A 57,671-nucleotide genomic window follows, 5' to 3' on the forward strand; every position below is an offset into this window, starting at 1 on the left:
AATTGAAATACCGGTGAACAAGATCGCGATGGCGCGGCTTGCGGTAGTGTTCTAAGGAAAGGAAGAGAACGATGGGACCACAGTTACTTGAAGCAATCGAACAAATCGCAAAAGAAAAAGAGATCGATAAAAATATCATCATCGATGCGCTGGAACAGGCATTGATTTCCGCTTACCGTCGCAATTTTGGAAAAGAGTCGGAGGCAGTGAAGGTCGAGTTCGACCAGAAGACCGGAGACATCCGTGTCTTTGCGCTTAAAGAAGTCGTCGAACGGTTAACACAACCGGAAGAACAGCTTTCACTCGAAGAAGCGCATGAAATCGACCCGACGTATGAACTGGGCGATTTCCACAAGGTTGAAGTCACACCAGGTGATTTTGGACGGGTTGCAGCGCAGACGGCCAAACAAATCGTGACACAAAAGATGCGTGAAGCCGAGCGCGAACGGATTTACAATCATTTCGCCGATCGTGAAGATGAGATCATGACGGGGATGGTCGAACGTCAAGATGCCCGTAATCTGTACGTCAATCTCGAAGGTATCGAGGCTGTTTTGACGACGCATGAACAGATGCCGAACGAACGCTTCGGGATTCGTGAATACATTAAAGTGTACGTCACGAAAGTGGATCCGATGGTCAAAGGATCAGGCGCATCGATTCTTGTCTCGCGGACGCATCCAGGCTTGTTAAAACGTCTGTTTGAAATCGAAGTACCGGAAATCGCAAGCGGCGAAGTCGAAGTGAAATCAGTGGCACGTGAAGCTGGTGATCGTTCGAAAATCGCAGTGGCTTCTGATGAAATCGATCCGGTCGGCGCATGTGTCGGTCAAAAGGGCGCACGTGTCCAACGGATCGTCAACGAGTTGAACGGGGAAAAAATCGATATCGTCCGGTATTCGGATGATCCAAAAGAGTACGTTGCCAACGCTTTGAGCCCGGCACAAGTCGTCGCCGTCTATGTCAATGAGCCGGCGAAAGCAACAATCGTTGTCGTACCGGACTTCCAATTGTCACTCGCAATCGGGAAACGTGGTCAAAATGCCCGTCTTGCAGCGAAATTGACAGGATGGAAAATTGACATCAAGAGCGAATCGGAAGCGGAATCGATGGAACTCAAGGATGTGTTCTTGAAAGTCGAGCCGGCTTCAGAAGCAGTTGACATGGAAGCGGTCCAAGTCGAAGGCGAGGAATAATTCGTGCAAAAGAAGGTACCATTACGTAAATGTGTCATCACACAAGAAATGCGTCCTAAAAAAGACTTAATTCGGGTCGTCCGGACACCTGACAGTGAGGTTGTCGTCGATCTTAATGGTAAAATGAATGGGCGAGGCGCCTATTTGACGAAAGATGCCACTGTCATTGCGACAGCAAAAAAGAAACGCACACTCGATCATCATCTGAAAGTCAAGACGACAGATGCATTATACGATCAATTGCTTGCGATCGCGGGAGGTACACATGAGTAAATGGGAATCGCTCCTTGGTCTCGCGAACCGAGCGCGGAAAGTGACGACTGGAGAAGAACTCGTACTGAAAGAAGTACGGGGGGGACAAGCCAAACTCGTCCTCTTAGCAGCAGATGCGGGGGCTGCCACGCGTAAGAAAGTGACGGATAAATGTACAAGTTATCGTGTTCCGTACATTGAAGTCGGAGATCGAAACATTCTTGGACATGCACTTGGGAAAGACGCGCGTGTTGTCGTGTCAGTCAATGAAGCCGGATTTGCGAAAAAGCTAACGGAACTCCTCTCGAACGATTAACTGGAGGTGGATCTTTTGGGTAAACGTGTATACGAATTCGCGAAAGAACAGAACGTAACGAGTAAGCAGGTCATCGCCCAGCTCGAAAAACTGGAAAAACCGGTCAAGAACCATATGGCGGTTTTAGATGAACAGACAGTACAGCAACTCGACAAAGTATTTAATCCCGAGAAACATCGGGTCCAAAAAACGGAGGCTCCAAAACAAGTGAAATCAGATAATAAACCGAACAGACCAGGAACATCTAACAAACCAGCAGGGAACCAATCACGTAATACAAAAGGCGGACGTCCAGAATTCGGCAACCGCAACAACCGTGGCGGCAAACGTCGTCCACAGAAAAAAGCAGAACCACGCAAATTAGAAGTAGCAGATCCAAATTCAAAATCAAGTCAACGAAAAGCGGCACGTCGTGCGCAAGAAGAAGCGATGGCGAACGTCGTTCAATACGCGGATAACTTGACGGTCGGCGAACTCGCTGAAAAAATGGACAAAAAACCAAACGAACTCATCATGAAATTGATGGGAATGGGTGTGATGGCGACAATCAACCAAGATCTCGATGATGAGACGGTTGAATTGCTTGCATCTGACTTCGGATTTGAAGTCGAGAAAACAGTTAAAGTCGATGAAACAGACTTTGATGCATATGAACTGAACCTCGATAACTACGAATTGTCAGAACGTCCACCGGTCGTTACGATCATGGGACACGTCGACCACGGTAAAACGACATTGCTTGACTCGATCCGAAACACAAAAGTCACAGCAGGCGAAGCCGGCGGAATCACGCAGCACATCGGTGCGTACCAAGTTGAAATCGAAGGAAAGAAAATCACGTTCCTTGATACACCAGGTCACGCCGCCTTTACAACAATGCGGGCACGTGGAGCAGATGTCACCGACATCGCCATCATCGTCGTCGCAGCAGATGACGGTGTCATGCCGCAGACGGAAGAAGCCATCAGTCATGCGAAGGCAGCTGGAGTTCCCATCATCGTCGCTGTCAACAAAATGGATAAAGAAGGCGCAAATCCGGACCGTGTCAAACAAGAATTGACGGAGTTCGAACTCGTAGCCGAGGACTGGGGCGGCGACACGATCTTCGTACCTGTTTCAGCACTAAAAGGCGACGGAATCGATGAGTTGCTTGAGATGATTCTGCTTGTCTCAGAAGTTCAAGAATACAAATCAACACCTGACATGCACGGACGCGGAACGGTCATCGAAGCGAAACTCGACAAAGGACGTGGACCGGTCGCAACATTGCTCGTCCAACACGGAACACTTCGTGTCGGCGATCCAATCGTTGTCGGTCACACATTCGGTCGGATCCGGGCGATGGTCAACGATATCGGTCGTCGTGTCAAAGAAGTCGGTCCGTCGACACCAATCGAAATCACAGGATTAAATGATGTGCCAAAAGCGGGCGATCAATTCTTTGCTTTTGAAGACGAGAAAAAAGCACGTCAAATCGGTGAAGCACGTTACCAACGTGAAATCGAAGCGCAACGTCGTGATTCGGCGAAAGTCAGCTTAGAAGATCTCTTCGACCGCATCAAAGAAGGCGAAGTCAAAGACCTCAACATCATCATCAAAGGTGACGTTCAAGGTTCTGTCGAAGCCCTTGCCGGTTCACTCAAGAAAATTGATGTCGAAGGTGCTAAAATCAACATCGTTCACTCGGGTGTCGGTGCGATCACAGAAGGTGATGTCATCTTGGCTTCAGCAGCTAACGCCATCATCATCGGCTTTAACGTCCGTCCGGATGGTAACGCGAAGTCAATGGCAGACCAAGAGAAGGTTGAGATTCGTCTCCACAAGATCATCTATAACGCGATTGAAGAAATCGAACAAGCGATGAAAGGTCTCCTTGATCCTGAATTCGTCGAGAAAATTATCGGTCAAGCGGAAGTTCGTGACGTCATCAAAGTCTCGAAAGTCGGAACAATTGCCGGTGGTTATGTCACTGAAGGTAAGCTGACTCGTTCAGCAGGTGTCCGTGTTGTCCGTGACAGCATCGTCATCTACGAAGGAAAACTCGATACGTTACGCCGCTTCAAAGACGATGTCAAGGAAGTTGCTGCCGGGTACGAGTGTGGGATCAAGATTGAGCGTTACGACGATATCAAAGTAGACGATGTCATCGAAGCGTTCGTCATGGAAGAAGTCAAACGGAAGTAACAGAACGGATCAGAATCCGAACTGGAGGGATATAGAATGAGCGTACGTTCAAATCGTGTAGCAGAACAGGTGCGTAAGGAAATTACGCAGATGTTGATTAAAGATGTGAACGATCCACGGGTCAAGGCGGTTACGGTAACAGGTGTTGAAGTCACCGGTGACTTGCAACAAGCAACGATCTTTTATTCGGTGCTCGGTGATGGGACAGTGCGTGAAGAAGCACGTGTCGGTCTTGAAAAATCAAAAGGGTTCATGCGTAAAGAAATCGGATCACGGATTCGTTTACGGAAGACACCTGAACTGATTTTTGAGATTGACACATCAGTCGAGTACGGATCACGAATCGACGAGTTGCTCCGGAACTTGAACAAGGATTAAACAGGACAAGGGCAACCACAGGCGTGGTTGCCCTTTTTTAGGAGGGAATGAATAAGATGGAACCAATAGGTGTATTACCGTTAGATAAGCCGGCCGGCATGACGAGCCATGATTGTGTGTTTCGATTGCGTCGTCTTTTTCAAACAAAAAAAGTGGGGCATACGGGTACGCTTGACCCAGAAGTGACGGGTGTTTTACCGATCTGTCTCGGACGAGCGACGAAGCTCGCCCGTTTCATTACAGATGAAGGAAAACGCTATGCAGCGGAAGTGACGATCGGGTACGCGACGACGACGGAAGATGCGCACGGCGAGACCGTTCGGGAAACACCGGTCGAACCGGGCACCATTTCACAGGAAGACATTGACGGGATCTTACAACAGCTGACCGGTCAACTGCAACAGACACCACCTTATTATTCGGCTGTCAAAGTGAACGGGAAAAAATTGTACGAATACGCCCGTAAAGGAATTGAAGTCGAACGCCCGACACGCATCGTCCAAATTGATACACTCGAGCGGACGTCCGAAGTGACCTTTGAACAAAACGTCTGTCGTTTCCGGATCGAGATTGCCTGTGGAAAAGGAACGTATATCCGGACGCTTGCCGTAGAGATTGGCGAACGTTTAGGGTACGCCGCTCATATGAGCGACCTCAGACGGACGAGTTCAGGTGCGATGTCTGAAACAGAGGCAGTGACGCTTGCGACACTGGAAGCATGCGAAACGGTTGAAGAACGGATGCAATACGTGTTACCGATTGAACAGGTCATTCAGAAATGGCCCCGCTTGACGGTTGATGCGGAAACAGCAGGGCGTGTGCTCAACGGTGGTAAACTATCAGGCATTCCGGTCGAATTTGATCGGTTTACTGTCTATAATGAAGAAGGAACACCATTGGCAATTTATCGGCTCGATCCGGACATCAAGATGGGACGCGTCGAGGTCATGCTACAAATCGATTAGGATCGGAGAGATCAGAATGGACATCATTCATTTAACATATCCAGAAAGACCGGTGGAGGATCCGGCGGTCATCGCATTAGGTTTTTTTGATGGCGTGCATCTTGGACATCAGCAGGTGTTACAAGAAGCTTTAACAGAAGGGCGAAAACGAAACGTTCCGGTTGCGGTCATGACGTTTGATCCCCATCCAAAACAAGTGCTCGGTCAAGGAACGGAGCAGGTTCGCTACATTACTCCACTCGACCGGAAACTCGAAAAGATGAAACAACTTGGAATCGATCGTGTCTATGTCATTGAGTTCACCGTGGCATTCTCTGAACTCTCTCCCCAAGAATTCGTCGATCAATATCTGATTGCTGCAGGTGCAGTTCATATCGTTGCCGGTTTTGATTACTCGTATGGCCGGTTTGGAGCCGGAAAGATGGCGACGCTCGATTTTCACAGCCGGGGACGATTTGATCATACGATTGTATTGGAACATCAAGCGCAGGATGAAAAAATCAGTTCGACACGGATTCGCCAGTTGCTCGCTGCGGGAGCTGTCTCAGAAGCGGCTACGTTGTTGGGTGAACCGTACCAAACCAAGGGAATCGTCATTCACGGGGACGCGAGAGGCAGACAAATCGGGTTTCCGACAGCAAACATCCGTCCCGAATTCGCCTATGTCATCCCTAAACTGGGTGTCTATGCCACGTTTGTTCATTTAGAAGACGGGCGAAAATATCCGGCGATGACAAACATCGGACGCCGTCCGACGTTTTATGAAACGGGAGAAGTCAGCATCGAGACACACCTGTTACAATTTGATGAAGATTTGTATGGCCAGGAACTAAAACTCGAATGGATGGCTTACTTACGGGACGAACAAGCGTTTGACGGTATTGAGAGCTTAAAAAACCAGCTCGCACACGATAAAATTGAAGCAATGCAGGCATTAACGGTTTGACAGACGGTCATCGGTTCGATATGATGAGTCAGTACGAATACGTACAGCCGGTTGGCTTGGCATCAGGTCTCACCATCCGATGCTCGGCAACACGGTCATTCAAAAGATGGAGGTGGAGTGACAATGGCACTCACTAAAGAACGTAAAAACGAAATTATCGAAGCTTATGCTACGAAACAAGGCGATACTGGTTCGCCGGAAGTACAAGTTGCTGTTTTAACTGAACAGATCACAACTTTAAACGATCACTTACGTACACACAAAAAGGATCACCACTCACGTCGTGGTCTCTTGAAAATGGTTGGTCGTCGCCGTAACTTGCTCACATACCTTCGTAACAAGGATGTTTCACGTTACCGTTCATTGATCGAGCGTCTTGGTCTTCGTCGCTAATCGGAACAGATCAACAAGGAAGCAGGAGCATCGTCTCCGGCTTCTTTTTTTTTGCCGATTCATGGACATTTGACGTCAGAACATCCATAATTAGATTTGAATGAAAAAACGGATAGAAGTGAGAGGGGATTTGTGCATGTCACAAACAAAACAGACGTTTTCGACCGAACTCGGTGGACGTCCTTTAACAATTGAAATCGGTCAACTGGCTAAACAAGCAAACGGAGCAGCGTTGATCCGCTACGGTGAAACGGCAGTTCTGGCGACAGTTGTTGCATCTAAACAACCAAAAGACTTGGATTTCTTCCCATTAACAGTGAACTATGAAGAAAAATTATATGCCGCCGGTAAAATTCCGGGTGGCTTTCTAAAACGTGAAGGACGTCCAGGCGAAAATGCGATTTTGACATCACGCTTGATTGACCGTCCGATCCGTCCGTTATTCCCAGACGGATTCCGTCATGACATTCAAGTCGCGACGACGGTATTATCGTCAGATGAAGATAACTCACCAGAAGTCGCAGCGATGATCGGGGCATCGATTGCCTTGTCGATCTCAGACATTCCGTTTGATGGTCCGATTGCTGGTGTAACAATTGGTCGTGTTGACGGTGAATTCATCATCAATCCGACATTGGCTCAGGCGGATGCGAGTGATATCGACTTGCAAGTCGCTGGAACAAAACACGCGGTCAACATGGTTGAAGCGGGCGCGAAAGAAGTATCAGAAGAAGCGATGCTGGAAGCGATTCTCCTCGGGCATGATGTCATCAAGACATTGATTGCCTTCCAAGAAGAAATCGTCGCAGCAGTCGGAAAAGAAAAATTCGAGTACACGGTCTCTTCGTTTGACGAGACACTTGTCTCACGTCTGAAAGCTGATGCATTGGCGGAAGTGACGACGGCCGTTCAAGTCGAAGAAAAACAAGCACGTGATATCGCAATCAACGAAGTGATTTCAAAATACATCGATCAGTACGCAGCAGATGAGTCCATTTCGGAAGCACAACTGTCTGAAGTTTCGGGTGTCTTGAATAAATTCGTCAAAGCTGAAGTCCGTCGTTTAATCACAGACGATAAAGTCCGTCCGGATGGTCGTGGTCTTGCTGAGATTCGTCCACTTGATTCAGAAATCGGTCTCTTGCCGCGTGCCCACGGTTCAGGTCTCTTCACTCGTGGTCAAACACAAGTCTTGTCTGTTGCGACACTTGGTGTTGCAGGGGATGCTCAAATCATCGATGGTCTCGGATTAAAAGCGGAAAAACGTTTCATGCACCATTATAATTTCCCGCCGTTTTCTGTTGGGGAAGCACGTCCGATGCGTGCACCGGGTCGTCGTGAAATTGGTCACGGAGCACTCGGTGAACGTGCCTTGTTACCGGTTCTTCCTTCGGAAACGGATTTCCCGTACACGATTCGTCTTGTGTCAGAAGTTCTTGAATCAAACGGTTCATCTTCACAGGCGTCAATTTGTGGATCAATCCTTGCGATGATGGATGCCGGTGTGCCGCTTAAAGCACCAGTTGCCGGGATTGCAATGGGCTTGATCAAAGAAGGCGAAAACTATTCGATTTTGACAGACATTCAAGGGATGGAAGATCATCTCGGTGACATGGACTTCAAAGTTGCAGGAACAAAAGACGGCGTTACGGCGCTTCAAATGGATATGAAAATTGGCGGCATCACACGTCAAATCCTAGAAGAAGCACTTGAACAAGCACGTCTTGGCCGTCTGCATATTCTGGAACACATGAACTCCGTCATCGCAGAACCACGGACTGAACTGTCGAAATATGCGCCGAAAATCGTCACGCTGAAAATCAATCCGGATAAAATCCGTGATGTGATTGGACCCGGCGGTAAAGTCATTAACGGCATCATCGATGAGACTGGTGTTAAGATTGACATCGATCAAGACGGAACCGTCTTCATCGCGTCAACGGATCAAGACGGCATCAACCGTGCCCGTCAATTGATCGAAGACATCGTCCGTGAAGTCGTAATCGGCGAAGAGTTTGACGGAACGGTTCGTCGGATTGAGAAATTCGGTGCGTTCGTTGAACTGTTTAAAGGAAAAGATGCCCTCGTGCATATTTCAGAACTTGCGCTTGAGCGTGTCGGTCAAACAGAAGACGTCGTCAAATTAGGTGACAAGTTGAAAGTGCGTGTCACGGAAGTTGACGATAAAGGACGTGTCAACGCGTCACATAAAGTCCTCCTTGTTGAAGGCATGACTCCGGAAGATCGCGCATCTTACGAAGAAAAGAAAAAAACAGAGCGTGAAAACCGCCCGCCGCGTCGGGATACTGGATCTCGCCCACCACGTGACGGACAACGTCCACCACGTCGTAACTAATGAAAACAAGGTGGCTCAACGGTGCGAAAACGTGCATCGAGAGCCACCTTGTTTCATATTTGAAGGAGGAGCAAGTCATGATTGAACAGATTACATTAGCAAACGGTGTCCGGATTGTCAGTGAACGGATGTCGAATACCCGCAGTGTCGCCACCGGTATTTTCATTAAGGCCGGCTCACGTACGGAAACGATGGAAGAACACGGGATCAGTCATTTGATTGAACACATGATGTTTAAAGGGACCGCACAGCAATCCGCGAAAGAAATCGCCGTTTATTTTGACCGGCTTGGTGGTAATATTAATGCATTCACGAGTAAGGATCAGACGTGTTATTACGTCAAGACACTAGATGAACATGCGCTGGCTGCGTTTGACGTTCTGACGGATATGTTCTTGGACTCAAAGTTTGAAGAAGAGGAACTGGAAAAAGAAAAACGTGTCGTCATCGAAGAAATCAAGATGTATGAAGATACACCGGACGATCTCGTTCACGAACTGCTGGCGATTGCGGCATATGGCGACGATGTCATGGCACGTCCCATCCTCGGTACGGAAGAGAGTGTCTTGAAAATCAATCGTCAGATGATCATGGAGTATGTCAAGGAAGCGTATGCTCCGGATCAAATCGTCATCTCACTGGCGGGACATGTGACGGATGAACTGATTGCTCAGGTCAAAAACCGCTTCAGCATCATCGAACCGAGTCAAACGACCCGCCACATCCAAGCACCCGTTCTCAAAAGCGATACCGTGCGGAAGGAAAAAGACACGGAGCAAGTGCATGTGTGTTACAACTTCCCATCCATCGCGTCGGCCGATGACCGTCTACCGACGTTGGCTTTGTTAAACAACGCTTTCGGAGCGACGATGTCCAGTCGTCTGTTCCAATCGATTCGCGAAGACCGCGGTCTTGCGTACTCTGTCTTCTCGTATTACACGACGTTTGACGATCATGGGACGTTTACGATTTATGTCGGGACATCTAAAGAAACCTTGGAAGAGGTCGAAACCGTCTTAGCAGCTGAAATCACGACGTTATTGGCCGATGGTCTGACAACAAAAGAAATCGAGGACGGCATCGAGCAGTTAAAAGGATCGCTCATCCTTGGAAATGAGAGTACATCAAGCCATATGAACCGAAATGCGCGAAATGAACTTCATTTAGGGACACATCCGACATTAGAGGAAGTCCTGGCGGAAGTGGAACAGATTACAGCAACGGACATTCGGGAAATGATCACACATATCTTCAGCCAACCACCTGCAAAAGCGTACATCTTGCCGGAAATCGAAGGATGAGACCTTGAAACAGAGCGGAGCTTCCCCTACACTGAGATAGCATGTAATTGAAAAACAAGATGTTGAGAAAGAAGGAATACCCTTGAACTTAGCTGAATTAATCGGAGTCATTCAGACTCAAAAAATTGAACGTATGGTAGATGCGCACGTGGTCTCCTTAACAACAGATTCACGAGATGTGAAGCCAGGGACGTTATTTGTCGCCATTAAAGGATATACAGTGGATGGACACGATTATGCCCAACAAGCCGAGGCACAGGGGGCCGTTGCGATTGTCTCAGAACGTCTGCTCGACGTGACGATTCCTGTTATTCTTGTACGGAGTACGACACGAGCCATGGCAGAACTGGCTGGTAAGTTTTATGACTATCCTTCTGAAAAGATGCGGATGATCGGCATCACGGGCACGAACGGTAAGACGACGACGACGACGATTGTGCGTGACGTTTTGGCCCAGTTGGGACGAAAAACGGGAATCATCGGAACAGTTGAAGTGAAGATTGGTGACCGGGTCGTTCCGAGTCGGAATACGACACCGCAAAGTTCCGAACTCCAAGCCTTTTTCCATCAGATGCAACAAGAAGGTGTCGAAGATGTCATCATGGAAGTCTCTTCCCATGGATTAGAGCTCGGCCGGGTGACCGGTACGGACTTTGATGTCGCCGGGTTTACGAACCTGACACACGATCACCTCGATTTCCATAAGACATTTGAAAATTACGCCCGTGCTAAAGGGTTGTTATTTGCCCAACTCGGACAACGGTTATCTGATCAAAAGGTTGCCGTCTTGAATGCGGATGATGAAACAAGTGCCATGTTCGAGATGATGACCGGTGCTCGTGTCTTGACTTACGGGATTGATCAACCAGCCGACTTGCAAGCGAAAAATATTACGCAGACCCTGCAAGAAACGACATTTACGATGGTGTACCAAGAACAGGCGATTGAATTGACCGTTCAATTCATCGGTCGATTTAATGTCTACAATTTATTGCTTGCGACAGGAATCTTGTTATCGATCGGTTACAGTTTGACTGAGATTTCGAATGCGATCACTCAGATTCAACCTGCTAAGGGACGGATGCAACGTTTACCGATCGAAGGGTACAATATTTATGTCGATTATGCGCATACGCCGGACGGAATTGAGCAGTGTCTCAAAGCATTAGTCGATGTGCCAAAAGAAAACATCATCTTTTTAATCGGGACAGGTGGAAACCGGGACGTGACCAAACGTCCGATGATGGGACAACTCGCGTCGACGTATGCGGGAACCGTCGTCATCACGACGGATGATCCGCGTTTTGAATCCTACGAATCGATTACGAGCGGTATCGCTTCCGGCATGTTACACGATCAGTTTGTTGAAATTGGAGATCGGGAGGAAGCAGTTCGTTATGCAGCCAGTCTGGCCCGTCCGGACAACATCGTGATCTTGGCAGGAAAAGGGCATGAAAAATATCAAATCATTGGGGATGAAAAAACGCCCCTCGACGAAGAACAACTCGTCAAAGAGATGATACGCCAATTGGAGGAAAAGAAGTGACTTACCAACAACTAGAATTAGAGCAGACACAATTTGAAGCCTTTGTTAAAACACATCCTAAAGGGGATTTGTTACAATTGCCGGCCTGGGGGTCCGTGAAAGCGGCAACCGGTTGGACACATGAACGGATTGCCGTCGGTACGGCGGACGGACAACCGGTTGGGGTAGCCCTCCTGTTGTTTAAACAAGTTCCGAAACTGCCTTTTACGTTATGTTATGCTCCGCGTGGTTTCGTCGTCGACTACAGTGATCAAGCGGCTGTTGCCGCTTTACGGGATGCAGCAATCGAGGTCGCGAAAAAACGAAAAGCGATCGCCATTAAACTTGATCCGAACGTCGATCGAACAGAGTATCCGAACTTGTTACAAGAGATGCAGACGCTTGGCTTTAAACATAACGGATTTGGCGGTGGTTTTGATTATGCGCAACCCCGCTTTACGATGGAAACGAGCCTTGAAGGAACGGAACAAGAAATTTTTGACCGATTCCATTCGAAGTTCCGTTACAATGTCCGGTTGGCTGAACGAAAAGGGATCGTCTGTTATGAAGCGTCACGGGCGGAACTCAAGACGTTCGCTAAACTGATGGTCGAAACAGGTGAGCGTGACGGGTTTTCCATTCGCGGATTGGATTATTTCGAGAATCTATACGATCACTTGCATCCAACAGGAGACGCAGCGTTGTTCCTGACAAAGCTCGATGTCGTCCGAGCACTTGAAAATACAGAAGCAGCCTTACTCCAAGCGGATAAGGAGCTAACGAAAATTCATCGTCAACTCGAGAAAGAGACGGTTGAGAAAAAGCTCAACAGCTTAAACAATCGATTGGAACAGACGACAGCTCAGATGGTCAAAGCAGAAAAATCGAAAACCGAGTTATTGACCATTGCGGCGAAACATCCGGACGGTGTGATTTTATCCGGAGGTCTCTTGACATTGGCCGGTCGACGTTCGTATTACCTTTATGGGGCTTCATCAAATGAATACCGGGAGTTCATGCCGAACCATTTGATGCAGTGGACGATGATGCGTCATGCCAAGGCAAACGGTGCTCTTTCGTACGATTTTGGCGGCGTCAGCGGTTCGACGGATCCGGACGATCATTACGCCGGGTTGTATGCCTTTAAATCGGGTTGGGGCAGTGAGATGATTGAAAAGATTGGTGAATTTGATTACGTCTTGAACAAGCCATTGTATCTCTTGCTAGAAACGGGCTTGCCAATCCTTCAAAAAATTCGGAAGAAGTTACGCCGTTAATGAAACGGGGGACAATCTTCATCTGGATTTTGTTCCTGTTCGTCATGTTTGCCGTAGGTCTGTTTCTTGCTGCATCGACTGATCGGATGCCGAGTATTCTGGTCGATCAGCCGGATTTAGGAATTGACAGTTGTCCACGCGACCAAGCAGGAGAAAATCGTCTCATTAATGACAGTGCCGAAAACTTAAAAAATCTTCATCCTGCAGTTGAGGCGGGAGCAAAAGATTTGATTCGCCTCAGTCATTCCTGTTACAACATCGATATTCGGATTACGCAAGGATATCGGACAAAGAAACAACAGGACGCTTTATTTGACCAAGGACGTTCCCGTGCCGGAGAAATCGTCACCAATGCGCGTGGTGGCGAATCGATGCACAATTACGGTCTTGCTTTTGACTTCGTTCAGATGGTAGATGGGGATATCTCCTATGATCTGGAGTATGACGGAAACAATTCCGGGAAAAGTGACTGGCGGGAAGTCGCGGCAGTCGGGAAGGCACTTGGCTTTGAGTGGGGCGGTGACTGGAAACGATTTGTCGATTATCCGCATTTTGAAATGACGTTTGGGTATTCCCTTGACGATCTTCAAGCGGGTGAACGACCGAGCCGGCAAGAAAAAGCAAACCGGACAGAAGAAATCGAGACGCTTTTGGCGCCATAAACTAACATCGTGTTGCCCTTTGGATAGGCAATACGATGTTTTTTTTTCGTTTTCATGGTCCCTGTTGTTGGCAGAACGGCAAAGTTCGGCTAGAATAGTGATAGTGATAAGTGGACGGCTCACGAAAAGTGAATATAAATAGGAGGTCATGTTGTGTCAAAGAAAAAGACGGAAAAAGTAAGCGTCTTTGCTCTTGGTGGAGCCGGTGAAATCGGTAAGAACATGTACGTCGTCGAACTCGACGAGGACATCTTCGTAATCGATGCCGGATTAATGTTCCCAGGAGACGAGATGCTTGGAATCGACAAAGTCATTCCAGACATCAGTTATTTAAAGGAAAACAAAGAACGGATTCAAGGGATATTCATCACCCATGGTCATGAAGATCATATCGGAGCGCTCAGTTACGTCTTACGGGACTTGAAAGTACCTGTTTACGGGACACGTTTAACACTTGGATTAATTGAAATTAAACTAAAAGAAGCCGGTTTATTGAAAAAGGCAGATCTTCGTCCAATTGATGCCAAGACGAAATTAACCGTAGCGGGACATTTCATTACCTTTTTCCGCGTCAATCATTCGATTCCGGATGCCGTCGGGGTATGTATCCAGACATCGCAAGGCGCAATCGTCCATACAGGAGATTTCAAGTTTGATTATACGCCGGTTGACGGGAAACAAGCGGATTTCGGGAAGATCGCGGCCATCGGTCAGCGTGGTGTCCTTTGTCTGTTGTCTGATTCGACGAATGCCGAACGTCCTGGTATGTCCGGCTCGGAATCAACAGTCGGTTCTGAACTGAACGATGTCATCTACGAAGCACCGGGTCGTGTCATCGTCGCATCGTTTGCGTCAAATGTACACCGGTTGCAACAAGTGTTTGCGGCAGCAGAAGCCAACAATCGGAAAGTAGCAGTAGTTGGTCGCAGCATGGTCAATATCGTAGAAGTGGCGCAACGTTTGAACTACTTACGATTCAAACAAAAAACGTTGGTCGAACTGTCTGATATCAACCGCCTGGATGACAATCAAGTCGTCATCTTGACGACTGGTTCGCAAGGGGAACCGATGGCAGCACTGACACGCATGGCGCGTAATGCCCATAAACAGGTTAACATTCGTTTGAATGATACAGTTGTCGTCGCGGCATCACCGATTCCGGGAAATGAGAAGTCGGTCTCAAAAACGATTGACCTCTTGTTCCGCGCGGGAGCAAACGTCATCTACAATCAACGGAAAGTCCACGTATCCGGTCACGGTCATGCGGAAGACTTGAAATTAATGCTGAACTTGATTAAGCCTAAATTCTTTGTGCCGATCCATGGTGAATTCCGGATGCAAAAAGCACACAGCCGTTTAGCCCAAACGGTAGGTGTCAATGCCAACAATATCTTCATCATCGAAAATGGAGATGTCGTTGAATTTGAAAAACGAAAAGCACGGATGTCACGTAAAGTGAACGCCGGGAATGTCTTGATTGATGGAATCGGTGTCGGAGATGTTGGGAACATCGTCCTTCGTGATCGTCGTCTCTTATCGCAAGATGGTGTCGTCCTCTGTGTCATCACCATCAGTCGGAAAAATAAAACGATTGTTTCGGGGCCGGAAATCATTTCACGTGGATTCGTCTACATGCGGGAATCTGAAGACATGATCAATGAAGCCAATCGAATCGTTGCGAAGCAACTGCAAGGGAAATTGAATGGTGAACTCGATTGGACTGAAATGAAGTCGCTGATTCGTGATAAGCTCAGTTCTTATCTGTATGAACAGACAAAACGCCGTCCAATGATCTTGCCGATCATCATGGAGATTTAACAAGAAGAGCGACTCAGAAAGGCCGATCAATGGTCAGCTGGGTCGCTTTTTTATCAGGAGGTATACACATGGCAACAACAAAAAAGGGACCTGTCCGGAAGGCGCCGGCTCGAAAACGCCCGACCGCGAAAAAACGCCCGCCGGTCAAGAAGCAGCGTCAACCTATCGAGTACCGTACATATGCCGCCATCATCGCGGTCCTTTCGTTGCTCGCATACGTGCTGGCACTTGGGCGGTTTGGCCGGGTCGGCGAAGTACTGGCTCAGTTTGCACAAGATCAAGTCGGACAATTCGGTTCACTTCTTTACGGATTGATGGGAGGAGTCTTGTTACTCGTCTTGTCGAATCAGCCACGTTACGCTAAATGGGCCTGGTCGTTTCTGACTCTCGGAAGCTTGATTTGGATTGATTTAATCCTTGGACAACCACGCGGTGTTGTCAATGCCTGGCTCTATCAACGTTCCTCTTATTATATTTCGAGTTTTGGTGCGTTTATGATCGGTCTGTTTCTGATGGCGAGCGGCATTCATTTACTTCAGCCGTCGTTTTTTAGTGAGTTGCTGTTTGGGATCAAGGAACGCATTCAAGAATTCCGCCAACGGGAACGGAGCGTTTCGCCGAAGCGAGAACGTCCGTTGAAACGGAAGCAAGAGGAAACGAAACCGGAACAAAACGAATCCGTGGCTGAGCAAAAGAAGACACTGAAAAAACAGGCTGTCCGGGAAACGGTACCGGAGGAAGCACCCGTCAACCTCCAGGACGTCCCGATCATCGGTTTTGCCGATCATATCGAACCACAGGCTAAAGAGACACAAGGTCCGTTGACGATGACTGAGACACCGGACGGTTATCAGTTACCGTCGCTGGACTTATTGGCGGAACCCGTGACAAAAGATTTGTCGGGGGAAAACAAACGTCTGAAAGACAATGCGACGAAATTGATCGCCACTTTAAAATCATTCGGAATCGGAGCCAAGGTCTTGAAAATCCATCTTGGTCCGAGTGTCACGAAATATGAGATTGAACCCGACCAAGGCATCAAACTCAGTCGGATCACCGGACTGGCCGACGATTTGGCATTGGCGCTAGCAGCCAAAGATATCCGGATTGAAGCACCGATTCCAGGAAAGGCAGCCGTCGGCATCGAGGTACCGAACCGCGAAGTCGCGATGGTGTCACTGCGAGAAGTGCTGGGGGCGGAAAGCGTTCAGGCTGATCCAGATCGACTGCTCGTCGCTCTTGGTCGAAGCATTTCTGGAGAAACGGTCACAGCAAAGCTCAACAAGATGCCGCACGTGTTAGTAGCCGGTTCAACGGGATCCGGGAAATCCGTTTGTATCAACGGGATGATCGTCTCGATTTTGATGCGGGCACGACCGGATGAAGTCCGTCTGATGATGATTGATCCGAAAATGGTCGAATTGAATGTCTATAACGGCATTCCGCATCTCCTTGCACCGGTCGTGACCGATCCGAAAAAGGCGGCACAAGCCTTAAAACAAGTCGTTTCAGAGATGGAGCGGCGTTATGAAATCTTCAGTCAAAACGGAGCCCGAAACATTGAAGGGTATAACGCGTTAATTGATAAGATGAATGTAGAAGAAAAAGTCCATCAGCGTTTGCCGTACATCGTCGTCATCGTCGATGAGTTGGCCGATTTGATGATGGTCGCGTCGAACGAAGTCGAAGATGCGATCATGCGACTGGCGCAGATGGCCCGGGCAGCCGGTATTCACATGGTCATTGCGACACAGCGTCCAAGTGTTGACATCATCACAGGAGTCATCAAAGCGAACATTCCGTCACGAATTGCCTTCAGTGTGTCGAGCGGAACGGACTCACGGACAATTCTTGATACGAGTGGAGCCGATAAGTTACTCGGACGAGGCGACATGCTGTTACTCGGAAACGGAATGAACAAACCCGTCCGTGTTCAAGGGGCCTTCTTATCGGATGAGGAGGTCGAGGCGATTGTCAATCATGTCATCTCACAACAAAAAGCACAATACGTTGAAGCGATGATTCCAAAGGATGTACCGGAGGGCGAAACGGAAGTTGACGATCCGTTATATGACGAAGTCGTTCAGTTCATTCTGACGCAAGAGACGGCATCGACTTCGATGATCCAACGGAAATATCGGATTGGGTATAATCGCGCTGCCCGGCTGATTGACGCATTGGAAGAAAATGGACTGATTGGTCCGTCTGAAGGGTCAAAACCACGACGGGTCATGGGACGTTGAGTAAAAAAGAGGAGGGAGCCGGCATCGGCTCTGTCCTCTTTTTTTGTTCGAAATCGAAAAAATAAAAACTTAAACCGTTTTCATGAAAATAGTTGTCAGACGTCTGTTGATTTTAGAAAGGATATTTGTCATACTCAGTCATATGAGTTGGCGTACCAGATAACGGTACGTGAGCGACTTTTTCACAAATAGATAATGAAAGCGCTCACATAATAGGAAGAGGAGATGGCTAGAATGAGAAAACAGTATGCGTTCGTATCTGCGATGACAGTCGCAACAGTTGGTTTGGCAGCATGTGGAGGATCGGAAGAAAACAGTTCGAGTAAAAAAGATCAGTTCTCTGTGGCGATGGTTGCCGATAAAGGCGGAATCGACGACAAATCGTTTAACCAGTCGGCATGGGAAGGGCTGCAAGCGTACGGTCAAGAACATCAGCTTAAACAGAACGACGGCTATTCATATCTTCAGTCAAAATCACAGCAAGACTATCAACCTAACTTGTCACGCCTCGCACGTGGTGGCGAAAGTCTGGTCTTTGGAATCGGGAATACATTTAATGAAGACATTGAAACGGTAGCCAAACAATTTAAAGAGACACAATTCGCTATCGTCGATAACGTCGTCCCGGGCGATAACGTTACATCGATTACATTTAAAGAAAATGAAGGCGCCTACTTGGCCGGAATCGTTGCCGCAATGGAAACGAAAACAGACCATATCGGTTTTGTCGGCGGAATGAAGATGGACGTCATCGAACGGTTCCGTGCCGGATTTGAAGCTGGGGCAAAATCGGTAAATCCAAAAATCAAAGTGGACGTTCAATATGCAGAAGACTTTGCTGCACCGGAAAAAGGACAAGCAATCGCGGCCGGCATGTACGGAAAAGGCGCGGATATCATTTTCCCGGCAGCCGGCGGTACAGGAAACGGTGTCTTTACAGAAGCGAAGAACCGCAAGAAAAATGGAGAAGCGGTTTCAGTTATCGGTGTGGACCGCGATCAAAAAGAAGAAGGGATGCCAGAAGACGTAACATTGACATCTGTCATCAAGCGCGTTGATCGTGCCGTTCAAGATACAGCCAACGCAGCAAAAGACGGCAAACTGAAAGGCGGCGAAACGATTCGTTACGGATTAAAAGAGCAAGGTGTTGACTTAGTGGAATCGGACAAGCTGTCGAAAAAAACGCTAGACAAGGTGGAGCAAGCAAAAGAAGCAGTCATTGAAGAAAAAACAGTGGTCCCTGAACAATAAGAGACGGGAGGAGAACGGGTATTCTTAGGTAGAATGCCCTATTTTCTTCCAATCTTATTTACGTTATGAAAAGGGTTACAAAAGCGCCAGAAGTCAGACTTCTAACCTGTTACAAAATGATTGCAGGATTGTGTCCGGCATCATATACTTATCTTGGCTGGAGTTCTCATACGTCAGAAGTCTGAGCACTGGTTACAACTAGATAGAGGATGGAGATGCGTCATGTCGATTAAATTAGATCATCGTTTGCTTTATTTACGTGTGATTGAAAAAATCAAGTCCGACATCGATGACGGCGTTTACAAGGAAGGCGAGAAACTACCTTCAGAGTTTGAACTTTCAAAGCAACTTGGCGTTAGTCGAGCGACTCTTCGAGAGGCTTTACGAATTCTTGAAGATGAGAACATCGTCATCCGTAAACACGGTGTCGGTACGTTTATCAATGCAAGACCACCATTTACTTCCGGAATCGAAGAACTCTACAGTGTCACGGAGATGATTGCGCGTGCTGGTATGATTCCGACATCCGAAGTGTTGTCATCAGAAATGGTGCAACCAACCGAACGGGACCGGGAGCGTTTTCAACTGGGTCCGGATGAACTGGTTTATCGAATCGAACGAATCCGCTTTGCGGGAGATGTTCCTGTCGTCTATTGTGTCGATAAGATTCCAAGCCATTATATTAAAAATGAAGAACAGTTTACGTCTTCGACGTCACTGTTTGACGCACTAGAAAAAGAATTAGGACGCCGTGTCACCCATGCGGTCACGCATATCGAGCCGCGGATCGATCCGAAAATCGCTGAACAACTACATACGGACCAACCGCTACTCGTATTGCGGCAAACGCATTATGATGAACTCGATCGATCCGTTCTTTATTCAGCGAACTATTTCCGTGCGGATAAGTTCGATTTCCACGTCATCCGTAAGCGTGTCTAACCACTCGTTTTAGGAGCTCTACTGAAAGCGCTTTCCGCCTACCTACGTAACGCTCCTCATCACCAGCCTCAGGTGCTTGACGTAGTCAGGAACTTTGTATGACCATATTCGAAAGGGGATTATTTCAGATGAAAAAGAAGTCACTTCTCGCACTAGCAGCAACAGGTTTAGCAATGAGTTCGGTACTCGCAGCATGTGGCGGTAACGACGAGTCAAAGGATTCAGGCAGCGGTAACGAAAAAGAAGGCTTCAAAGTAGGTATGGTTACAGATACAGGCGGTGTAGACGATAAATCGTTTAACCAATCAGCGTGGGAAGGGATTCAAAAATTCGGTAAAGACAACGACTTAAAAGAAGGTACAGGCTACAAGTATCTTCAGTCGGCTAAACAATCGGATTACCAACCGAACCTTCAGCAATTGGCACGTGCGAAATACGATTTGATCCTCGGAATCGGATTCCTGATGGCTGAAGACATCGGAAAAGTAGCGGATCAGTTCAAGGACAACAACTTTGCACTCGTTGACATGGTCGTCGACAAACCAAACGTCGCGTCAATCGTCTTCAAAGAAAACGAAGGATCATTCCTCGTTGGTGTTGTTGCCGGTCTGACGACAAAATCAGATAAAGTCGGTTTCGTCGGTGGCGTTAACTCTGACTTGATCAAAAAGTTCGAAAATGGATTCAAAGCCGGCGTCAAAGCCGTTAATCCGGATGCTGACATCGAAGTTCAATACGCAGAAGATTTCAACGCTGCTGAAAAAGGACAAGCAATCGCATCAGGTATGTACGGTAAAAAAGTTGACGTCATCTACCACGCTGCTGGCGGAACAGGACAAGGTGTCTTCACAGAAGCGAAAAACCGTAAGAAAAACGGTGAAGATGTTTGGGTAATCGGTGTTGACCGTGACCAAGTCGAAGAAGGTATGCCGGAGAACGTCACGTTGACGTCAATGGTTAAACGTGTTGATACAGCTGTTGAGCAAGTATCAAAAGATACGAAGGACGGCAACTTCCCAGCAGGTGAAGTCGTAGAATTCGGATTGAAAGACGGCGGTGTTGATATCGCACCTTCACAAGACAACATCAAAGAAGATGTCTTGACAAAAGTAGAAGACTACAAAAAACAAATCATCGATGGCAAAATCACAGTTCCTGGAACTGACGATGAGTTTAAAGAATACGAAGCAACACTTAAATAAACTGGAAGCGGGGGTCGCTAGTACTGCGGCCTCCCCTTTTAAACTAAACATGGGAGTGGATTTTCTTGGAATACGTCATTGAGATGCTAAACATACGAAAAGAGTTTGGCAGTTTCGTCGCAAATGATAACATCACGCTCCAGCTTCGGAAAGGTGAGATTCACGCTTTACTTGGTGAAAACGGTGCCGGAAAATCGACGCTGATGAACGTCTTATTTGGTTTGTATCAGCCTGAGGCTGGAGAAATTCGTGTACGTGGCGAGAAAGCAAACATTACGAGTCCAAACGTCGCGAATGATCTTGGGATCGGGATGGTGCATCAACATTTCATGCTCGTTCAAAATTTCACGGTCACAGAAAATATCATCTTAGGTGCAGAGCCGAAAGCGGGGCTCAAAATTGATCGGGCGACGGCGCGGGAAAAAGTGCGTCAAATCTCAGAACAATATGGTTTGGCAGTTGATCCGGATGCGAAGATCGAAGACATTTCGGTTGGGATGCAACAGCGTGTCGAAATTTTAAAGACCCTTTACCGTGGCGCTGATATTCTAATCTTTGATGAGCCGTCAGCTGTTTTAACACCACAAGAAATCAAAGAATTGATTCAAATCATGAATCGACTGATTGCGGAAGGGAAATCGATCATCTTGATTACCCACAAGCTGAAGGAAATCATGGAAGTCGCTGATCGTTGTACAACGATTCGCCGCGGAAAGTATATCGGCACTGTCGACATCGATGAAACGATGACCCAATCAAGATTAGCTGAAATGATGGTAGGGCGTGAAGTAAACTTTAATGCGGAGTATTCCAAGGCAAATCCACAAGAACTGGTACTGGATATTAAAGATTTAGTCGTCAAAGACAGTCGGGGCATCAAAGCCGTTGACGGATTGAACCTGGATATCCGCGCAGGAGAAATCGTTGGGATCGCCGGGATTGATGGAAATGGACAAACGGAATTGATTGAGGCGATTACCGGTCTTCGTAAAGCGGACAGTGGTGAAATCTTCCTCAACAACAAGTCGATTAAAAACTTGAAACCACGGAAAGTGACAGAGTCAGGTGTCGGTCACATCCCGCAAGACCGTCATAAGCATGGTCTTGTCCTTGACTATTCAATCGGTCATAACATGGTGTTACAAACGTATTATCAAAAACCATATTCGAAAGCCGGTATCATGAACTATGGTCAAGTCATGGAGAAAGCAAAAACCTTAATCGAGAAGTTCGACGTCCGAACTCCAAGTCCGGAAACGTTTGCCCGCGCTTTATCAGGCGGGAATCAGCAGAAGGCGATCATTGCACGGGAAGTGGATCGTTCACCAGATCTGTTGATTGCGGCGCAACCGACACGTGGACTTGATGTCGGGGCGATTGAGTTCATCCATGAACAGCTTGTATTGGAACGTGAAAAAGGGCGCGCAGTCTTATTGATTTCGTTTGAGTTGGAAGAAATTCTTCAAGTGTCGGACCGAATTGCTGTTCTTTACGAAGGACGGACCGTTGCTTTCCTCGATCCAAAGGAAACGAATGAGATTGAACTCGGCTTCCTGATGGCTGGCGGTAAGAAAGAGGAGGTTGGTCGTTCATGAAATTAGAACGTTTTTACGGGATATTAATTCCGATTCTTTCCATCATTTTAGGGATGGTCGTCGGTGCGATCGTCATGCTTGTTGGAGGATATGATCCGATTGCCGGATTTGATCAATTGTTTTATGGGATTTTTGGTGAGCCATACAGTATCGGGGAAACGTTACGTGCTGCTGCTCCGTTGATTTTTGCCGGTCTTGCGGTAGCCTTTGCCTTCCGGACCGGATTATTCAACATCGGAGTTGAAGGACAAGTACTTGTCGGCTGGATGGTTGCCGTCTGGATCGGGATTGAGTTTGATTTGCCGACAGCAATCCACTTACCGCTTGCATTGATTGGTGCGGGACTTGCCGGTGCACTCTGGGCCTCGATTCCGGGGATTTTAAAAGCGCGTTTTCATGTGCATGAAGTCATTACATCGATCATGATGAACTACATCGCACTTTATGTGACGAATGATATTCTCCGGAATGTCATCGGTATTGAAAATGAACGGACGGAATCCGTCAAAGAAACGGCTTCGCTCGCTTCACCGTTCTTACAAGAATTAACAGACTTCTCTCGTCTGCATAACGGAATTTTCATCGCCGTTCTAGCCGCACTCGTCTTTTGGTTCATTCTTTGGAAGACGACACTTGGTTACGAGTTACGAGCTGTCGGCTTCAATAAGAGTGCTGCCGAGTATGCCGGTATGGGTGTCAACAAGAACATCGTTCTGTCGTTCGTCATCTCGGGTGTATTTGCAGGACTTGCCGGAGCAATGGAAGGATTAGGAACGTTCCAGAACATGACGTTGAACGCATCGTTTACCGGTGTCGGATTCGATGGGATCGCCGTTGCCTTACTCGGAGCAAACAATCCGATCGGAGTCGTTCTGGCTGCCTTACTGTTTGCGGGTCTCAATATCGGTGGTCTCTCGATGCAACAAATTGGAATACCGCCTGAATTAATCAAAATCATCATTGCGTTCATCATTATCTTCGTAGCTTCTGGTTACGCAATTCGTCTCTTGATCGAGAAGTTTACGGTCAAAAAGACAGAAACCAAAAAAGTGAAAGGAGCCGATAAATAATGGGCTTTCTAGAAGTACTTTATATTATCGTACCAATTGCACTTGCCTATTCGGCTCCGTTGATCATTGCAGCACTCGGTGGGATCTTCAGTGAACGTTCAGGTGTCGTCAACATCGCGCTTGAAGGATTGATGGTCATGGGTGCATTCTCCGGAATCGTTTCTGCCCTGACGTTGTCAAAAATGGGACTGGGTGCGGCAAGTCCATGGCTTGCGATGCTGATTGCAATCGTCGTCGGCGCCGTCTTCTCACTGTTCCTCGCGATTCCAGCGATTTTATTCCGGGCCGACCAAACGGTTCTTGGAGTAGCAATCAACATGTTGGCAGTAGGTCTTGCGATTTTCCTTGTCCGCGCCTTGTATGACAAAGGTCAGACGGATTCGATTCCGAACCGGATTTCAAAGGAAAACGTACCGTTCCTCTCCGATATCCCAGTCCTCAAAATGTTTTTTGCAAACGTCTATTACACATCGTACATTGCGATTGCTTTAGCGTTTGTCGCCTGGTATGTCATCTTTAAAACGCCGTTTGGTCTCCGTCTTCGGTCAGTCGGGGAGCACCCGATGGCTGCGGATACGATGGGAATCAATGTCACGAAAATGCGTTTCATCGGTGTCATGATCTCTGGTGGTTTCGGTGGTCTTGCCGGTGCAGTCTATGCGACATCAATTTCCTTGAACTTCAGTGTCACGACGATTCTCGGACAAGGGTTCTTGGCGATTGCGGCGATGATTTTCGGGAAATGGAATCCACTCGGAGCGATGGGCGCAGCCTTGTTCTTCGGATTCGCTCAAGCGATTTCCATCATCGGGCAACAATTGCCGCTCCTCGATCAGATTCCACAGGTCTACTTGCTGATTGCGCCGTACCTGTTGACGATTCTGGCGCTTGCCGGTGTTGTCGGTCGTGCCGATGCGCCAAAAGCAGTTGGTGTGCCGTATATCAAAGGAAAACGTTAACAATCATTTACAGGACATCGCTCGGCGGCAAGGAAACTTGTCACCGGGTGATGTTTTTTTTATGGATCACAAAAAAAGGCAACACCTGGTGAGGTGTTGCCTGATTATTGATTCTATTCGTATTTTAATGCGTCGCCTTCAAATGATTCGTCGGCTACTTTGATGGAGTCGGTCGGGCATCCTTCGAATGCATCGATCATATCATCAAACAAGGCTTCTGGAATTTCCGCTGTTCCCTTGTTATCATCTAAAATGACGTACGCCAATCCCTCATCATCATAATCATAAATATCCGGTGCAGCTGCACCACAAGCGCCACATGCGATACATGTGTCTTTGTCAACAATTGTAAATTTCGCCATCATTCATTCTCCTCTCTATTCGAAAACATCAGAAGCTAAGTACTGTTCTCATCTATAAGTCATTGTATCGGACTCATGCACGCATTTCAATGAAGAAGAGGTAGAAGTATCGGAAGATTACGATGCTTGAGGAAAAAATAAGACCTCGTATAAGACTGGATGGATTCAAAATGGTGGAATTTGCGTAAGAAATGTAAAATGAAGTACAACAGGATTTGTATTCAAAGGTCCGAGCAGGGCGAAGGTGGAAGGGGGCGACATATGGAACGGACGGTGTTGAAACAAGTAGTGCTGGAAGCGATTATTCGATTACGAAATGAACGGACCGACCGGAGTCTGTACCATATCTTTCAAGGAAAACGATCAGCAACCTCTTTACAGGATGCTCATTTTTATGAGTTGGAATCCGTTTTTGGGATGTTGCCCTTTAAAAAAGAACGGTTTGAACAAGTTTTGGCAGAACTTGAACAAGACGGTTGGATTGAAAAACAGCAGACATTGCTAGTGACGGAGGAAGGCCGACGTCATGTCCGTTCACCTTTCCTGATCGATGATCTAGGTGGTGAGTTACGCGGCTATCCGGTCGTGTTATGGAGACGGATCAGTTTACTGTTGCAAACCGTCATTTGTTTAGAACAAAAAATCTCCTTTGTCCCGGTTCAACAAGACAGTGCGACAAAAGACTGGGTTCGCCATCAGCTGTTCTCCTTAACGGAACGGTCGGCTTGGCTTCGTGCCGTGTATCAAGAACTTGAGCAAGCATTGATGCAATTGACCGAGCGAGAAGCGATTTTGATCAGTTATCGGTTGTCCGGACGAAAAACCGGCTTGAGCTATCCGCAATTAAGTGGATACCTGGAAGCGGATACCGGATCCTTACAGTTGGAATTTCTGATCGCCTGGCGTAAATGCATCCGGCACCTACCGGAAGCGGGACTGCTCATGTCTTACGGAATAGACATCGATCAGTCGAAGATGACACAGTCGGCTAAAAAAACATGGGAGATGCTGAAACAAGGATATGCCGTGCCTCAGATTGCTGAACGGCGGCACTTGAAAAAAAGTACGATGGAAGACCATTTGGTTGAAATTGCAATGTACGCCGTTGTTTTTCCGTTGAATCAATTTTTATCAGAGGAAGAATATCAGGACGTCGTGCGAGTGTCTGATCGGTTGCAGACGTTCTCGTTGAAGCGGATTAAACAGGAGTTGACCCATGAGATCGATTATTTTCAAATTCGGGTTGCACTTGCAAGAAAGGTGGTTAATCGGTGATGGAAGAAGTATTAAGACGTTTTTTTCGATACGACCATTTTCGGACCGGGCAACAAGAAATCATCGAATCGGTTCTTTCCGGTCAAGATACGCTGGCGATTTTGCCGACAGGTGGAGGAAAATCGATTTGTTATCAGCTACCGTCCTATCTTCAACCGGAAGGATTAACGTTGATTTTGTCACCGCTGCTGTCACTGATTGAGGACCAAGTCATGCAAATCAAACAACGCGGAGAGCGGTCCGTTGCGAAGCTAACGTCACTCGAAACACGCGAACAAAAAGAGCAGGTGTTACATCAGTTACCGCGATTGCGTTACCTGTATCTCTCGCCGGAGCAATTAGCCGTACCGCAAGTCAAACAGCGGTTAGCTGACGTGAAAATTAATTTATTTGTCGTAGACGAGGCTCATTGTATCTCGCAGTGGGGGCACGAGTTCAGGACAGATTATGCCAAATTGGGTCATGTCCGGTGTCAACTCGGGAATCCGCCCTGTTTGGCATTGACGGCAACCGCAACCAAACGGGTGGAACAAGACATCGTGGAGGGACTCCTGTTGCAACAACCGAATCGAATCCGCCACTCGGTCAATCGTCCGGAAATTCAGTTGATTGTTGATCAGGCGGAACAAGACGATAAGGACAGGCTTTTAGAGGAATGGTTAAAAAAAGTCGAACGGCCTTGTGTCATCTATACAACGACACGCCGGGAAGCGGAGCGGATCGCGCAACAGATCACAAATGCAACCTATTACCATGCCGGGCTGGAAGCAGAAGACCGACAATTGATTCAACAGCAGTTTCTGCACGATGAAATCGACTGTCTGGTCTGTACGAGTGCTTTTGGTATGGGTGTGAACAAAGGGAACGTCCGGACCGTCATCCATTACACGATGCCGGCGACAATCGAAGCGTATATGCAGGAAATCGGACGTGCCGGACGCGACGGAAAACCATCGACTGCCATCTTGCTTTATGCACCGGGTGATCAACGTCTGCAGCATTTTTTGCTCGAGAAGCAATATGCCCCCTCCCTCTGGATTGATCAAGTGGTGGAGGGACGCCGGCGGCATGAATCGTTTGAGACGATGGAACAACGTTTAGGTCTCGATCCAGACGATCCCGCCTACCGCTTACTCAAAGTTCAATTGATGGACGGTAAAAGTCGATCGGACATCATCGACTGGCAGGAAGCCCGAAAAAAAATACGTTTACGTGAACTTATGCAGATGATAAATTATATTCAAAATACATTATGTCGGCGTGCCTTTATCTTGCATCATTTTGATGAGACGGCTGTTGTGCAAGACCGATGTTGTGATCTTTGCGGTAACTTGACGGAAGATAAACCAATCATCCAGACGGAAGACGACCAACTGAACTGGAAACGCCGATTAGAAGAAGTCTTTTTTTCATCCCGTCATTCAGTGTAAACTAGTAGTATCCTTATTTTTAGAAAAGGTGATGAAATTGAGTAAACACGATCAACGAAAAAATCGGCAAGATGAACAACGGACCACATTGCCTCCACGTTCATCACGCATTGAACACGTTCGCAATGAACGTTTGAAACAACCATTTGCTAAAAATCCCTTGGCCATTACACTGACGGTTCTTATGATTACGATCATCATCGCCTTCGTCTCCATCGGTTTCATGATGTAAGCGCACATTGTGAACGGAGATTTTTTTCCTTTACGGGTATACTAAAGGGAAGAAGAAAGGAGGCACGATGCATGGATCGTGGGAAATACAATATCAAAGCAGTTGCTGCATTGGTGGGACTCAATCCGACGACCATTCGTGCTTGGGAACGACGTTATCAAGTACTGGATCCAGATCGAAGTGAATCGGGTCATCGGATTTACAGTGACAGCGATGTAGCGAAGCTTCGATGGATTGTCGACAAACAAAAAGAAGGGTTATCGGTTTCGAAAGCCATTCAACTATATGAAATGCCGGTCAATCGAACAGAAGTCCCGACCGATTACGGGATTGAACTACGAGATCAACTGTTCGAGGCCTTGACGAACTTCGAGGAACGACATGCACATGACATCATGAACAAAGCCTTTTCGATGTTTAGTTTTGACAAGGTGATCCAGGATATCGTCGGTCCGCTTTTACATGAAATCGGAATGAAGTGGGAAAAGGGTGCGATTACGATTGCGCATGAACATTTTGCGACGGCTTTTTTACGCGCACGTCTCTCGACATTATCCCTTCAAATGCCGATCAATCCCTTTTTACCGCGGATTTTATGCGTCTGCGCACCGGAAGAGGAACATGAACTGGGGTTGCTCTTTTTTACACTCTATTTACGCCAGTCCGGGTTTGACGTTATCTTTCTTGGTGCCGGTATTCCGGTACCGGACCTTGTGACTGTGACAAAACAATTAACGCCCCGAGCCGTCGTCTTGTCCTGTACGATCTCGGATCATCTAAAGGACTTGGACGAAGCCATCGCTCAGATTCAACTGGAAGTGCCGCAAACCGAAATTGGTTTAGGTGGTTATGCCGTCGATCAGCATCCTGAAAAGTACGGTGATTTGTTACTCGGATCGCACGATGCGGCTTGGAAAAGTTGGTTAAGTCGACTCACTCCAACAACTGGTGTATAGTGTGTGTCATATTGAACGGAGAGTATGTACTCTGCCGAGTGACTGGAGGAGTCAATTATGAGGTTTGAACAATTTAAACAAGGGCATTTACGGGTATTCGTCTCAAGACAAGAACTGTCCGTCCACGACGTTCGACCGGAGACCTTGGCTGTCGGCAAAGGACAAGCTTTACTACGTAATCTGTTGGAAGAAGCGGAATCGAACTATGGATTCCAGGCCGTTGGGACATTAGAGTTTTTCGTGACGTTTTTCCCGAATGACGGCATGCTCGTCGACGTTCGGCGTGAAGGCACTGTCCCCGAAGAAACATTTGAGGAATTTGATCAAGTCGAAATCCGGATGACCGTGGATATCGTCCATCATGTGTTGTATCAACTGGATAACTTTGAAGACGCCATTCAGGCAAGCCACGGCTTACGGCGTCATATGGATCAGACGGAGACCGGAGGTACGCTGTATCTGTTTGAAGGTATTTATTATCTGTACTTCCAAGAACAGATGAAACAATCGGTGGAACGAACCGTGACGACGATTTTATCGGAGTATGGTCAACCAAGTCCGAAAAGTCCACTCGTGATGGCAGAGTACGGTCAGACGATTATGGCGGAACAAGCCGTTTCGACCCTTGCGACAACCTTTTCGCAGTGATGTTCAGTCACTTTGTTTTGAATGAGTGCGGATGATTCTTTCGGAAAAGCCACTTCACCGAGCTGTTGTCGGGGAGTGGCTTTTTTGTATCCGTGCAAGGATTGCGACCATTTTGTATTTTTTCGCATAAAAAGTGATGGTATGATAAACAGTGAACGTAAGATGAAGGAGTGAACAGTATGAAGGTGGCAGTATTATTTGGCGGGATTTCTGGAGAACGTGAAGTTTCATTAAATAGCGGGAAATCAGTTGTGGAAGCATTGGAAAGTAAAGGGCATGATGTCGTGGCCGTTGATTTTCATCCGGAACGGGCGGAAGAAATCCTGACGCTTGACGTGGAGGTGGCCGTGATCGCCCTTCATGGTAAGTTCGGAGAAGATGGTCGTGTCCAAGCGTTGCTTGAAATGGCGGAAATTCCGTATACCGGTTCAGGTGTATTGGCTTCAGCTCTTGCAATGGATAAGGCACGTTCGAAAATCCACTTTGAAAAAGCAGGGATTCGAATTGCCCGTGATGTCTTGATTGAGCGGGGGGACGATATCGAACAAAAAATGACGCAATGGGACCACCAGTTTCCATGTGTCGTCAAACCAGCACAAGAAGGATCTTCGAATGGCTTGACGATTGCGATGGATGAACAGATGTTGCGTCAAGGGATTGAACTGGCTTTTCAGGCGGACGATGCCGTGCTGATTGAGCAATTCATCAAAGGACGCGAGGTGACGGTCCCGGTGATCGGTTCGAAAGGTCAGGAAAAGGCTTTGCCTGTCATCGAAATCATTCCGAAAAATGAATTTTATGATTATGAATCGAAATATGCGATTGGTGGATCGGAACATATCTGTCCGGCACAATTTGACGCCGCGACGACTCAGACATTACAGGACTGGGCAATTCTTGCGCACCAAGTATTGGGCTGTGCCGGCTATTCGCGGACGGACTTTCTTGTCCCGGAATCCGGACAACCGGTCATTTTAGAAACGAACACGTTGCCAGGTATGACGTCGACGAGCCTGTTCCCTGACGGCGCACGGGCAGTCGGGATTGAATATCCGGAACTTGTCGAGACGTTTATCGAACTCGCACTCGAACGACATCAGTCCGCTGCAACGAAACGAAAATAAATGAAAAGAACCAGACGATAGAAAGCGCTTACAAATATAGTGGCAACCCCTTTCATTACGGTTCAGAAAAGGGTATACTTTATCCGAACAAGGAAACGGCATAGGGGATGCCACTTATGGGGAGGAACGTTGGAATGATCACTGACCAACAACACGCAAATCATCGCAAGAATGTACTCGAAGCTACACAAGAAATCGTCAAAGAAGCACTTGAGAAACTCGGTTACCCGGATGAGATGTATGAACTGTTAAAAGAACCGCTTCGCATGCTGACGGTTCGGATTCCGGTCCGCATGGATGACGGGTCAACGAAAATCTTTACGGGCTATCGCGCGCAACACAACGATGCCGTCGGTCCAACAAAGGGCGGAATTCGTTTTCATCCGAACGTGACGGAAATCGAAGTCAAGGCGTTGTCGGTTTGGATGAGCTTAAAAGCTGGAATCGTCGACTTACCGTATGGCGGTGGTAAAGGTGGTATCATTTGTGATCCGCGCGAAATGAGTTTTCGTGAAATCGAACGTCTCAGTCGCGGGTATGTTCGGGCGATCAGTCAAATCGTCGGACCCACAAAAGATATTCCGGCACCGGATGTCTTTACGAACTCACAAATCATGGCATGGATGATGGATGAATACAGCCGGATTGATGAATTCAACTCACCTGGATTCATCACAGGGAAGCCGCTTGTCCTCGGTGGTTCGCACGGACGGGAAACCGCGACGGCAAAAGGTGTCGCCATCATGATTCGGGAAGCTGCCGCGAAAAAAGGCATTACCCTCGAAGGCGCACGTGTTGTTGTACAGGGATTCGGAAATGCGGGAAGCTTCTTGTCGAAGTTCATGCATGATCTTGGGGCGAAAGTCATTGCAATCAGCGATGCCTACGGTGCGTTACATGACCCGAACGGTCTGGATATTCCATACCTACTCGATCGTCGCGATTCGTTTGGTACAGTCACGACGCTCTTTAAAAATACGATTTCCAATAAAGAACTGTTAGAGCTGGAATGTGATATTCTTGTTCCGGCGGCCATCGAAAACCAAATCACGGAAGATAATGCGCATGATATTAAAGCGAGTATCGTCGTCGAAGCGGCAAATGGACCAACAACCAATGAAGCAACGAAGATTCTGGCAGAACGTGAGATTTTAATCGTGCCGGACGTTCTCGCTTCAAGCGGTGGGGTAACGGTTTCTTACTTCGAATGGGTTCAAAATAATCAAGGGTATTATTGGACGGAAGAAGAAGTCCACGAAAAGCTTGAGAAAGTGCTTGTGAACTCCTTTAATCAAGTCTATCAAACAGCACAGACACGTAATGTCGATATGCGACTAGCAGCCTACATGGTAGGTGTCCGGAAAATGGCGGAAGCGTCACGATTCCGTGGTTGGGTCTAAATCAGACGAAGCTCACTTCATCTTGAAGTGGGCTTTTTTTGAAATGTTATTCCTTTCTTCGGTTCAAAAGATTTGCTAAGATGATAAAAAAGCAAGTGGAAGAGGCGAAAGACATATGTTGGATTGTATCATCATTGGCGCAGGTCCCTGTGGGTTGTCGGCAGCGATCGAAATGCAGGACCGAGGGTTATCGGTTGAAGTGATTGAAAAAGGAAATATTGTAGAAGCCATCTATCAGTACCCGACCCACCAAACCTTTTTTTCGAGCAGTGAAAAACTGGAAATTGGCGGTGTTCCTTTTATAAATAAAGAATTAAAACCAAGACGTCAAGATGCACTCGTCTACTATCGGGAAGTAGTCCGGCGTAAAGGGGTCATCATCCGACCGTTTGAGACGGTAGAGCACGTCGGACGGACTGCAGATGGATTCGAAGTCAAATCGGTCCGTGGAGGGCAAGCGGTGACGAGAAGCGCGCGTTCCGTTGTCCTTGCGACCGGTTATTATGGATTACCGAACAAAATGAATGTAGCCGGTGAAGACATGCCGCACGTTTTCCATTACTTCAAAGAAGGTCATCCGTTTTACGGTCAGGATGTCGTCGTGATTGGTGGCAAGAACTCCAGTGTCGATGCAGCGATTGAACTTGAAAAAGCGGGGGCCCGTGTGACGATGCTGTACCGTGGAGAGGCCTATAGTCCATCCATCAAACCATGGGTGTTGCCGAACTTCGAATCGCTGGTACGTGCCGAAAAAGTGAAGATGGTGTTTGATGCGACGATCGAAGAAATCACGAACACGGACGTCATCTATTCCATTGGCGGTGAACGGTTGGCGATTAAAGCTGATTTTGTGTTTGCGATGACCGGTTATACACCGGATGTCGGGTTGTTTGCCGATGCCGGAATTGACATCGATCCGGACACGGGAATTCCTGTGTTTGATGAAGCGACGATGGAATCAAATGTCGATGGCATTTATATCGCCGGTGTCGTTGCGGCCGGGTATGACGCCAATAAGATTTTTATTGAAAACGGTCGTTTCCACGGCGCTTTGATTGCGGACAGTCTCGTGCATCGACTGGAGCGGGAGACAGCACAACCATAAAAACCAGACATCAAAGGGAGAGGTTGCCACTGTTCAAGTGGAGGCCTCTCCCTTTTGTACAAAAACCGGTGATTTATTCGACCCGGAAGGATTCTTCGAGCGCGTGATGCGTGGCACCGATTTCAAGCTCGATCATTAATTTAAGGCGGGCTTTTTGCGAATTCAAACCGTTTGAAAAAATCAGACCGAGTTCCTTGAGCTGTTGACCGCCACCGGCATACCCGTATACATCCTGAACGATGCCGTTGAAACAGCGGCTGACGATCACGATCGGCATTTTTTCCGTCAACGTTCGAATGGCGTCAACGATGCCGGGTGGAACATTCCCTTGACCAAGTACTTCCAGCACAAGACCGTCGTAACCGAGTTCGCCGACGGCTAGCAGCAGATCGGGTTCCATGCCGGCGTACACTTTTAAGACCGAGACCCGTTTGCTTAACGTCGTCACCATATGCGTCGGTTTTAGAAGCGGAGTATTAAACAAGTACACATGGTCTTTTGTGACCATCCCCAAGTTCCCGAAATGTACCGATTTAAAAGTATCGACGGAAGACGTATGCGTTTTCGTGACATTAAAGGCAGAATGAATTTCCCCGTTGAATACGACGAGTACCCCTTTGCCTTTTGCTGCGTCACTGACGGCAACACGAAGTGCCGTGATCAAATTGAATTCCCCGTCTGAGCCCACTTCATTTGAGGAACGCATGGCGCCGGTCAGCACGATCGGAATCGGGGCACCGAGTGTCACTTGGAGAAAGTATGCCGTCTCCTCTAACGTATCCGTACCATGAGTGATGACGACTCCGTCGTATCCGGCTTGTAATTCATCTTTGATGAAGTGCGCCAGTCTGAGCATGATGTCCGGTGTCATGTGGGGAGAGGGAAGATTGGCAAAGTGTCGTGTCGTGATGTCGGCGATATCTGTTGCCCGCGGCAGTGAGGCATCCAGTGGATTGATATCATTGGGTAAAACGTGACCGGAATGGTTTTGAGCCATTGCGATCGTTCCTCCAGTGTGAATCAAAAGTAATTTTTTCATAAAGCGGTCACCGTCGGGTCGACAGGAAACCTTCACCTTCTTTCCGTTCATTTTCATTAACATTGTACCCTTTTTTTTAAGAGATACAATGGGTGCGGTTTTCTTTTCTGCGAGAAACCTTTATTCTAAGAGAATAGGAAGGGGGAGGAGACGTGTTACCAATCGTTTTCTCAGGAATCGCCCCAGGAATTGCATTGTTGACGTACTTCTACTTACGACATGAACACGAATCGGAACCGGTCGGTTATATCCTGCGAAGTTTTATTTTCGGGATTTTACTCGTTTTTCCATTAATGTTCATCGATTATATCATCCAAAGTGAATTCGGGGGACTCGAATCCGTGCGACTGATCCGGTCAGCCGTGACGGAAGAATTTGCGAAATGGTTCGTTGTTTTTTATACGGTCTATATCCACCAACGGTTTAATGATTACTATGACGGAATCATTTATGCCGTCGCCTGTTCGCTGGGTTTTGCCACACTGGAAAACATTCTTTACCTGATGGTCAACGGGACGGTCGAACATATGATTTTCCGGGCGCTGTTACCGGTTTCCGGACATGCCTTATTTGCGGTCATCATGGGATTTTTTATGGGGAAAGCCAAGTTCTCGACGCACCCTTACCGGTGGTTGGGAGTCTCGATTTTAATACCGATGATTGCACATATAATCTTTAATTTGTTAATATTGGAAAATGGTGGCATTTCAATCATTCCGATTTTATTTATGGTGATTTTATGGACGATCGGATTGTACCAAATCCGAAGTGCCAATCGATTGAACCGGCGTTATAACAGAAAAAGCAATTGAATAGAATGAATTAGGAGAGAGTGACATGATACAAAACGGGGATTTAGTAATGATAACCAATCAAGAGGATCGTCAAGGACGGACGAAAGTGACGGCTGTGACGAATCGTCTGATTTGGATTGAGGCACCAAGTGAGGTCTCGACGTTAAAAACATTTATCTTATCGGATCATGAGCCAGTCGCCTTTTACTTTTTTAAAGAAAAAGGAAAATTATACGGATTCGAAACAGAGGTCGTCGAACGCCAAAATGATCCGCTGCGGGGACAACGTTATGCGCTGAAACGTCCGAGTGAAGAATTGATTCAGCGCGTCCAGCGCCGGCAATTTGTCCGAGTGCCGCAACTGCTGGATGTAGCGATCCACCCGCACAAGACAGAGTTTGAACCCTTCACCTCGGTGACACTGGATTTATCGGCCGGTGGAATTCTTGTTTTAGCGAACCAAGTCCCGGTTGATGTCAAACAAGAGCTGGAGTTGACCTTCTTGTTACCGACAGGGGACGGTGCCACCCATACAGTAGATGTCTTGGCGGAGCTCGTCCGCGTCGATTCAAGGGAAACGCGTTATGAACTGGCGTTTCAATTTACCCGAATCAATGACCGGAGCCGCGAACTTGTCCTGCGGCACTGTTACCAAGCGCAGATGAAAAATTCGCGACGAGGCACGAATCCATTCACGTGAGCCCTTTTTTTTGCTATGATAACGGTCGATACTATACACCATGTGACATGGTGAACACGGAAGGAACGAATCTACTCATGAAGAACATTCAAATTGCCCTAGACGGACCTGCGGGTGCCGGAAAAAGTACGATTGCGAAACAGTTGGCAGCACAGCTGGATTATGTCTATATCGATACGGGTGCGATGTATCGTGCGGTCACGCTGGCAGCACTCGAACAAAACCTGAATTTAGAAGACGGACAAGCGCTTGGTGAGCTGATGAAGTCACTTGACCTTCGTCTGACACCGGGGGATCAGGGACAACGTGTCTTCATCGGAGAACGGGAAGTCACGGAAGCCATTCGGACGAACGAAGTGACGAACAACGTATCGTTTGTTGCACGTCAAGCAGAAGTCCGCACGGCCCTTGTCGTGGCTCAGCGGAAATTAGCAGAACGCGGCGGAATCGTCATGGACGGTCGTGATATCGGAACAGTTGTTTTACCGAATGCGGAACTAAAAGTCTTCTTGACGGCATCCGTCGAAGAACGGGCTAGTCGCCGTCATCGTGAAAACATCGCGCGGGGCATGGACAGTGATTTGCCGTCGTTGCAAGCAGACATCGCTTTACGTGATAAACGGGACAGCGAACGGACTGTTTCTCCCTTGAAGCAAGCAGAAGACGCGATTTATCTCGATACGACAGAAATGAACATTGATCAAGTCGTGACGCGTCTGACAGAACTGGTAGAAGGTGTCCTCCAATGAAACGGAATGACTTCGTCTATCGACTTGCCCGGTTGATTGTCCTCATCATCGCAAAAACGGTGTTCCGTTTAAAAGTGACGGGAAAGGAAAACATTCCGACAGAAGGATCGTTGTTGGTCTGTGCGAATCATAGTTCGAACTGGGATCCCGTCTTTTTAGTCAGTGCGATTCCAACGAGCCGTTCCGTCCGTTACATGGCGAAGGAAGAATTATTTAAAATTCCGGTCTTGAAGCAGATCATGATTTCTGCAGGTACGTATCCGGTAGGGCGTGGACAAGGTGACCGTCAAGCCTTAAAGCGGACGATTGAATTACTGAACACGGACGAAACGGTCGGCATCTTCCCGGAAGGCACCCGATCAGCTCCTGGTGAGTTTACTTCTGCCCAACCGGGTGTCGGATTTTTTGCCTTACGCTCTCCGGCACACATTCTGCCGATCGCGATTATCGGCGATTATCGCCCGTTTCGACGCATGCGGGTCGTAGTCGGCAAACCCGTTGATATTACGGATTTAAGAGATCAACGAGGCGCAGCGAAGGCGATTTCCGAACGAATTTTAGAAGAAATCAAAACCGTCTACTTCAATCACGCGTAATGCCTTGACAAATAGTCAGAATTGTAAGAAGTTAGAAGAAGGATAAACGTATTCATACGTTTCTTGTACTCATCGTGAGGAGGTTGTGTTGGAATGGTCGAAGAAATGAAAGATATGCCTGATTTTGAAATTCATCGGGACCAGGTAGTAACCGGAATGGTCGTGAAAATTGAAGACAAGCAAGCACTCATTGATATCGGATATAAAACAGAAGCAATCCTGCCGATCAGCGAAGTTTCGAGTCTCCATCTGGAAGACATTCGAGGTGTGTTAAAAGTCGGTGATGAACTACAAGTAAAAGTGAAGAAAATTACAGACGAGGAAGTTGTCGTCTCAAAACGTGAAGTCGATGCCTTGCAGGCATGGGGAAAAGTCGAAGCGAAATACGAATCGGGTGAAATCTTTGAAGTTGTCGTCAAGGACATCGTCAAAGGAGGACTTGTCGTCGATATCGGCGTTCGTGGATTCATCCCGGCATCACTCGTAGAGCGGCATTACGTGGAAGATTTCTCTGATTATATCGGTCGTTCGATTGAAGTCAAAGTTGTCGAGTTAGACCAAGAAAAAAATCGCGTTATTCTTTCACACAAGGCTGTGGTCGAAGGTGAACTGAACGCGAAGAAAAAAGAAACACTTGAACAGTTGGAAGTGGGTCAAGTCTTAGAAGGAACCGTCCAACGCCTGACAGATTTTGGTGCCTTTGTCGACATCGGCGGTGTCGACGGGTTGGTGCATATTTCCGAGATGGCCCACCACCGCGTCGAACGTCCGTCTGATATCGTCACGGAAGGACAAAAAGTCGAAGTGAAGGTACTCGGCGTCGATCGTGATACGGAAAAGGTCAAGTTATCGATCAAGGAAACGCAACCCGGTCCATGGCAACAGATGGAAGGGAAAATCGAAGCCGGTGATATCGTCAAAGGGCGTGTCCGCCGGATTGTCCAATTCGGTGCTTTCGTCGAACTTGCACCGCAAGTCGAAGGACTGCTCCACATTTCTCAAATCGCAAACCGTCACATCGGTTCGCCGTCAGAAGTGTTGGAAGAGGGGCAAGAGATTGAAGCGAAAGTGCTTGAAGTGCATCTTGCGGAGCATAAGATTTCCCTCTCGACCCGGGTGCTTGAACAGGAAGAGTCATCGGAAGATGATTATTCACAGTACACGGATCAAAATGAAGGCTTCTCGGTTGCGGATCTCTCTGAAAAAGAATCAGATTCAAAAGAATAATCGATTGGAAGTGGACACAATTCGTGTCCACTTTTTTTATGTTACGGATAGATATGGTATAAAACCGCTTGATTTGATACAATAGAACGGCTATGAAGCGAGAGAAGAGAAAGAAGGTGTTGGGATGGCAATTCCAGTAGTGGCGATCGTAGGTCGCCCAAATATCGGAAAGTCGACGATTTTTAACCGGGTGATTGGAGATCGGGTTTCGATCGTAGAAGACAAGCCAGGCGTTACCCGCGACCGTATATACGGAACTGGAGAATGGCTGAATCGTCATTTTCATTTGATTGATACAGGTGGAATCGAAGTCGGGGATGAGCCCCTACTTCAAATGATGCGTCATCAGGCGGAGCTCGCCATTGATGAAGCAGACGTAATTATTTTTATGGTTAACGGACGTGAAGGCATTACGGCGGCGGATGAAGAAGTCGCAAATATGTTGTTCCGTTCAAACAAACCCGTTGTCATTGCGGTCAACAAAGTCGATAACTTTGAAATGCGGGATTTGATGTATGAGTTTTATTCGTTAGGATTCGGCGACTTGTATCCAATTTCCGGAACGCATGGTCTCGGACTTGGAGATATGCTTGACCGTGTCTTGGAACTGGCACCGGATAAAGAAGACATCGAATACGATGAAGATACTATTAAGTTCGCTTTAGTCGGACGTCCGAACGTCGGGAAATCAAGCATGACGAATTCGATTCTCGGAGAAGAACGTGTCATCGTCTCAAGCATCGCCGGTACGACACGCGATGCGATCGATACACCGTTTTCACGGGACGAACAAGAGTACGTCATCATTGATACAGCCGGTATGCGTAAACGCGGAAAAGTCTATGAGTCAACAGAACGATTCAGCGTCATGCGGGCTCAAAAAGCAATCGAACGGGCAGATGTTGTCTGTGTCGTATTAGATGGCGAAGAAGGCATCATCGAACAAGATAAAAAAGTCGCAGGATATGCTCATGAAGCCGGACGCGCAATCGTCATCGTCGTCAACAAATGGGACGCTGTCGAAAAAGATGATAAAACGATGAAAAAAATGGAAGAAGAAATTCGCGAAGAATTCCGATTCCTGGATTATGCACCGATCGTTTTCGTCTCGGCGAAAACAAAACGTCGTTTACAGACATTACTTCCTGTCATCAAACAAGCGGCGAAGAGTCACGCACAACGGATTCAGACAAGTGTCTTGAATGATGTCATCGTCGATGCAGTAGCGATGAATCCTGCACCAACAGATAAAGGGGTTCGTTTACGCATCAATTACGCGACTCAAGTCGCATCACGACCACCGACGTTCGTTCTGTTCGTCAACGATCCGGAATTATTGCACTTCTCATATAAACGTTATCTGGATAACCGGATACGTGAAGCCTTTGATTTTACAGGAACACCGATTCGGATTCTGGCACGTCAAAAACAATAAGGACAAGGTGAATCATGATGAAAAAAATCGCAGTCATTGGAGCCGGGAGTTGGGGAACGGCACTTTCGCTCGTTTTAGCAGATAACGGTCATGAGGTCGTCCTCTATGGCCGCGACCAAAAAAATGTGGATGCCATTAATCAAAATCATGAAAATACGCAGTTCTTACCAGGTGTGACGTTGCCGGTTTCACTCCGGGCCACAACCGATTTAAAAGAAGCAGTTGCAGGGGTGTCGCATATTTTGATCGTGACCCCTTCTTCTGCGATTCGTTCCGTTTCCCGCCAATTAAATGGCTTGTTGACGGATCCGGTCGTATTGATTCACGCGTCCAAAGGGATTGAACCAAAAACACACTTGCGTTTATCCGAACTGATGGAGGCGGAAATTGATCCGTCCAAACGCTCGGCCATCTGTGTCTTGACGGGACCTTCGCATGCGGAGGAAGTCGCATTACGTAAACCGACGACGGTGACGGTGGCTTCAACTGATATGGAAGAAGCGGGACGTGTCCAGGAATTATTTACGAATGACAATTTCCGTGTGTACCTGAATGCCGATATCATCGGTGCTGAGCTAGGCGGAGCGTTTAAAAATATCATTGCCTTAGCTGCCGGTATGGCTGATGGTCTCGGGTACGGCGATAATGCGAAAGCGGCTTTGATTACCCGGGGGATGGTTGAAATTGCTCGACTTGGTACATTGTTTGGCGCCAATCCGATGACCTTCACGGGTCTGACAGGCATGGGTGATTTGATTGTCACTTGTACATCCGTCCACAGCCGAAACTGGCGGGCAGGCAATGCGATTGGTCGTGGTGAAAAGCTGGAAACAGTCCTTGAAAACATGGGGATGGTCGTTGAAGGTGTTCGCGCGACACAGGCTGCTTATGATTTGGCGGAGACCAAACAATGTGAATTACCGATTACGACGGCACTTTATCATGTCTTGTTTGACGGGCATACCCCGGCAGAAGAAGTACAGAAGCTGATGCGTCGTCCGCAAAAAAATGAGATTGAACATCTGTTTACGATCAAAGATTAACGGAGTGGGGTGGAAACCTTGAGTCCAGGATTAATAAAAATGTGGATTTCGTTTGCCGGGATCGGTTTGTTTGCCATCAGCGTCTTATTGGTGACAATCAGTCGAACGAAGTTATCCGGAGCTTGGCAGTTTTTGATGTCGACTCTCGCCTTTCTTTGTTTTATCGTGGCGTCGATCATCATGGTCTTTATCGTCATGGCAGGACCAAGCGCATGAAAAAAATAGCGATTATCTTGATGCTCGTCCCAGTGATGCTGCTATCCGGTTGTTTATTCCCGGATAGTCAAAAACCGTCGAATCGTGTTCCGTACCCGGAGCAAATTCGGACGGTCCAAACTGCGGTCGAAGCCTATCAAAAAGATACAGGCGTTTTGCCAATCAAAACCCGGGAAGCCGATACGCCGTTGATGGAACGGTATCAGATCGAACTCGGTCGTCTTATTCCTCGATACATGAGTGATCCGCCTCCGAACAGCTTTGAAGGTGGCGGAACCTTTATTTATCTGTTGGTCGATGTTGATCAAAAACCGACCGTCAAGTTGATGGATTTACTTGTAGCAGAGGAACTTCAAAAACTACAGGTCCGGATCGATACGTACCGGAAGAAAAATGAGAAGTATCCGTTTAAAGGATCGATTGGTAAAAATCAGTTTACGCTTGACTACAAAAAACTGTTTATTAAAGAAGAGCCGACTGTTCCGAGTCCCTATTCGGATGAACAGCTCTCGATCTATGTAGACGGACAAGGGCAACTCTTTATCAACTATTTGCCTGAACTCGAAAAAGCGGTCCAAACCGCGAAGAAAAAGCCGAAAGTCGGTCAAGATATTCGTCATTTGCTCTATGATGACCAACCTTTTGTTCCCGCTTACTCTCAAAGCTATACAATTAACAAAAAAGGCGAACCTGTGTTTTCTGAGGAATCGATCGAAGAATCAGAAAATTGACGGTAATTCTAACGAAAATGTTGTAATATCAACGTTTATAAGTTATGATTAGCCTCGAAGAAGTGATTGGGAGGGGGTGAACGTAATGAACAAAACTGAACTCATTCAAGCAGTTGTCGAAAAATCAGGTCTGACTAAAAAAGACGTGACGAAAGTTGTTGAATCAACATTCGAATCGATTACTGAGACACTTCAGTCTGGAGAAAAAGTCCAATTGATTGGCTTTGGTAACTTCGAAGTCCGTGAACGCGCAGCTCGTAAAGGTCGCAACCCACGTACAAAAGAAGATATCGAAATCCCAGCAAGCAAAGTACCTGCTTTCAAACCAGGTAAAGCATTGAAAGATGCTGTCAAGTAATCCGGCTACATAGTCGTTCGAGGAATTCCTCGGACGGCTTTTTTTGTGGGCATTGAGAGACGAGAAAAGGGATTGATTATGGTATATTAAAAAAGAAGAACATCCATCAACGAGATGGCACTGGAGATCGGGGGGTAAAAGCATGAATCATCAAGAGCTGCTCGTGGAAGAAATGATCACCGCACTCACTACGAAACAAACAACACAATTGGCTCGACATGTGGATTTCCCTTCCATCGATCGTGAACAGATCAGTTGGTTGATCGATGTCGCCCAAAATGAAACGTTCGCATGGCAATCGCTGGTCAAGAGCGTTCATCATGCGCAAGTTGCCTTGTTATTGCATGAACGTGTCGGGGAAACGAAAAGAGGCTCCAAAGAACGGCAATTGCTTGTCTTAGCAGGTGATTTGTTCTCGAGTTACTTTTTTGAGGAGTTAGCGTCTCTTCCTCAAACGGCCCTTGTTTCACTGGGACGAACCGTTCAGCGTGTCAATGAAGCAAAGTGTGCGCTTCATGAAGAAAACTATGTGTCGACCGAAGACTACGTTTTGCTTTGGTTGACGGCAGAATTTGGTCTTGTTCAAGGGTTGGCAGCAATCAGCGGCAAAGACTGGTTAACCGAGCAGGGACAACGATTGATCCGGAAGCGGGCACAGGTATTGAATCCTAGTGCGCAACAACTGTTATTATCACATCTGGAACAGATGGCAGTAGCGTAATATCTTCGAAAGGGTGAACTGCGTGCAGACACAAGAAAAAGAGAAAAAAGTATATGAAGTATTCCAATCAATTTCGACCAATTACGATCAAATGAATTCCATCATCAGCTTCCGCCTGCATAAATTATGGAGAAAAGAGACGATGCGCCGGATGAACGTTTTTCCGGGAGCCAAATGTCTCGACTTATGTTGTGGAACGGCGGATTGGACGATTCAATTAGCAAAAGCAGCCGGACCGACCGGCGTCATCAAAGGTCTTGATTTTTCAGAGAACATGCTGAAGGTCGGCGTCGATAAAGTCGAAGCTCTTGGCATGAAGAATGTTGAACTGATTCATGGGAACGCAATGGAGTTGCCGTTTGGCGATCATTCATTTGACTACGTGACAATCGGATTCGGGTTACGTAATGTTCCCGATTACCTTCAAGTCATCAAGGAGATGCATCGTGTGCTAAAACCGGGCGGGACAGTCGTTTGTCTAGAGACAAGCCAACCAACTGCGCCGTTGTTTAAAGAAGCCTACTCGCTCTACTTTGGCAAAATCATGCCACAAGTCGGCCGTTTGTTCGCGAAGTCGTATGACCAATACAACTGGTTGCAAGAATCAACGGAAGTGTTCTTGGACCGCGTTGAACTGAAGCAATTGTTTGAACAAGCCGGTTTCATGCAAGTTGAAGTGAAAGCATTTGCAGGTGGGGCGGCTGCGATGCACCTCGGAAAGAAGTGGTGAGATGTCACTGCATTCAATTTATCGTGATGTAACAAAAGAAGTAAATCTCGTCGATCGCTTTTTGGTCAGTCACATCGCTTCCGATGACCCGACGATTGATGCCGCTGGCCAACAGTTGTTGCAAGCAGGTGGAAAGCGGATTCGACCAGCATTCGTCTTGCTTGCTTCTAAATTTGGTCAAGCCAACCGTGACGAACTGGTTCGTGTCGCGGCAAGCCTGGAATTGATTCATATGGCTTCTCTCGTTCATGATGATGTGATCGATGATGCGGAACTACGGCGGGGTAAACCGACCGTCATGCAACATTTTGATGAAGAGGTCGCACTCTATTCCGGTAATTATTTGTTTGGAGAAGCCGTCAAACTGATCGGGGAAGTCGGAAAACCGGAACTGGTTCAAGTGATGGTCCATGCGATGCGTGAAATCTGTGAAGGTGAAATCGAACAGATTTACGATCAGTATGATTGGGAGCAATCCATTAAACGCTACATTAAGCGGATTGAACGGAAAACAGCGATCCTGATCGAAGCAAGCTGTCATCTAGGGGCAATTGTCGCCAACTGTTCGCCGGCAGATACAAAAGCTTTACGTCAATTTGGACGTGACATCGGTCTGGCTTTTCAAATTGCAGATGACTTGCTTGATTTTACGGCGAAACGGACCGAACTTGGGAAACCGGTCGCCGAGGACTTGCGGCATGGACACAAGACGTTGCCTGTTTTTTATGCAGCGGAAAACCCAAGTTTCTTTCAGGAACTTCAGAAAATCCAGTCGATGCCGACGCATCAAGAAGTAGCACCAGTGCTTGAGCTTCTTCACCAAACGGATGCCCTGGAGCGGACGCAACGAACGGTCGACTTGTATATCCAACGGGCCATTCACCGGCTCGATCACCTCCCTAAATCTTCAGCCAAACGTTCCCTCGAAGAAGTGGCTCGTTATGTGGGAAAACGAAAAGGATGAAAAACTGTAAAAAATTTCTTGCCGCTCGTCTCATTACACAGTAAACTAGCTATGTAAGCGCTTTTATCTGTATTTCATAGGGGGAACTAGTAATGGAGCAAACATTCTTAATGGTAAAACCAGACGGCGTTGAACGAGGATTGATCGGGGAAATCATTGCTCGCATCGAACGTAAGGGGTTTGTGATTCGTGAGATGAAGATGATGCAGGCAACGGAAGAATTGGCACAAGCACACTATGCAGAACATGCGGAAAAACCATTTTTCGGAGAGTTGGTCACTTTCTTGACATCAGGTCCGGTCGTTGCGTTGCGTGTTGAAGGTACGGACGTCGTCACCGTCTCACGGATGATGATCGGGAAAACAAAACCAACAGAAGCAATGCCGGGGACGATTCGTGGGGACTTCGCCAACACGATGAGTGAGAACGTCATCCATGGCTCTGATAGTGTTGAGAGCGCGGAGCGTGAACTCAGTCTTTGGTTTCAAGGACAGCCTTTAAACGTATGATGGAATCAAAACGGTTGAGCCAGTGCTCAATCGTTTTTTTTGTTTTTTGGAAAGGAAATGGCTTTATGCTAAAATAGAAAACAAGACATGGGTCAAAGTAAGGCGTGACCCGACAGAGAGAGGATTTGTGAGGTGGATTATGCAAGATTATGAGCTTTTCATCCAACGTTTCTTAAAAAAATCAGGAATTGATTTAGGGCAATATAAAGAAGCACAGATGAAACGACGATTAACCGCATTACGTGATAAAAAAGGGCACAGTACATTCGCGTCTTATATGCAAGCGATGGAAAAAAGTTCAACACTATACGAAGAGTTTTTAGACCGGATGACGATTAATGTCAGTGAGTTTTTCCGCAATCCAATCCGGTGGCAACAGTTGGAGCAAGATATCTTACCAGTGCTGCAAGCGCGGGCGCACGGGAGGATCCGGACGTGGAGTGCTGCGTGTTCAACAGGAGAAGAACCGTATTCGTTGGCGATGATTTTAAACGAAAAAATGGATCCGGCTCAGTTTACGATTCAAGCAACGGATCTAGATGACATCGTGCTTGAAAAAGCCAAGCAAGGCCGATACGGAGCGTCGGCGCTAAACGAAGTGGTGGAATCCCGGAAAAAACGATACTTCATCGAACAAGACCAACAGTTTGAGGTCGTGCCGGAAATCAGACGCCTTGTTCGGTTCAGTAAACATAATTTATTAGGCGACCGTTACGACACGGGATTTGATCTCATTATTTGTCGTAACGTCTTGATTTATTTTACGGAAGAAGCGAAAGCACATGTCTACCGCTCTTTTGTCGAGGCACTGAAACCGGGCGGCATTTTGTTTGTCGGCGGGACGGAGCAAATTTTCCAACCCGAACGATTTGGTCTGAAGATGCGCCAAAGCTTTTTCTACGAAAAAATTTAACCGGATGAAGGGATGGAACATATGCGCTACATGACAGCAGGAGAATCACACGGTAAAGGATTATCAGTCATCATCGAAGGTGTTCCTTCTGGGTTAACGATCGATTTTGAACAGATCCAACGCGAAATGAAACGACGTCAAGGTGGATACGGGCGAGGACGACGGATGCAAATCGAGCAGGATTCGGTGGACGTCCGTGGTGGGATTCGGCACGGCTATACGACAGGCGCACCGATCAGTCTGTTCATTGAAAATAAAGACCATACACACTGGACACAAGTCATGCAGGCTGAACCGTTGACGGAAGAACTGGAACGTCCGCGGACGTTGACTCGACCAAGACCGGGACATGCCGATCTCGTCGGAGGATTAAAGTTTGGTCACCGGGATTTGCGGGATGTCCTGGAGCGTTCATCCGCTCGTGAAACGGCAGCACGTGTCGCCGTTGGGGCAATCGCCAAACAATTACTCGATCAACTCGGCGTCGATGTCTTCTCGCACGTCCGTTCGATCGGCGGAGTTGATGCTTCGGTCGTGAATCCGATGGAACACCGGGAGACGATTGAAGCCTCTCCTGTTCGTTGCGCTGACAGTACGGCAGCCGATCACATGATGCAGGCGATCGATCAAGCCAAAAAAGATGGCGATACGTTAGGGGGAGAAGTCGAGGTCGTCGTGACCGGTCTTGTTCCCGGTATCGGTTCGTTTACGCAAAATGAAACGAAACTCGACAGCCGGATTGCCCGGGCGGTCATCAGTGTCAATGCGATGAAGGCTGTCGGATTCGGAGACGGATTTGACCTGGCGCGCCGTAAAGGGAGTACGGTCCAAGATGAGATTCTCCATGATGAGACCGGATACTTCCGCAAGACGAATCATCTGGGGGGAATCGAAGGTGGTATGTCGACAGGGATGCCGATTCGTGTTCAAGTGGCGATGAAGCCGATCCCGACGTTGTATCGTCCGCTTCAGTCCGTCGATATTGAGACGAAAGAGCCGTTTGTTGCGCAAATCGAACGCAGTGATGCCTGTGCCGTTCCGGCGGCAGCCGTCGTCTTGGAAGCTGTCGTAGCGGTGGAAGTGGCGGGGGCAGTGCTCGAGATGTTTGGCAGTTCGACGCTCGAACGTCTGAAACAAAGTCTTGCGGCTTATCAGGAGGAGGTGCGTCTCTTTTGACGCATCTGCAGATCCAGGCAAGCCGTCCTTATACGGTATATATCGAACCCGGTGCCGTCAACCGGTTGACGGAAGTGCCGGCAGCCCATGAGGCAGATCAATTTTGGATCATTACCGACCAAACAGTGGCGGCGTTACATGGCACAACGTTAAACGAACAACTGGAGCAATGTTTTCCGGAGAAGACACGGTTACTCAGCCGTGTCGAGCCGGGAGAAACAAGCAAGTCTTTATCAGTGTACCAAACGTTACTCGAGGACGGCGTCAAACAAGGAGCGACACGACGCACCTTGATTTTGGCAGTCGGCGGAGGAATGATTGGTGATTTGGCAGGGTTCGTTGCTGCAACTTTTTTGCGGGGAGTGCCCTTTGTCCAAATTCCGACGACTTTGCTTGCCCATGATTCGAGTGTCGGTGGGAAGGTTGGATTAAACCTACGTTGGGGTAAGAACTTAGTGGGGGCATTTTATCAACCGTCTGCTGTTTTATATGACGTGACGTTTTTACACACTTTATCTGACCGCGAATGGAGAAGCGGTTTTTTTGAATTACTCAAACATGGTTTTCTGGCTCGCCCGTCGTTTGCTCCAGCTCTTTTGGCGCTCGACTTGGAGGCGGTCAAACAGTTACCGATGAAGGATTGGCTTGCATCAGGCATTGCCGTCAAACAACGCATCGTCGAACAGGATGAGCGGGAAAGCGGCATCCGTGCTTTCTTAAATTATGGTCATACATTCGGGCATGCGGTCGAATACGTCAGTCCCGGCTTATCCCATGGGGAAGCAATCGGAATTGGTCTGGTGTTCGCGTCGTTGTTGGAAGATAATGAACGGCAGGCAGAACAGCTGGTTGAGCTGATGAGACGACTGGGAATGGTGTTACCGAAACGACGTCCATTCGAGGTCTATTTGGATTTCATGAAACGAGATAAAAAAAACAATGCATCGATTCGATTTGTCTTACAACGGCAGGATTCATTTACCTTGGAAGAAATCGATGAAACACGGTTACGTGATACGTACGATCAAACGGTGAGGTGTTTACAATGGGATTAAGAGGAACAGTCAAGGTACCAGGTGATAAATCGATGACGCATCGCGCCTTTTTAATGGGTGGGATTGCAGAAGGTACGACGGTCATCACGAATGCGTTGATGGGAGCAGATTGTCTGGCTTCTCTCGCAGCAGTAGAGGCAATCGGTGCTCGAGTCGAACGGACGGAGCAAGATATTCAGATTACAGGAACGGACCAGTTAAAAGCGGCCACCATCGATTGCGGGAACTCGGGAACGACGATTCGTTTACTGAGCGGTATCTTAGCGGGCGGTCAGGAAACCTATACGTTGACGGGAGACGCTTCGTTGCAAAAACGTCCGATGGATCGGGTTACGGTTCCCCTGGCGACGCTTGGCGCGACAATTGAGGGGAACTATGCCCCGTTGACAATCCATGGGCAACATTTAGTCGGGACAAGCTACACGTTGCCGGTTGCCAGTGCGCAAGTGAAGAGTGCCGTTCTGCTGGCTGGATTGTTTGCGACCGGAGAGACGACGGTCATTGAACCGGTGTTGTCGCGTGATCATACAGAACGAATGTTGCCGAAGTTTGGGGTTGAAGTCACCATTCAAGAGCAGGAGCACGGACGGCAAATCCGCTTGCAGGGACCGGCTCGTCTGCAGGCGACGACGATCGATATTCCCGGCGATCCGTCTTCGGCTGCTTTTTGGTGGACAGCTGCGACACTCGGGCACGACAGTTCGATCACGACGGAACATGTTTTGATGAACCCGACGCGGATTGGTTTTCTTCAAGTGTTACGTCAAATGGGAGCGAGTGTCGAAATTTCGAACCGGCAAGAAACGGCCGGAGAAGAAACGGCAGACGTCACCTTAGCGACGACATCGCTTCAGGCGGTGACGATTGAAGGCGAACAAATCCCGTCGTTGATCGATGAAATTCCGTTGCTTGCCCTCCTTGCGACGCAAGCGGACGGCCGGACGATCATTCGGGATGCGGCGGAATTGCGGGTCAAAGAAACAGACCGAATCGAAACTGTGGTGACGACACTCCGGCAGATCGGCGCGACGATTGAAGCGACGGCGGACGGGATGATCATTGATGGTCCGACACCGTTGACAGGTGCGACCGTCGACAGTGCCGGTGACCATCGTCTGGCGATGATGTTGACGATTGCTTCGACATTACAGCCGGAAATTCAAGTGCTCGGGAATGAAGTAGTTGAAGTCAGCTACCCAACGTTTTATGATGATTTAAAGACCTTACAACAATAAGCAAAGCAAACCTCTCCGTGCAATAGAAATTGAAATAGTAGAAAGTGAGGCGTTTGCCTTGAATGAAGACGTATTAAAACAGATAGTCGAAAGCCTGGAACACGGTCACACGTCAGAAGCCTTGGTGGCACTGGAACAACTCGAGAAAACAGGAACAGACGAAGACCGTCTGGCAGTGGCGGATCTTTATATCGAACTGGGGTTATCCGATCGTGCCGTTGACATACTGGCGCCCCTGTATGTCGATTATTCAGGGAATGCCGGCGTTGCCTTGTTGCTCGCTGAATGTTATATCGATTTGGATCGGGAAGAAGAAGCGATCACCGTCCTGGAGCAGGTGGATACATCCGACATCGAAAACGGTCCGCGGACATTGGTTTTGTTAGCGGATCTCTACCAGTCGCAAGGACTGGATGAAGTGGCGTTAGCCAAATTGAAGGAAGCACGGGATTTGGCACCGGATGAGCCGTTGCTCGCGTATGGACTGGCAGAATTGTACATGACGTTAGGCGCCTTTGATCAGGCGGTTCCGTTGTTTGCTGAAATTGCAGCCAATCCTGTTCTCCGGGAAGAATTGCCGCTTGATGCGCTCTACGCAGAGTCATTGGCGATGATCGGAGAATTCGAAGAGGCAATTCCGCTGTATGAACGTGCCGTCGCTGAACGCTCCGATCTGCATACGCTGTTTGGTCTTGCGATGACTGCACACCGGGTCGGTCAGCACCAAAAAGCGGTCGAGACGTTCAAACAGTTGATCGCACAAGATCCGGACTACACGTCGGCGTATGTACCGTATGCGGAGAGCCAGTCGGAACTCGGCTTGACGAAGGAAGCGTTAAACGTCATCAAACAAGGGATCGAGCGTGATGACTACAACGATGAATTGCGGACGATGGAAGCCCTGTTCTTGTTGAAGCTTGGTGATCGCGAAGGCAGTGTGAAAGCATTACGTGAGGCACTCGCCCTGAATCCGGAATCCTTGCTCGCCGCTGAACGGTTACTGGCGTTACTGGCTGAGGATGAAGATCATGAAGCGACGCTTGAGACGATTTCCGCCATCGAAGAACATGTCACGGCTCCGATTTTGACGTGGTACCGGGCCCGTTCCCTTTATGCGTTAGAGGAATATACAAACGCGATGGAGAAATATGCACAAGTCGAGTCTGCCTTTGCGGACGATGCGTTGTTCTTGAAAGAATACGGGTATGCCTTAGTAGAAGAAGGGCGCCGTGAAGAAGGACAGACGTTGTTACGTCGAGCGGCAGGCTTGACACCAGAAGATGCAGATTTAGTCGACTATGTCGAACGAATGGATGGATGACTTCACGGGAGAAGGGAGTAGGATTGAGATGACAGAGAGAAAGCAGCGTTTCTTGCGCCGCATCTTGACCTATTATACGTTGAAACGTCGGGAATCGAAATGGATCATTGATTATTGGCTTCGTAATGAATCGAAGCTGGATCGTGTTCATTTTGTTCAAAATGCCATGTTTGCGCCAAAAGCGATGATCATCACGACATATGGATTTGATGCCGACCCTTTTCTATTTAAAAAAGGTGAAGTCAAAACAACGGATCCCGAAAAAGCCTATCACGACATCCGCTTGACGGATGAAGACGTTTATATCGAACTGAATTTCCAAGGGATGATGATGGATGATGAGTACCTGTCCTTGTTGGAAGAAAATCCGTTCCGTCCAGAAGTTGCCGTCGAACCGAAATTAGTGGACGAAGCGATGAACTTTATTGCGGCGACCGTCAACCGGCAGGAGGAAGAACGTCTGATCCGATTGATTGATGAGGCGCTTGACGCCCGTGATAAAAATCGCTTCCAGTCCCTTTCGGACGAATTGCGTCTGATTCGCAGCCAACTGTAAGAATTGAAGATGATGGCCCCCTTCATAAAACAAGAAGGGGGTTTTTTGAGAAATTGAAAGTAAGGGTAAAATATGAAGAAAAATTGAATGGAATTTCATAAAACGTTCACATTAGGCAAGCAGTTATAAATGCGGATATGATACATTAAATGTGACGAATTGTATGTGAACAGGAAAGGGGGAAATGACTTGCGTTTCAAACCATCCGATGTTCAAAGGACGAGAAACGAACAGGCGTACATCGATACGTTGATTGTCCCATTGATTCCCGTCGGATTTGACGAAGCGATGCATGCTTTTGCAGAATGCGCAGACATGACGATGACCGTCGCGACAGAAGTCGAACGGCAATTGTCAGGTCGAGCGATGCTCGTCCCGCCGATGACGTACATCGGTGTCCCGTCAGTCGATCAGTTAACCAGTTGGGAGCAAGCGGCATCTGCCGAACAATTTCGATTTGTGACGTTCATTACTGCCGATTTACGGTGGAAAGAGACATCGGTCGAGGACATCATTTATGTCCCGCGTTTATCGCTTGAGACGATGAGTCGCGATCAACAAGGTCAGATGGTCGGGAATTTTGTCGGACAAGTCCTAGAGCAGTTAGGAAACCGTTGGACCGCGCTATGAAGCGGTTGACGCAATGATTTTATTAAGATACTATTACCATGTGAGAAATTTGTGTGAAGTACTGTGGTCTTGGGGCACAGCGTACATCACGAGGGGGGATCGAGATGGCTCAAAACGGGTCTAACGTAACACGTCGTCAGTTCTTGACGTATACATTGACTGGAGTCGGCGGCTTTATGGCGGCGACAATGGTCATGCCGATGGTCAACTTCGCAGTTGATCCAGTCCTGAAGAAATCAGGGGCAGGCGATAAAGTAAAAGTAATGAAGTTGTCGGATATCACGACAGAACCAAAACGGGTTGACTTCAAGAAACAAACACAGGATGCATGGTATGAGTTTGAAGAAACATTGTCTGCATGGGTGTTTAAAAACGATAAAGGTGAGATTTTAGCATTATCACCGATTTGTAAACACTTAGGTTGCCAAGTCAGTTTCGGATCTGATCCGACGCACCCGGAACAATTCTATTGCCCATGCCACTTCGGTCGTTATACGAAAGATGGCGTCAACGTACCAGGTACGCCTCCGACGAAACCGCTCGATGGCTATGAAATGCAAGAGAAAGATGGTTTCCTTTACTTAGGTAAACCAGTCGAAAGAGGTGCGTAAGCGATGATGCAAAAAATTTATGATTGGATTGATGAGCGGGTAGACATTACACCGCTTTGGCGAGATATCGCTGATCATGAAGTTCCAGAACACGTTAACCCGGCTCATAACTTCTCCGCATTCGTTTATTGTTTTGGCGGGCTGACGTTCTTCACGATCGTCATTCAGATTCTTTCGGGAATGTTTTTGACGATGTATTACGTACCGGATATCATCAATGCGCATGCGTCCGTCTACTACCTTCAAAATGAAGTAGCACACGGTCAAATCGTTCGTGGTATGCACCACTGGGGCGCATCTGTCGTCATCGTAATGTTGTTCTTACATACATTACGTGTCTTCTTCACAGGTTCATACAAAAAACCACGTGAATTGAACTGGGTCGTCGGCGTTCTGTTATTCTTCGTTGTCTTAGCGCTCGGTCTGACAGGATACTTGTTGCCATGGGATATGAAAGCATTGTTCGCAACGAAAGTTACGATTCAAATTGCCGAAAGTATTCCTGTCATCGGTGGTATCGCAAAAACACTCCTCGCGGGTGGAGAAATCGTCGGTGCAAGTACGATCGCTCGATTCTTTGCGATTCACGTCTTCTTCCTTCCTGCAGCATTGTTCGTCTTGCTCGGGGCCCACTTCATGATGATCCGCAAACAAGGGATCTCTGGACCACTTTAAACCGACAATTACTTTAGACAACTAAAAGGGGGAGAACACGATGCATCGTGGTAAAGGAATGAAATTCGTCACCGATTCACGGGTGTCGATCAACAACCGGATGCCGAACAAGTCAAAAGACTATTCGGAATATCCAGGTCGGACGGAAGCGTTCTGGCCAAACTTCTTACTTCGCGAATGGATGGTAGGAGCGGTCTTCTTGATCGGCTTCATGACTTTGACAATCGTTGAAGCAGCACCACTTCAAAATATTGCTGACCCGACGAATACGTCGTACATTCCACTTCCGGACTGGTACTTCCTATTCCTCTATCAGCTCTTGAAATACCAATTTGCAGCGGGTCCGTACATTTTAATGGGAACAGTCATCCTTCCAGGTCTAGCGTTTACAGCACTTCTTGTTGCGCCATGGCTTGACCAAGGATTGGAACGTCGCCCGGCAAAACGTCCGATCGCAGTCAGCATGATGCTTCTTGCAGTCGTCTCGATTGTCTTCTTGACATGGGAATCTGTTCAAACAACACACTGGGATACCATCCATAAACAAGGTGAGTTGACGATGAACGAAGGTCCGGAAATCGATACGGCCGCTAAAGGATTCGAGATCTACTCGAATCAGTCATGTGTCAACTGTCACGGGAAAAACCTCGAAGGTGGAGCAGCGGCTCCGGCCCTCGTCGGTACCCAAAAGACAGAAGAAGAAATTTATGAGATTGCAGATAAAGGGATCGGATCGATGCCTGCTGGACAATACAAAGGTTCAGATGCAGATCGTAAAGAACTCGCTAAATTCATCGCTTCTTACGGTGAAGGCGGAGAGAACAATAAATAAGACAACCGACCGGGGGAATTTTCCTCCGGTCTTTGTCTATCATGAGGTGAAATGACGTGCCCTTGTTCCATCTACTCAAACATAAAGCGGTGCTTTGGCCGCTTGCCTTAATCAACTTGGCCGGTACTTTATACGGGTATTACTGGTATGAGCCGCAACTGGCGATGTCGAAATGGTATTACTATCCCTTCATTCCGGACAGCCCGACCGCGTCACTCTTTTTTACAATCATCCTCTTCCTGTGGATTTTTAATCGTCGTTCCCGTTTGTTCGAAGCCCTCGCCTTTGTCACCTTAATCAAATACGGGGTCTGGGCAGTCGTCATGAATGCTTTGATGCTGAATGAACTCGGCACCGGTGATGCCTTTTTGACAGCCATGGCGCTGATGCTGATAGTTTCCCATGGAGCGATGGCGTTCCAAGCACTTCTGTATGTCCCGTTGATGACGTTTCGTGTCAAAGAACTGGTTCTTGTCGCCGTCTGGGTCATTCATAACGATGTCGTCGATTACGTGCTCGGACAGTGGCCGCGTTATCCGGCGCTGGCAGAACATATTCAGTGGATCGGATACGGTTCGTTTTGGTTAACCGGATTATGTCTTTTGATGGGATATCGGCTTGTTGCACGCGATTCAATTGACAATAAGTTCACTCGAACATAAAATAAGAATATAATCTTTTTATATGGAGGGGAAGATGCCACATGGCGAACTATTTGATTTATTTGGCCATCATCATCATCGTGCCGATCTGGGCACAGATGCGTGTCAGAAAAACGTATAAAAAGTATCAACAAGTTCCGATTCAGAGTGGAGTCACCGGAGCCCAAGTCGCGGATTTCATCATGAAACAAAACGGAATCACGAATGTGCGTCTTGAGCCGATTGGCGGAACGATGTCCGATCATTACGATCCGACGAACAAAGTCGTCCGACTGTCGGAAGATGTCTACTACGGTTCAACGGTCTCAGCGGTTTCAATCGCGGCCCACGAAATCGGACACGTCATCCAAGACGCCACCGATTACGGTATGATGCGCGTCCGTCACCGGATCGCACCAGTCGCTTCAATCACATCGAACCTGTCGTTCCCGTTATTGTTGATCGGTTTCTTGGCTGGTATGAGTGGTCTTGCAATGCTTGGTGTCATCTTGATGCTCGGAGCGGTCATTTTCCAACTTGTGACGTTACCGGTTGAGTTTGATGCTTCAAAACGTGCGATGGCCCAGTTAACGGAACACGGCATCATTGATGCAGCGGAAGAACGCGGATCACGTCGTGTCTTGAACGCTGCTGCGTGGACCTATGTCGCTGCGACGCTCGTTGCGGTTGCCGAATTCATTCGATTAGCATTGATTGTGTTTGCACCGTCAAGTGACGATTAATGAAAATGAAAAAACAAACGGCGCGGAATCCGAGAGGACTCCGCGCCGTTTGTTTTCGTATTGGAAATCATGTTTCTTTAATGGGAACACGGTTTTCATCGAACGTAAATCCTTCTCCCGTCACTTCATATACATCGTGCAGCGTGATGAAAGCGTGTTGATCAACTGATTTGACGAGTGTCTTCAGTCGTGTGATTTCATTTCGGGCTACGACGACATATAAGACTTCCAAGTCGCGGCCCGAGTAGCCGCCTTTGGCGACGAGACGAGTTGTTCCCCGGTTCATCGTCGCATGAATCCCGTCTGCAATTTCCGTCCGGTGATCACTGATGATCATCGCGGCTTTTCCGGCATACGTTCCTTCCTGCATCCAATCAATGACACGGGCACCGACATAAACGGCGAGCAGTGTGTACATCGCTTGCTTATAGTCGAGATAGGTCAGCGATGCGATGATGACAAAAAAGTCAAAAATCATGAAGGTCCGGCCAATCGACCATCCGAAGTACCGTTTCGTCAAGCGGGCGATGATATCGACCCCGCCGGTCGTCCCGCCATTATTGAAGATGATGCCAAGCCCGACACCGATAAAGACACCGGCAAACAGAGCGGCAAGAACCATATCGTCTTTCAGAAGGATTTCAAGCGGCGAATACTTCGCAATCAATCCGTACCAAATTGAAAAACTGAACGTTCCGATCAGTGTGTAGACGAATGTCGTCCGGCCGAGTAGTTTATAGCTGACCAGGAACAGCGGAATGTTCAAGACCAAGTTCGTGATGGACGGCGAAAAACCGAACAACCCTTTTAAAATCAGGGTGATGCCCGTGAAGCCGCCTTCAGCCAACTCGTTTTGAACGTTAAAATGATAGATACCAAAAGCAAAAATGAATGATCCGATTAAAATCCAGATGATGTTCTGGATCCGGATCGGAAACTGGAATGGGGGTGCCATCTGTTTACTCCTCTCTGACATGACTCTTTCTCTAGGGTAACGGCAGACGCCGGAAAAGACTAGTATTTCTGACGAAAATCGTTCGAAAAGTGGCGGATGTAGTTTTTAGTCGGTAATTTGATTACAATGAGCAGGGGACAGGACATTACTTAATGAAGAGAGAGTGAGCAACTATGAAAAAAGCGATTGGGATTCTCTGTTATCCATCGGTCGGCGGTAGTGGCGTCGTCGCAACGGAACTCGGGATGAAATTAGCGGACCGGGGACACGATGTCCATTTCATTACATCGAGCATTCCATTCCGTTTGACGGAATATCGTCCGAACATCACCGTCCATCTCGTCGAGGTGAACCAGTATTCGGTCTTCAAATATCCTCCGTATGACATCACGTTAGCGTCGAAAGTCGCGGAAGTCATCGATTTGTTTGATTTGGATATCATCCATGCCCATTACGCAGTCCCGCATGCGGTCTGTGCGGAACTGGGGCGGAACATGGCGAAGAAAAAAGGGGTTGGTGTCGTAACGACCTTGCACGGTACGGACATCACGGTCATCGGCCAGGACTTGGAAATGCAACCGGCCATCCGCTATGGGATTGAGAGCTCCGACGCCGTCACGGCAGTTTCAGAAAGTCTGGCTCTTGAGACGAACATGACATTAAACGGACAGTACACGATTGATGTGATTCCAAACTCGATTGACGAGAGTGTCTATTATCCGATGCGCGATGATCGCTTGAAGCGGCATTACGGAATCGAGCCGGACGAGATCGTCGTCATCCACATTTCAAATTTCCGACCGGTCAAACGGATTGATGATACGCTGGCAGCCTTTGCCATTGCATCAAACGGTCGCGCCATGCGGCTACTGTTAGTTGGTGACGGACCGGAGATGGGGCAGACGCGGCGCCGTGCCAAAGAATTGGGGATTTACGACAAAATCATCTTTGCCGGGAAACAAGAACATGTCGCCCAGTTACTGGCGATCAGCGACATTCATTTGCTGTTATCTGAAAAAGAGGCTTTTGGTCTCGTCGTGCTTGAAGCGATGGCGGTCGGCGTTCCGAGTGTCGTCTCCAGTGCCGGTGGATTACCGGAAGTGATCCAGGACGAAAAAACAGGATTCATTGTTCCAACATACGATGTCAAAGC

At 47.8% G+C, this 57,671-nt stretch carries 60 protein-coding genes (2 of these 60 cut by a window edge); 57 read left to right on the forward strand and 3 right to left on the reverse strand.

From position 1 onward, the window contains the following. From rimP to KNP87_RS02090, 22 genes are all read left to right on the forward strand, one after another. On the forward strand, positions 1-55 hold the end of the coding sequence (gene rimP, locus KNP87_RS01985) for a ribosome maturation factor RimP (protein WP_026832664.1). The gene continues 413 nt to the left of window position 1, outside the view; the window shows 55 of its 468 coding nt (coding positions 414-468); the start codon falls outside the window, past its left edge; its stop codon occupies positions 53-55. A 16-nt stretch (positions 56-71) separates the two neighbouring features. Further along, positions 72-1,196, forward strand: coding sequence for a transcription termination factor NusA (nusA, locus tag KNP87_RS01990; protein WP_026832665.1), 1,125 nt, complete (start codon positions 72-74; stop codon positions 1,194-1,196). Between the two features lie 3 nt (positions 1,197-1,199). Beyond that, the gene (gene rnpM, locus KNP87_RS01995; protein WP_026832666.1) at positions 1,200-1,469 is read left to right on the forward strand and encodes an RNase P modulator RnpM; all 270 of its coding nucleotides are present in this window, start codon (positions 1,200-1,202) and stop codon (positions 1,467-1,469) included. Continuing rightward, entirely contained in the window at positions 1,462-1,764 is a 303-nt protein-coding gene (locus tag KNP87_RS02000; RefSeq protein WP_012370708.1) for a YlxQ family RNA-binding protein, read from the forward strand. The genes rnpM and KNP87_RS02000 overlap by 8 nt, the downstream gene beginning before the upstream one ends. Before the next feature lie 15 nt (positions 1,765-1,779). Beyond that, a complete protein-coding gene (gene infB, locus KNP87_RS02005; RefSeq protein WP_026832667.1) occupies positions 1,780-3,948 on the forward strand; it encodes a translation initiation factor IF-2 in 2,169 nt (722 codons plus the stop codon). A 36-nt stretch (positions 3,949-3,984) separates the two neighbouring features. Further along, the gene (gene rbfA / locus KNP87_RS02010; protein ID WP_214720655.1) at positions 3,985-4,326 is read left to right on the forward strand and encodes a 30S ribosome-binding factor RbfA; all 342 of its coding nucleotides are present in this window, start codon (positions 3,985-3,987) and stop codon (positions 4,324-4,326) included. 56 nt (positions 4,327-4,382) lie between these two features. Continuing rightward, positions 4,383-5,291, forward strand: coding sequence for a tRNA pseudouridine(55) synthase TruB (gene truB, locus KNP87_RS02015; RefSeq protein WP_214720656.1), 909 nt, complete (start codon positions 4,383-4,385; stop codon positions 5,289-5,291). Positions 5,292-5,307: 16 nt separating this feature from the next. Continuing rightward, complete coding sequence (locus tag KNP87_RS02020) at positions 5,308-6,237, forward strand: bifunctional riboflavin kinase/FAD synthetase (protein ID WP_214720657.1); 930 nt, start codon at positions 5,308-5,310, stop codon at positions 6,235-6,237. Between the two features lie 123 nt (positions 6,238-6,360). Then, positions 6,361-6,630, forward strand: a complete 270-nt coding sequence (rpsO, locus tag KNP87_RS02025) for a 30S ribosomal protein S15 (RefSeq protein ID WP_012370703.1) — start codon at positions 6,361-6,363, stop codon at positions 6,628-6,630. Positions 6,631-6,766: 136 nt separating this feature from the next. After that, entirely contained in the window at positions 6,767-8,986 is a 2,220-nt protein-coding gene (pnp, locus tag KNP87_RS02030; protein WP_028106036.1) for a polyribonucleotide nucleotidyltransferase, read from the forward strand. 77 nt (positions 8,987-9,063) lie between these two features. Next, on the forward strand, positions 9,064-10,287 hold the full coding sequence (locus tag KNP87_RS02035) for a M16 family metallopeptidase (RefSeq protein WP_214720658.1): 1,224 nt from the start codon (positions 9,064-9,066) through the stop codon (positions 10,285-10,287). Between the two features lie 82 nt (positions 10,288-10,369). After that, positions 10,370-11,833 carry a UDP-N-acetylmuramoyl-L-alanyl-D-glutamate--2,6-diaminopimelate ligase gene (locus tag KNP87_RS02040; RefSeq protein ID WP_028106038.1) on the forward strand — a complete coding sequence of 488 codons (1,464 nt, stop codon included), beginning with the start codon at positions 10,370-10,372 and terminating at the stop codon, positions 11,831-11,833. Further along, entirely contained in the window at positions 11,830-13,089 is a 1,260-nt protein-coding gene (locus tag KNP87_RS02045; protein ID WP_214720659.1) for a lipid II:glycine glycyltransferase FemX, read from the forward strand. The genes KNP87_RS02040 and KNP87_RS02045 overlap by 4 nt, the downstream gene beginning before the upstream one ends. Further along, positions 13,089-13,751 carry a M15 family metallopeptidase gene (locus KNP87_RS02050; protein WP_214720660.1) on the forward strand — a complete coding sequence of 221 codons (663 nt, stop codon included), beginning with the start codon at positions 13,089-13,091 and terminating at the stop codon, positions 13,749-13,751. The genes KNP87_RS02045 and KNP87_RS02050 overlap by 1 nt, the downstream gene beginning before the upstream one ends. A gap of 153 nt (positions 13,752-13,904) precedes the next feature. Next, positions 13,905-15,569 carry a ribonuclease J gene (locus KNP87_RS02055; protein WP_026832676.1) on the forward strand — a complete coding sequence of 555 codons (1,665 nt, stop codon included), beginning with the start codon at positions 13,905-13,907 and terminating at the stop codon, positions 15,567-15,569. A 68-nt stretch (positions 15,570-15,637) separates the two neighbouring features. Further along, positions 15,638-17,812, forward strand: a complete 2,175-nt coding sequence (locus tag KNP87_RS02060) for a DNA translocase FtsK (protein WP_214720661.1) — start codon at positions 15,638-15,640, stop codon at positions 17,810-17,812. Positions 17,813-18,046: 234 nt separating this feature from the next. Further along, entirely contained in the window at positions 18,047-19,063 is a 1,017-nt protein-coding gene (locus tag KNP87_RS02065) for a BMP family lipoprotein (RefSeq protein WP_214720662.1), read from the forward strand. Between the two features lie 222 nt (positions 19,064-19,285). Next, complete coding sequence (locus tag KNP87_RS02070; protein ID WP_026832679.1) at positions 19,286-20,005, forward strand: GntR family transcriptional regulator; 720 nt, start codon at positions 19,286-19,288, stop codon at positions 20,003-20,005. Between the two features lie 128 nt (positions 20,006-20,133). Next, complete coding sequence (locus KNP87_RS02075; protein WP_026832680.1) at positions 20,134-21,207, forward strand: BMP family lipoprotein; 1,074 nt, start codon at positions 20,134-20,136, stop codon at positions 21,205-21,207. A 65-nt stretch (positions 21,208-21,272) separates the two neighbouring features. Further along, entirely contained in the window at positions 21,273-22,802 is a 1,530-nt protein-coding gene (locus KNP87_RS02080) for an ABC transporter ATP-binding protein (protein ID WP_026832681.1), read from the forward strand. Beyond that, on the forward strand, positions 22,799-23,872 hold the full coding sequence (locus tag KNP87_RS02085) for an ABC transporter permease (RefSeq protein WP_026832682.1): 1,074 nt from the start codon (positions 22,799-22,801) through the stop codon (positions 23,870-23,872). The genes KNP87_RS02080 and KNP87_RS02085 overlap by 4 nt, the downstream gene beginning before the upstream one ends. Then, entirely contained in the window at positions 23,872-24,831 is a 960-nt protein-coding gene (locus KNP87_RS02090) for an ABC transporter permease (RefSeq protein ID WP_026832683.1), read from the forward strand. The genes KNP87_RS02085 and KNP87_RS02090 overlap by 1 nt, the downstream gene beginning before the upstream one ends. 113 nt (positions 24,832-24,944) lie before the next feature. On the opposite strand, the gene KNP87_RS02095 is transcribed toward KNP87_RS02090, so the two are convergent. After that, on the reverse strand, positions 24,945-25,193 hold the full coding sequence (locus KNP87_RS02095; RefSeq protein WP_012370689.1) for a ferredoxin: 249 nt from the start codon (positions 25,191-25,193) through the stop codon (positions 24,945-24,947). Positions 25,194-25,454: 261 nt separating this feature from the next. On the opposite strand from KNP87_RS02095, the gene KNP87_RS02100 reads away from it, so the two are divergent. The 8 genes from KNP87_RS02100 (at position 25,455) to KNP87_RS02135 (ending at position 33,363) form a co-directional block, all read left to right on the forward strand. After that, positions 25,455-26,468 (forward strand): YpbB family protein, encoded by a 1,014-nt coding sequence (locus tag KNP87_RS02100; protein ID WP_214720663.1) that lies wholly within the window; start codon positions 25,455-25,457, stop codon positions 26,466-26,468. Further along, entirely contained in the window at positions 26,468-27,898 is a 1,431-nt protein-coding gene (locus tag KNP87_RS02105; protein WP_251135427.1) for a RecQ family ATP-dependent DNA helicase, read from the forward strand. The genes KNP87_RS02100 and KNP87_RS02105 overlap by 1 nt, the downstream gene beginning before the upstream one ends. Before the next feature lie 28 nt (positions 27,899-27,926). Continuing rightward, positions 27,927-28,130: a hypothetical protein gene (locus KNP87_RS02110; protein WP_251135376.1), complete on the forward strand. Its 204-nt coding sequence runs from the start codon at positions 27,927-27,929 to the stop codon at positions 28,128-28,130. Between the two features lie 71 nt (positions 28,131-28,201). Next, positions 28,202-29,086 (forward strand): MerR family transcriptional regulator, encoded by an 885-nt coding sequence (locus KNP87_RS02115; RefSeq protein ID WP_026832685.1) that lies wholly within the window; start codon positions 28,202-28,204, stop codon positions 29,084-29,086. A gap of 57 nt (positions 29,087-29,143) precedes the next feature. Further along, positions 29,144-29,734, forward strand: coding sequence for an adaptor protein MecA (locus KNP87_RS02120; RefSeq protein WP_214720665.1), 591 nt, complete (start codon positions 29,144-29,146; stop codon positions 29,732-29,734). A 179-nt stretch (positions 29,735-29,913) separates the two neighbouring features. Beyond that, complete coding sequence (locus KNP87_RS02125) at positions 29,914-30,858, forward strand: D-alanine--D-alanine ligase (RefSeq protein WP_026832687.1); 945 nt, start codon at positions 29,914-29,916, stop codon at positions 30,856-30,858. A gap of 134 nt (positions 30,859-30,992) precedes the next feature. After that, a complete protein-coding gene (locus tag KNP87_RS02130; RefSeq protein WP_026832688.1) occupies positions 30,993-32,258 on the forward strand; it encodes a Glu/Leu/Phe/Val family dehydrogenase in 1,266 nt (421 codons plus the stop codon). Between the two features lie 115 nt (positions 32,259-32,373). Next, positions 32,374-33,363 (forward strand): YpdA family putative bacillithiol disulfide reductase, encoded by a 990-nt coding sequence (locus KNP87_RS02135; protein WP_026832689.1) that lies wholly within the window; start codon positions 32,374-32,376, stop codon positions 33,361-33,363. A 73-nt stretch (positions 33,364-33,436) separates the two neighbouring features. Here the strand turns inward: KNP87_RS02135 and KNP87_RS02140 are convergent, their stop codons facing one another. After that, the gene (locus KNP87_RS02140; protein ID WP_026832690.1) at positions 33,437-34,402 is read right to left on the reverse strand and encodes an asparaginase; all 966 of its coding nucleotides are present in this window, start codon (positions 34,400-34,402) and stop codon (positions 33,437-33,439) included. 152 nt (positions 34,403-34,554) lie between these two features. Here KNP87_RS02140 and prsW point away from each other — a divergent pair, with 152 nt between their 5' ends. The 26 genes from prsW to KNP87_RS02270 all read left to right on the forward strand — a co-directional run bounded on the left by prsW (position 34,555) and on the right by KNP87_RS02270 (position 55,563). Then, positions 34,555-35,214, forward strand: coding sequence for a glutamic-type intramembrane protease PrsW (gene prsW, locus KNP87_RS02145; protein ID WP_214720666.1), 660 nt, complete (start codon positions 34,555-34,557; stop codon positions 35,212-35,214). 25 nt (positions 35,215-35,239) lie between these two features. After that, the gene (locus tag KNP87_RS02150; protein WP_035387603.1) at positions 35,240-35,896 is read left to right on the forward strand and encodes a flagellar brake protein; all 657 of its coding nucleotides are present in this window, start codon (positions 35,240-35,242) and stop codon (positions 35,894-35,896) included. Positions 35,897-35,973: 77 nt separating this feature from the next. Further along, positions 35,974-36,645, forward strand: a complete 672-nt coding sequence (gene cmk / locus KNP87_RS02155) for a (d)CMP kinase (RefSeq protein ID WP_119923161.1) — start codon at positions 35,974-35,976, stop codon at positions 36,643-36,645. Then, positions 36,642-37,241 carry a lysophospholipid acyltransferase family protein gene (locus KNP87_RS02160; protein ID WP_026832694.1) on the forward strand — a complete coding sequence of 200 codons (600 nt, stop codon included), beginning with the start codon at positions 36,642-36,644 and terminating at the stop codon, positions 37,239-37,241. Before cmk ends, KNP87_RS02160 begins: the two co-directional genes overlap by 4 nt. 93 nt (positions 37,242-37,334) lie before the next feature. After that, positions 37,335-38,468 carry a 30S ribosomal protein S1 gene (gene rpsA / locus KNP87_RS02165; RefSeq protein ID WP_026832695.1) on the forward strand — a complete coding sequence of 378 codons (1,134 nt, stop codon included), beginning with the start codon at positions 37,335-37,337 and terminating at the stop codon, positions 38,466-38,468. Between the two features lie 124 nt (positions 38,469-38,592). After that, entirely contained in the window at positions 38,593-39,903 is a 1,311-nt protein-coding gene (gene der, locus KNP87_RS02170) for a ribosome biogenesis GTPase Der (RefSeq protein WP_026832696.1), read from the forward strand. Between the two features lie 17 nt (positions 39,904-39,920). Then, positions 39,921-40,946 carry an NAD(P)H-dependent glycerol-3-phosphate dehydrogenase gene (locus tag KNP87_RS02175; RefSeq protein ID WP_026832697.1) on the forward strand — a complete coding sequence of 342 codons (1,026 nt, stop codon included), beginning with the start codon at positions 39,921-39,923 and terminating at the stop codon, positions 40,944-40,946. A 39-nt stretch (positions 40,947-40,985) separates the two neighbouring features. Beyond that, positions 40,986-41,162, forward strand: a complete 177-nt coding sequence (locus KNP87_RS02180; protein ID WP_035387604.1) for a DUF2768 domain-containing protein — start codon at positions 40,986-40,988, stop codon at positions 41,160-41,162. Further along, positions 41,159-41,893, forward strand: a complete 735-nt coding sequence (locus tag KNP87_RS02185; RefSeq protein WP_026832699.1) for a hypothetical protein — start codon at positions 41,159-41,161, stop codon at positions 41,891-41,893. The genes KNP87_RS02180 and KNP87_RS02185 overlap by 4 nt, the downstream gene beginning before the upstream one ends. Before the next feature lie 85 nt (positions 41,894-41,978). Beyond that, the gene (locus KNP87_RS02190; RefSeq protein WP_012370671.1) at positions 41,979-42,251 is read left to right on the forward strand and encodes an HU family DNA-binding protein; all 273 of its coding nucleotides are present in this window, start codon (positions 41,979-41,981) and stop codon (positions 42,249-42,251) included. Between the two features lie 142 nt (positions 42,252-42,393). After that, entirely contained in the window at positions 42,394-42,972 is a 579-nt protein-coding gene (locus KNP87_RS02195; protein ID WP_026832700.1) for a heptaprenyl diphosphate synthase component 1, read from the forward strand. A 22-nt stretch (positions 42,973-42,994) separates the two neighbouring features. After that, positions 42,995-43,702 (forward strand): demethylmenaquinone methyltransferase, encoded by a 708-nt coding sequence (locus tag KNP87_RS02200; RefSeq protein WP_119923159.1) that lies wholly within the window; start codon positions 42,995-42,997, stop codon positions 43,700-43,702. 1 nt (position 43,703) lies between these two features. Next, positions 43,704-44,666, forward strand: a complete 963-nt coding sequence (locus KNP87_RS02205; protein WP_035387605.1) for a polyprenyl synthetase family protein — start codon at positions 43,704-43,706, stop codon at positions 44,664-44,666. Positions 44,667-44,758: 92 nt separating this feature from the next. Beyond that, entirely contained in the window at positions 44,759-45,175 is a 417-nt protein-coding gene (gene ndk, locus KNP87_RS02210; protein WP_026832703.1) for a nucleoside-diphosphate kinase, read from the forward strand. A 139-nt stretch (positions 45,176-45,314) separates the two neighbouring features. Further along, positions 45,315-46,088, forward strand: a complete 774-nt coding sequence (locus tag KNP87_RS02215; protein WP_026832704.1) for a CheR family methyltransferase — start codon at positions 45,315-45,317, stop codon at positions 46,086-46,088. A 21-nt stretch (positions 46,089-46,109) separates the two neighbouring features. Then, on the forward strand, positions 46,110-47,264 hold the full coding sequence (gene aroC / locus KNP87_RS02220; RefSeq protein ID WP_026832705.1) for a chorismate synthase: 1,155 nt from the start codon (positions 46,110-46,112) through the stop codon (positions 47,262-47,264). Further along, positions 47,261-48,319 (forward strand): 3-dehydroquinate synthase, encoded by a 1,059-nt coding sequence (locus KNP87_RS02225; protein WP_214720667.1) that lies wholly within the window; start codon positions 47,261-47,263, stop codon positions 48,317-48,319. Before aroC ends, KNP87_RS02225 begins: the two co-directional genes overlap by 4 nt. Further along, positions 48,310-49,554 (forward strand): 3-phosphoshikimate 1-carboxyvinyltransferase, encoded by a 1,245-nt coding sequence (gene aroA / locus KNP87_RS02230; RefSeq protein WP_026832707.1) that lies wholly within the window; start codon positions 48,310-48,312, stop codon positions 49,552-49,554. The genes KNP87_RS02225 and aroA overlap by 10 nt, the downstream gene beginning before the upstream one ends. A gap of 58 nt (positions 49,555-49,612) precedes the next feature. Next, on the forward strand, positions 49,613-50,875 hold the full coding sequence (locus KNP87_RS02235) for a tetratricopeptide repeat protein (RefSeq protein WP_026832708.1): 1,263 nt from the start codon (positions 49,613-49,615) through the stop codon (positions 50,873-50,875). A gap of 28 nt (positions 50,876-50,903) precedes the next feature. Next, the gene (locus tag KNP87_RS02240; protein ID WP_026832709.1) at positions 50,904-51,431 is read left to right on the forward strand and encodes a ReoY family proteolytic degradation factor; all 528 of its coding nucleotides are present in this window, start codon (positions 50,904-50,906) and stop codon (positions 51,429-51,431) included. A gap of 189 nt (positions 51,432-51,620) precedes the next feature. Then, entirely contained in the window at positions 51,621-52,061 is a 441-nt protein-coding gene (locus KNP87_RS02245; protein WP_026832710.1) for a DUF2487 family protein, read from the forward strand. Between the two features lie 104 nt (positions 52,062-52,165). Next, the gene (locus tag KNP87_RS02250; RefSeq protein WP_012370659.1) at positions 52,166-52,672 is read left to right on the forward strand and encodes a ubiquinol-cytochrome c reductase iron-sulfur subunit; all 507 of its coding nucleotides are present in this window, start codon (positions 52,166-52,168) and stop codon (positions 52,670-52,672) included. Between the two features lie 3 nt (positions 52,673-52,675). Further along, the gene (qcrB, locus tag KNP87_RS02255; RefSeq protein ID WP_012370658.1) at positions 52,676-53,347 is read left to right on the forward strand and encodes a menaquinol-cytochrome c reductase cytochrome b subunit; all 672 of its coding nucleotides are present in this window, start codon (positions 52,676-52,678) and stop codon (positions 53,345-53,347) included. Between the two features lie 40 nt (positions 53,348-53,387). Further along, positions 53,388-54,179, forward strand: coding sequence for a menaquinol-cytochrome c reductase cytochrome b/c subunit (locus KNP87_RS02260; RefSeq protein WP_026832711.1), 792 nt, complete (start codon positions 53,388-53,390; stop codon positions 54,177-54,179). 56 nt (positions 54,180-54,235) lie between these two features. Next, the gene (locus tag KNP87_RS02265; RefSeq protein ID WP_214720668.1) at positions 54,236-54,841 is read left to right on the forward strand and encodes a DUF1405 domain-containing protein; all 606 of its coding nucleotides are present in this window, start codon (positions 54,236-54,238) and stop codon (positions 54,839-54,841) included. Positions 54,842-54,882: 41 nt separating this feature from the next. Next, a complete protein-coding gene (locus KNP87_RS02270; RefSeq protein WP_026832713.1) occupies positions 54,883-55,563 on the forward strand; it encodes a zinc metallopeptidase in 681 nt (226 codons plus the stop codon). Positions 55,564-55,630: 67 nt separating this feature from the next. Here the strand turns inward: KNP87_RS02270 and KNP87_RS02275 are convergent, their stop codons facing one another. Then, a complete protein-coding gene (locus KNP87_RS02275; protein ID WP_026832714.1) occupies positions 55,631-56,518 on the reverse strand; it encodes a YitT family protein in 888 nt (295 codons plus the stop codon). A 173-nt stretch (positions 56,519-56,691) separates the two neighbouring features. On the opposite strand from KNP87_RS02275, the gene bshA reads away from it, so the two are divergent. Next, a protein-coding gene (bshA, locus tag KNP87_RS02280) for an N-acetyl-alpha-D-glucosaminyl L-malate synthase BshA (protein ID WP_026832715.1) crosses the window boundary here: on the forward strand, positions 56,692-57,671 show its 5' portion. The gene runs 163 nt beyond the window's last position; only the first 980 of its 1,143 coding nucleotides appear in the window; the start codon lies at positions 56,692-56,694; its stop codon lies off the right edge, out of view.

It is taken from the genome of Exiguobacterium sp. s192 (assembly GCF_018618795.1).
GTDB classification, from domain to species: Bacteria; Bacillota; Bacilli; order Exiguobacteriales; family Exiguobacteriaceae; genus Exiguobacterium_A; species Exiguobacterium_A undae.

What these genes read in the sequence shown, in the direction of transcription:
- nusA (WP_026832665.1), top strand. Translation starts at nt 72, where the DNA reads ATGGGACCACAGTTACTTGAAGCAATCGAACAAATCGCAAAAGAAAAA.
- KNP87_RS02075 (WP_026832680.1), top strand. Translation starts at nt 20,134, where the DNA reads ATGAAAAAGAAGTCACTTCTCGCACTAGCAGCAACAGGTTTAGCAATG.
- KNP87_RS02135 (WP_026832689.1), top strand. Translation starts at nt 32,374, where the DNA reads ATGTTGGATTGTATCATCATTGGCGCAGGTCCCTGTGGGTTGTCGGCA.
- rpsA (WP_026832695.1), top strand. Translation starts at nt 37,335, where the DNA reads ATGGTCGAAGAAATGAAAGATATGCCTGATTTTGAAATTCATCGGGAC.
- qcrB (WP_012370658.1), top strand. Translation starts at nt 52,676, where the DNA reads ATGATGCAAAAAATTTATGATTGGATTGATGAGCGGGTAGACATTACA.
- KNP87_RS02150 (WP_035387603.1), top strand. Translation starts at nt 35,240, where the DNA reads ATGATACAAAACGGGGATTTAGTAATGATAACCAATCAAGAGGATCGT.
- der (WP_026832696.1), top strand. Translation starts at nt 38,593, where the DNA reads ATGGCAATTCCAGTAGTGGCGATCGTAGGTCGCCCAAATATCGGAAAG.
- KNP87_RS02095 (WP_012370689.1), bottom strand. Translation starts at nt 25,193, where the DNA reads ATGGCGAAATTTACAATTGTTGACAAAGACACATGTATCGCATGTGGC.
- KNP87_RS02275 (WP_026832714.1), bottom strand. Translation starts at nt 56,518, where the DNA reads ATGGCACCCCCATTCCAGTTTCCGATCCGGATCCAGAACATCATCTGG.
- KNP87_RS02205 (WP_035387605.1), top strand. Translation starts at nt 43,704, where the DNA reads ATGTCACTGCATTCAATTTATCGTGATGTAACAAAAGAAGTAAATCTC.
- truB (WP_214720656.1), top strand. Translation starts at nt 4,383, where the DNA reads ATGGAACCAATAGGTGTATTACCGTTAGATAAGCCGGCCGGCATGACG.
- KNP87_RS02120 (WP_214720665.1), top strand. Translation starts at nt 29,144, where the DNA reads ATGAGGTTTGAACAATTTAAACAAGGGCATTTACGGGTATTCGTCTCA.
- rbfA (WP_214720655.1), top strand. Translation starts at nt 3,985, where the DNA reads ATGAGCGTACGTTCAAATCGTGTAGCAGAACAGGTGCGTAAGGAAATT.
- KNP87_RS02240 (WP_026832709.1), top strand. Translation starts at nt 50,904, where the DNA reads ATGACAGAGAGAAAGCAGCGTTTCTTGCGCCGCATCTTGACCTATTAT.
- KNP87_RS02090 (WP_026832683.1), top strand. Translation starts at nt 23,872, where the DNA reads ATGGGCTTTCTAGAAGTACTTTATATTATCGTACCAATTGCACTTGCC.
- KNP87_RS02195 (WP_026832700.1), top strand. Translation starts at nt 42,394, where the DNA reads ATGAATCATCAAGAGCTGCTCGTGGAAGAAATGATCACCGCACTCACT.
- KNP87_RS02160 (WP_026832694.1), top strand. Translation starts at nt 36,642, where the DNA reads ATGAAACGGAATGACTTCGTCTATCGACTTGCCCGGTTGATTGTCCTC.
- KNP87_RS02250 (WP_012370659.1), top strand. Translation starts at nt 52,166, where the DNA reads ATGGCTCAAAACGGGTCTAACGTAACACGTCGTCAGTTCTTGACGTAT.
- KNP87_RS02130 (WP_026832688.1), top strand. Translation starts at nt 30,993, where the DNA reads ATGATCACTGACCAACAACACGCAAATCATCGCAAGAATGTACTCGAA.
- aroC (WP_026832705.1), top strand. Translation starts at nt 46,110, where the DNA reads ATGCGCTACATGACAGCAGGAGAATCACACGGTAAAGGATTATCAGTC.
- KNP87_RS02125 (WP_026832687.1), top strand. Translation starts at nt 29,914, where the DNA reads ATGAAGGTGGCAGTATTATTTGGCGGGATTTCTGGAGAACGTGAAGTT.
- KNP87_RS02060 (WP_214720661.1), top strand. Translation starts at nt 15,638, where the DNA reads ATGGCAACAACAAAAAAGGGACCTGTCCGGAAGGCGCCGGCTCGAAAA.
- KNP87_RS02020 (WP_214720657.1), top strand. Translation starts at nt 5,308, where the DNA reads ATGGACATCATTCATTTAACATATCCAGAAAGACCGGTGGAGGATCCG.
- KNP87_RS02185 (WP_026832699.1), top strand. Translation starts at nt 41,159, where the DNA reads ATGAAAAAAATAGCGATTATCTTGATGCTCGTCCCAGTGATGCTGCTA.
- KNP87_RS02100 (WP_214720663.1), top strand. Translation starts at nt 25,455, where the DNA reads ATGGAACGGACGGTGTTGAAACAAGTAGTGCTGGAAGCGATTATTCGA.
- KNP87_RS02070 (WP_026832679.1), top strand. Translation starts at nt 19,286, where the DNA reads ATGTCGATTAAATTAGATCATCGTTTGCTTTATTTACGTGTGATTGAA.
- KNP87_RS02115 (WP_026832685.1), top strand. Translation starts at nt 28,202, where the DNA reads ATGGATCGTGGGAAATACAATATCAAAGCAGTTGCTGCATTGGTGGGA.
- KNP87_RS02065 (WP_214720662.1), top strand. Translation starts at nt 18,047, where the DNA reads ATGAGAAAACAGTATGCGTTCGTATCTGCGATGACAGTCGCAACAGTT.
- KNP87_RS02180 (WP_035387604.1), top strand. Translation starts at nt 40,986, where the DNA reads ATGTGGATTTCGTTTGCCGGGATCGGTTTGTTTGCCATCAGCGTCTTA.
- KNP87_RS02190 (WP_012370671.1), top strand. Translation starts at nt 41,979, where the DNA reads ATGAACAAAACTGAACTCATTCAAGCAGTTGTCGAAAAATCAGGTCTG.
- KNP87_RS02140 (WP_026832690.1), bottom strand. Translation starts at nt 34,402, where the DNA reads ATGAAAAAATTACTTTTGATTCACACTGGAGGAACGATCGCAATGGCT.
- KNP87_RS02175 (WP_026832697.1), top strand. Translation starts at nt 39,921, where the DNA reads ATGAAAAAAATCGCAGTCATTGGAGCCGGGAGTTGGGGAACGGCACTT.
- ndk (WP_026832703.1), top strand. Translation starts at nt 44,759, where the DNA reads ATGGAGCAAACATTCTTAATGGTAAAACCAGACGGCGTTGAACGAGGA.
- pnp (WP_028106036.1), top strand. Translation starts at nt 6,767, where the DNA reads ATGTCACAAACAAAACAGACGTTTTCGACCGAACTCGGTGGACGTCCT.
- KNP87_RS02215 (WP_026832704.1), top strand. Translation starts at nt 45,315, where the DNA reads ATGCAAGATTATGAGCTTTTCATCCAACGTTTCTTAAAAAAATCAGGA.
- KNP87_RS02035 (WP_214720658.1), top strand. Translation starts at nt 9,064, where the DNA reads ATGATTGAACAGATTACATTAGCAAACGGTGTCCGGATTGTCAGTGAA.
- aroA (WP_026832707.1), top strand. Translation starts at nt 48,310, where the DNA reads ATGGGATTAAGAGGAACAGTCAAGGTACCAGGTGATAAATCGATGACG.
- KNP87_RS02270 (WP_026832713.1), top strand. Translation starts at nt 54,883, where the DNA reads ATGGCGAACTATTTGATTTATTTGGCCATCATCATCATCGTGCCGATC.
- KNP87_RS02105 (WP_251135427.1), top strand. Translation starts at nt 26,468, where the DNA reads ATGGAAGAAGTATTAAGACGTTTTTTTCGATACGACCATTTTCGGACC.
- rpsO (WP_012370703.1), top strand. Translation starts at nt 6,361, where the DNA reads ATGGCACTCACTAAAGAACGTAAAAACGAAATTATCGAAGCTTATGCT.
- KNP87_RS02260 (WP_026832711.1), top strand. Translation starts at nt 53,388, where the DNA reads ATGCATCGTGGTAAAGGAATGAAATTCGTCACCGATTCACGGGTGTCG.
- KNP87_RS02085 (WP_026832682.1), top strand. Translation starts at nt 22,799, where the DNA reads ATGAAATTAGAACGTTTTTACGGGATATTAATTCCGATTCTTTCCATC.
- cmk (WP_119923161.1), top strand. Translation starts at nt 35,974, where the DNA reads ATGAAGAACATTCAAATTGCCCTAGACGGACCTGCGGGTGCCGGAAAA.
- KNP87_RS02000 (WP_012370708.1), top strand. Translation starts at nt 1,462, where the DNA reads ATGAGTAAATGGGAATCGCTCCTTGGTCTCGCGAACCGAGCGCGGAAA.
- KNP87_RS02050 (WP_214720660.1), top strand. Translation starts at nt 13,089, where the DNA reads ATGAAACGGGGGACAATCTTCATCTGGATTTTGTTCCTGTTCGTCATG.